Origin of the sequence: Methylocella silvestris (assembly GCF_002891535.1) — a bacterium.
GTDB lineage: Bacteria > Pseudomonadota > Alphaproteobacteria > Rhizobiales > Beijerinckiaceae > Methylocapsa > Methylocapsa silvestris_A.
The window spans coordinates 111,221-166,007 of the sequence record NZ_PDZR01000004.1; the positions used below are offsets into that span (position 1 = coordinate 111,221).

Genomic DNA, 54,787 nt, shown 5'->3' on the forward strand with positions numbered 1-54,787 from the left:
TCAAGGGGTTCGAGCGGCCGGGCGGCCACGAATATACGCGGACCAGCAATCCGACCCGCGACCTCCTCGCCGATACGCTGGCCAAGCTTGAAGGCGGGGCAGGCGCCGTCGTGCTGTCGAGCGGCATGGCGGCGATCAATCTGCTGTTCGCCCCGCTCGAGCGCGACGATCTCGTCATCGCCCCGCATGATTGCTATTCCGGCGTCCAGAGGCTTTTGTCCGCCCACGCCGCAAAGGGCCATTTCAGAGTTGAGTTCGTCGATCAGGGCGATGCGGCAGCCGTCGGCGCGGCCCTCGGCCACAATCCAAGACTGCTGATGCTCGAGACTCCGAGCAACCCGCTGATGCGCGTGGTCGACATCAGGGCTTTTTGCGAGGCCGCGAAAAAAGTCGGCGCGAAGATCGCCGTCGACAATACGTTTCTCTCGCCCGCTTTGCAGCGGCCGATCCCGCTCGGCGCGGATTTCGTCGTCCATTCCATGACGAAATTCCTGAACGGCCATTCCGACGTCGTCGGCGGCGCCGTGATCTCAGCCAGCGAAAGCGACGCCGAGGCGATGCGCGATTGGGCCAATATCACCGGCGTCACCGGATCGCCCTTCGATTCCTACCTGACGCTGCGTGGTTTGCGCACGCTGTTTCCGCGCCTCGAGCGCCAGCAGCGGACGGCGGAAGCGATTGCGCTGTTTTTGCAGCAGCATCCGGCGGTCGAGGCCGTGCATTATCCGGGGCTCGTTTCACATCCCTCCCATGCCATCGCCAAGGCGCAGCAGGCGGGTTTTGGCGCGATGCTGAGTTTTGAGGTGGCGGGCGGGATCGCGGCCGTCCGGCGCCTGGTGGAGGCAGTCGCCATTTTCACGCTGGCCGAGTCGCTCGGCGGCGTCGAAAGCCTGATCGCCCATCCAGCGACCATGACCCACGCCAGCATGACCCCCGAGGCGCGCGCGGCGGCGGGGATCAAAGATAGTCTGCTGCGGCTCTCGGTCGGCCTCGAACATGAGGGGGATCTTGTTTCCGATCTGGCGCAGGCGCTGAAGGCTGCGGCCAAAAACTGAGCGGCCGGCATGTCGAACTCCCGGGAGCGCAAATCAACCGGGCGGCTCATTCGAAGGGCCATTTGCGCCGAGCCGTCGCCTCGGCACGTTTTCTTCAAAACTGGAAGTAGAGAAAGCTCGTGCTCGCATCCAGCAACAGGAAGCAGCCGGCAAACAGCGCGATCATGATCGTCGCGGAGGCGAAGTTGGGCGCCCAGGCGAGCCTCTTCAGGAGCGTCCGCTCGCTGCCGCTCTCGCGCGGGGCCTCGCCCAGAATCTCTTGTGTGTTCGGAAGCCCCAACACGATCACGAAGCAAAGCACGAAAGCGGCGACCGCATGGATCGGATTCATCAAAAAGCCGGAGGTGCTCGGAACGAGCCCAACAGCCGGCCCCTCCGCCATGCTTACGCCGCCGTGAAGGTGAAGAAGCCCGCCCAGCACAGTCATAGCGTCGCCCACGCTCGAAGCGCGAAAGAAAACCTGACCAACGACCACGCCGACGCCGGTCAGGGCCATGGCGACGGGCCAAGGCATTAGCCGCTGCAGCTTCGGGCGGTCCGGCGTGAAGATACGCCAGGCGTGATTGAGCGTCAGATAAAAGCCGTGCAGAAGGCCGAAAACGATAAACTGGAGCCCGGCGCCGTGCCAGATGCCGGCAAGGAACATCGTCGCGAGCGTCGGAAAAGCAACGAGTTCGGCAAATCCCTCAAGCGTTCTCGTGGCGCGCTTGGAAATCTTCTTGCCGAGCGCCATCCGTCTGCGGTTGATGTAGAGGGAAATCGGGTTGTAGAGATAGGCGGTCAGGTAGCGCGTCAGGGTCATGTGCCAGCGCGACCAGAAGTCGATGATGTTGCGCGCCTTGTAGGGCGAGTTGAAGTTGACGGGAAATTTTATCGAAAACATACGCGCAAGCCCGAGCGCCATGTCGGAATAACCGGAAAAATCGAAGTAGAGCTGAAAAGCGTAGGCGAGCACGCCGATCAGGGTTGCGACGGGATCGAGCGCGGCCGGCTGAGCGTAGAGGGAATCCGAGAGCGGCCCCAGTCGATCAGCGAGAAGCACCTTCTTGCTGAGGCCAAGGATGAACCATGTCATGCCGAGCGCCATATCGTCGGCTTGCAACCCTTTGCGTTGGCGCGCGTCGAACTGCGGCATCATCTCGCTGTGATGAATGATTGGACCCGCGATCAAATGGGGAAAGAAGGTTACAAAGAGAACGTAGGAAATGATCCCCTGTTTGGCGGCGGCTCCCTGACTGAGATCAACAAGGTAGGCGATCTGTGTGAAGGTGAAGAAGGAAATGCCGAGCGGCAACGCCACGGCGACCCAATCCGGCGTCTGCAGGCCAATGCTCTGCAGGAAGCCGACGGTCGGGAAGAAATATTTGTACCAGACCAGCAAGAGGATATTCGCTGCGACGGCCGCGATGAGCCATGCGCTGGCGCGGCGTTCATCGCCGCTTGCGGCCGCGATCTTGCCGGCGAACAGGAAATTGACGAGAATCGACCCGACGAGGACAAAAAGATAACGCGCGTCCCAATAGCCGTAGAAAAATAGCGACGCGGCGGCGAGCCAGACGAATTCGACCCGCGATCCCATTTTGCTGGCGAGATGATATCCGAGCAGGACAACCGGCAGGAAGACGAAGATAAAGGCCGCCGAGGAGAATAGCATCAGAAGCGATCCGTCTACTGCGTGGCCGCGATCTTGAGCCGCGCAACGATCTGATCGCTGACCAGGTTGGAGAATTTGGCGACGCCGGACGGGCTCATATGCAAACGTCCGCTACCCGTGAAATCTTCCAGCTGATAGGCCTCGATGCGATTGTCGGTCGGCGCGGGATTAGCCTTCGCATAGAAATCAAACGTCGGCTCGCAGGCGGGAACTGGCGTCGTATCGACAAGAACCTGCGCGCCGTCGGCGCCAAAGCGCGACCTCAGAAATTGAATATAGTCGGGGTCCGAAGGACGTTCACGCCGCTCTGGGCTGCAAGCCTTGAGACGAGCCCCCGGCACAGGAAGATATCCGTCATGCTCGCTCCGGATTGCGAAGGTCGAGGCGGGGAGCGCAGGCCGCAAGAAGCCCTGAAGCGCAAGCCGCAGCGCGAGGGCGGAGAAATTGATTGCCTCAGCCGGGTGCTCAGCCAACAGCAAAGCCGTCGACAGGTCGCGCCGGTCGCGAATGCGAAACAGAATAGCCTCATAGCGGCCAACGGTTTCCCATTTGGCGAATGGCGCAAGATTTTCGGGAGCAAAATCGAACACCCATATTTTTGGCGCGCGATTATTCCTGAGATAGAGTTCAGGGATCAACAGACCGCTGACCATGGTCATGCCGGCGAATTCGGCGATGTTGCATGTGCTTAGGCCGGTGCGTTGCCGGATGATGGCGGGATCCAGTCCAACCATCGCTGAGCTATCGCCGTAGATGACGACGTCGCAATTGGCGTTCTTGAGCTTCGTCGCGTAGCCGACATTGGCGAGATAGGTGTTGCCGGAATGGCGAACCGCCCATGAAGTCGGAGCGATCAGGAAGCCAAGGAGGACCAGCAGGAAGGGAGCGGCTCCGAGCGCTGCGCAATAGGCCACAAGTCGGCTCTGCGACAACGCGGCGGCCGCCGGCGCTTCAGAAGAGTCAGCGTCCGAGCAAGCCGCGCGATTGTCTGCAGTTGCAGAATTGTCAGCGACGCTCATGATGGCTCCTTTTGATGTTCACCCGAGCTTGGCGGCGATGACGTCGACAAGATGTTCGACGTTGTGCAAAGATTCGATCTCGGCAGTCTTGAACTTGATCTTGAATTTCGCCTCTATCGCGACGATGAGGTTGATGTGCGCCAATGAATCCCACCCATCGACGTCGTCGGCGCTGGTTTCCGGCTTGAGGACGATGTTGTCGTCGTCAAACAGATCGCGGAAGATATCGTTAAGCTCGCTGTAGATCTGCGGTTTTTGCATTTGGCCCTTCTACTAGCCTGATTGGAGTCGGCTTCGATCGATAGGATGAGAGCTCGAGGATCCAGCGGTTTGCGGTAGATTCCTCCCCGGACGCATCGAGCGGCGCAAAGCCGAGCTTTTCGTAATGTTCGCGAACCATCCCGTTCTTCGCTGTTGGCCTGTATTCGCCGATCAGCCGGCGTGCGCCGCTCGCCTCGGCGCGCGCGGCGATCAGTTGCAGGGTCGCCTCCTCGACCTGCCGGCCGAGCACGCGGCAGCTCATCAGCCAGGTCTCGATGAAAAGATCCTGACCCTGCATCCGGCCGAGGATCAGCGCTATAATTCCATTGTCGCCATAGACGTCCTTCAACCGAAGCTGCAGACTTACGCACCGCGGGTCGTCGATCACCCGTTCGAGATCGCGTTCGACGTAGCGAATGGTTGTCAGGTTGAACTGATTGGTCTTGTTGGCGAGCTGGACTATGCGCGGCAAGCCGATGCGATCGAAGGGTTGAAAGATCAACTCCATTTTCAGGGCGGCCAGATAGCTCGCCACGTCAGTTACTGTTTCGCGCAGTTTCTCGCGTTGCGCGTTCCCCGCATATTGGGAGCCGCGCTCGCGGTCTTCGCCCGTAACCGCGACAGCCTCGAAATAGCCGCCCCTCGCAATCGTGCTGACATAATCGGCTGGATCTTCAGGGAGCTCCGGCACCGCGACCATCGGCAGTTCGCGGCGGATCAGCCCCCGCTCAGCGGGATTGTCGTCGGCGAAGACAAGCGCATCGAGGCCGATATTCAAGCTCGCTGCGATGGTTCTGATATTTTGGGCCTTATCCGACCAGTTGGCGACGAAACAGGCGATGTCCGTCTCCTTCAGAATCATCTCAGGATGCTTCTGGAAGGGAGCGCGCGCGTTGATCTCATCGTTCTTCGAGCAGACAGCGAGGATCACGCCTCGCCGCGACAAGGTTTGGGCGTAACGCTGAAAATCGAGAAACGCCTCGCCCGCGGCGCTGCCCTGCCCGAGCGCGATGCCCTCAAGGCCGCCGTCGCCGATGACGCCGCCCCAGAGCGTATTGTCGAGATCGAGAACGAGGCATTTCGCGGAGAGGCCGCGCAGCGCCGCAATGAGACGTCCCGCATATTCGCCATAGAGCGCGCTCGCCGCCGGACCGACTTCCTGCTTGGCGCGATTCCAGAGGCTCGCCTCGTGCCAGAAGTTGAGGCCGCCGTGCAGCCGCATGAAGGAATCGAGGGCGAGCAGATGAACGCCCGCAGCGTCGGCGGCAGGACGTAATTCGCTGTTGATGCGCTCGATCAGCGCATGCGGCGATTCCGGGAGGCGGTGTTCATTGCTGCCAAGCGTCGGCGGGATACAGGGCAACAAGGTTTGCTGGATGACAGCGCAATCGAACGTCGATTTCGCGAGCGACCAGCAATGCGCCATCTGCGCGATCGCGTCCCCGGCGCTGGTGTCGCCGGCGCCCACGACATGCCGCGCATCGAGAGCGAACAGAACAATTTGCGGCGCGAAGGCCCGAAGGCCCGATTCGGGATCCGACAGCTCCTGCCGGTAAAGCCCGTATGGGCCTTCATAGATATCAAGGATCAGTCCGCGGCGCAGCGCGCCGATGCGCAGGCCGGCGGCAAGTTGCGAAACGGTGGAGGAGCCAAGGAGCGCCAGCCGCAGCCGCGCCGGATCGCCTCCAGCTGCTTTCAGGCTGCGCTGCACGGCACGATCGAGTTTTACGGTTTGCAGGAAATCGATTCGACTATTGGCCAGCGCGACGAAAGCCGGCTTCGCGGAAGGCCACGGCAACGCTTGCGCTCGGGCGAGTTGATCGGCCCAATCGTTAAGGCCTGGCAGCCAATCCAGCTCAATATTCAAGAGTTCACCTCCTGATTAGGCAATTACATCGGCAAAGCTGAAGCTAGGCTGACCGCCTATTGCAACAAAGAAATATGGCGTGCACGTGAAGCGCGTCGTAAACGACTCAAGCATTGCGTCATGCCAAGCAAAGCAATCCGCATACCATGGGCATAACGATGAAGCGTCCTGGGCATTGCTTGATAAAGCGCAAGCAGGACGACCAACAGCTATTATCTATTTTGCAATCGCGTCGACTCTTCTTAAGGAACGCGCGTCGACGCAGGAAACTGCGCGAACTATCTCTCGTTTCTGCGAAGAAAATGAGGCGGCCGGCTCATCTCGGCACGCATGCGGCGCATAGCCGCATCTCGCTACCAATGCGGGAAGCGAGATGTCGCAATCCATCGCTACCTAAAGGTCAAGCCGAAGCGCGAGCAAATGGGCGCCCTGCCCTCGCGGGAGCCGCGCGTTTTAGCGCTCTACGCTTCGCCGGCGAGATCGAAGGCGCCGCGGTCGACGCCGCCGCCGACGAGGATCGCCCGTTTGCCGGAGTGGTTCGGCGCGCCGACGACGCCCTCCTGCTCCATCCGTTCGACCAGCGAAGCCGCCTTGTTGTAGCCGACCGACAGGCGGCGCTGGATGTAGCTCGTCGAGCATTTGCGATCGCGCAGGACGATCGCCACCGCGCGGTCGTAGAGATCGCCTGATTCTTCGGCGTCCATGCTGCCGGGCGAGGCGGCCTCGCCCTCATCGTCCGGGCCCTCGTCCTCGGAAGTGATGGATTCGAGATATTCCGGCTGGCCCTGGCTTTTGAGATGGGCGACCACCTTCTCGACCTCGCCGTCGGCGACAAAGGGGCCGTGCACGCGCGAGATGCGCCCGCCGCCGGCCATATAGAGCATGTCGCCCTGGCCAAGCAGCTGCTCGGCGCCCTGTTCGCCGAGGATGGTGCGGCTGTCGATCTTGGAGGTGACCTGAAACGAGATGCGGGTCGGGAAATTCGCCTTGATGGTGCCGGTGATGACGTCGACGGAGGGCCGCTGCGTCGCCATGATGAGATGGATGCCCGCGGCGCGGGCCATTTGCGCCAACCTCTGGATCGCGCCCTCGATATCCTTGCCGGCGACCATCATCAGATCGGCCATCTCGTCGACGATCACGACAATGAAGGGCAGCGGCGAGAGATCCATCGGCTCATGCTCGTAGATCGCCTCGCCGGTCTCGCGGTCGAAGCCGGTCTGCACGGTGCGCATCAAGGTCTCGCCCTTGGCCGCCGCCTCGATGACGCGGGCATTGAAGCCGTCGATGTTGCGCACGCCGAGTTTTGACATTTTCTTGTAGCGGTCCTCCATTTCGCGGACCGCCCATTTCAGCGCCACCACCGCCTTTTTCGGGTCGGTGACGACCGGCGTTAAAAGATGCGGGATGCCGTCATAGACGGAGAGTTCGAGCATTTTCGGATCGACCATGATGAGCCGGCATTCTTCCGGGCGAAGCCGGTAGAGCAGCGACAAAATCATGGTGTTGATCGCGACGGATTTGCCCGACCCCGTCGTGCCGGCGACGAGAAGATGCGGCATGCGGGCGAGGTCGACGATGATCGGCTCGCCGCCGATGTTTTTGCCAAGAGCGATGGCCAGACGATGTTTCGATTTCTCGAAATCGTCGGAGCCGAGCAATTCGCGCAAGAACACCGTTTCGCGCCGCTGGTTCGGCAATTCGATGCCGATCGCGTTGCGGCCCTGCACAACGGCGACGCGCGCCGAGATCGCCGACATCGAGCGGGCGATATCGTCCGCGAGCCCGATCACGCGGGAGGATTTGATGCCCGGCGCGGGCTCGAGCTCATAGAGCGTGACGACAGGTCCCGGCCGGACATTGATGATCTCGCCCTTGACGCCAAAATCATCGAGCACGCCCTCGAGCAGGCGCGCATTCTGCGACAGCGCCTCCTCGGATTGCGAGCTGACGAGGTGCTTCGCCTCGGCGAGCATATTCAGTGGCGGAAGCACATAATCCTGGCGGCCGAGGCGTTCGCGCAGCGACGGATGCGCCTCCTTCTGCGCGCGCTGTCCGGGCCGCACCGGCGCGGGCGGCGGGGCCACGATGCGACGCGGCTCGGCCTCGACCTCGGCAGCGGCCGGCTTTTGCGGCGACCGGTTTTTCTGGCGGGCGGCCGCCCGCGTCGCCGGCGGCGCATAGGCGGTGGCGTCAAATCCGGGCTCGGGAATGCTTTTTTCCAGCCAGTCGGCATCGGGAGCGGGTTCGAAGGGCTCGTTGTCGCCCGACGCAAATTCGAAACTGCCGAGCGGCGGATCGAAATCACGCGGGGAAAACTGCGGCGCGGTCTGCCAGGGCGCCGGGCGCGGCGCGGGCGTGCGGGCGGCCCGGCGCCGCGCAAGGTGACGCTGCGCGGCCGCCTTGAGGCTCAAAAAGGCATGAATGACGGCGCCGAGCGCAATGAGCGCAAAGCCCGGACCGCCGGCCTCGTCGTCAGCGCCCTCGCGGCGCCGACGCACGGGCGCTTCCTCCTCGTCCTCGTCGATCTCGTCGAACCGGTCGCGCAGTCCGACACTCGCCGAAAGCGCCAGGATGGATCCGCCGGCGAGCGCAACCCCGGCCAGAATGAGGCCCGGCGCAAATCCGGCCGTGAGTTTTTTCGGCAGGAGAAGGATCGCGTCCCCGATGACGCCGCCAAGGCCTGTCGGCAATGGCCAGCGCGCGGCGATCGGCAGAAGCGAGGCGAACCCCGCGGCCAACGCCGCCCCGGCGATCCATAAAACCACCCGCGCCGGAATCCGCTCCAGCCGACGCGCCGTCAAGAGACGCAACCCCCAAAAGCCCGGCGGAACCAGCAGGGCGATCACGCCAAGCCCGAGCATCTGCATCAACAGATCGGCGGTCACCGCGCCGGCCGGCCCGAGAAGATTGCGCACCGGTCCCGGCGTCGCGTGATTGAAGCTCGGATCCTCGACCGACCACGACAGCAGCGCGATGACGATGGCGATCGTCGCGGCGGTGATCGCCAATCCCGCGAACTCCGCGCCGCGCCGCGCCGCAAACGCGCGCAGAGCGTCGGGGATGATATCGAGCGCCGTCATGCTGGTTGTCGTTCGCATTCGATCCCCGTCGCCGAGCTGCCTGTTTCTGCTCGCCGCCGCGGCCTCGGCGCTAAGCGCCGCGCGTCCGCGATCGCGTCGAGCAAGGCGCAAATTAGCAAGGGCCGGTTAAAGGTGCTTTAACCTTAAGGGACCACCGGCGACGGCAAAGGCGACATCCAAGATTTTTCGCTCAGCCTTGACGCGGCGCAGCGTGTAGCCTATGTCCTGCGGCTTCATATGCCGCATGAGGGCGCATTTGCGATTCACGGGATCGCCAATGCGCTTCACGCTTTTTAACGCATCTGCTTGACGCAAAAGTCTGCTGCTTTTGCTGAAGATGCTCTGGTCGAGGATGCGCGCCGCCCTTTTGGCCGCGAGCCCGGCGCGTTTGAAATTGAAGAGGAAGTTGAGATGTCCCGCCGCTGCGATTTGACCGGCAAAGCCGTACAGACCGGCAATCTGGTCAGCCATTCGAACCACAAGACGCGGACGCGGTTTCTGCCCAACCTCTGCAATGTCACGCTGATTTCCGACGTGTTGCAGCGCAAGGTTCGGTTTCGCGTGGCTGTGGCCGCGCTGCGCTCGGTCGAGCATCGCGGCGGACTCGACGCCTTTCTCGCCAAGGCGGACGATGCGGAGCTGTCGCTCGGCGCCCGCGCGATCAAACGCGAGATTTTGAAGAAGCAGGCCGCCGCCTCCTGATTTTCGGCCGGAGCTTCCGCCGCGCCTTCCGTATCTGCAAAATTCGCGTCGCCCGGCTTATGGCCGGGCGTTTTGCGTTTGCGCGCCGAAACGCAACAGACCGGACCCGTTGCGGCGCAGCCAGGCTTCTGCAGCCGCCGCCTCCGGATAGATCCGCTCGACGACAGCCCAGAACGCGTCCGAATGATTCATATGGACGAGATGGGCGACCTCATGCGCGGCGAGGTAATCCAGCACAAAGGGCGGCGGCAGGATCAGCCGCCAGGAGAAATTGAGCGCCCCCGCGGACGAACAAGAGCCCCAGCGGCTGGTGGTGTCGCGCAGCGTTATCCTTCGAACCTTGACGTCAAGCCTGGCGGCATGCCGCACAACGCAAGCTTCGAGATCGCGCCGCGCCTCCTTGATCAGAAAATCCCGTACCCGGCGCGCCGCGAAAGCGCCCTCGCCGCCGACGAGCAGCAAGGGCTCCTCCCCCGCCTTGGCCGGCGCCGCCGCGGCGACCGCGCCCGCCCCGCGCGGCGGCGGCTGCAAGACGATCCGATGCCAAACGCCGCGCAGCGGAATGAGCGATCCGGGCTCGAAGGGGATCGCCTCGGGAAGTCGCCTCAACCTTGCGCCGACCCATGGCGCATGCCGCTCGGCGAAGGCGCGCGCATCCTTGAGGCTGGCGCGAGCGGGAACCGTCAGCACCACGTCGCGGGCGCCCGTGCGCACCCTTAAGGTGAAGCGCCGCGCCGCGCCGGAGCGGCGCAGAAAAATACGGTAAACCTCACCGTCGTGAGCGACGTCGAAAAAGGACCGCTCCCCGACGGGAGGCGCTTCCCTGAGAAGGAGCGAGCGCAGCGACATGGCCGCCAGTTTAGCGGGGCGCCCGCTGAGTCGCTATCGCCGATTGCGCACGCAAAGCGAGTTGGGATTCACAAGGACCGCGAATGCGCTCCACGCCTTGTTTCAACGAATTTCCCGGGCGCAAGAGGACGCGCTTACTGAAAACGCTCGCAGGCGAATCAGATCCCGACCAGCGACAGGTTGCGGGCCGATTTTCCGGAGCCGTGGAAGTCAAGAATGCGCGGCACGATCTGGTTGCGAAAACGCGATCCGTTGAAGACGCCGTAGTGTCCGACTTTTTCCTGCAGATAATCGGTCTTCATAGCGGCGGGCAGATTGAAACAGAGGTCATGCGCCGCCAGCGTCTGGCCCGCGCCTGAGATATCATCGTTCTCGCCTTCGACGGTCATCAGCGCAACGCGTCGGACCGCGGAGAAATCGACGATTCGGCCGCGATGCGCCATCTCACCCTTGGGCAGGGAATGCTTGACGAAAACGGTGTCGACCGTCTGAAGGTAGAATTCGGCGGTGAGGTCCATGACGGACAGGTATTCGTCGTAGAAATCGCGGTGCTTTTCGGCCGAATCGCCGTCGCCCTCGACGAGATGGCTGAACAGTTCGAGATGGGCGCTGACATGGCGATCGATATTCATGCCCATAAAGCCTGCGAGCTGCAGAAAGCCCGGATAGACCTCGCGCCCCGCGCCGCGATAGCCGAGCGGCACAGCGCTGATGCAATTTCGCTTGAACCAGGCGCTGCCGCGCTCTTGAGCCAGCAGATTGACTTTCGTCGGGCTGCGCCGCGTGTCGATCGGGCCGCCCATCAGGGTCATGGAAGCCGGAACATGCGGGCTGTCTTCGCCCTCCATCAGCGCGACGGCCGCAAACAGCGGCACCGCCGGCTGACAAACGCCGAGCGTATGCAGCGGAATCCCATCGTTTTCCTTGCTCAGCAAGGTGCAGATGGAGATGAGATAGTCGATATAATCGTCGAGATCGAACCGGCCAGCCGACAGCGGCAGCGCCTTGGCGTCGAGCCAATCGGTGATGTAGACGTCATAAAACGGCAGGAACGCCTCGACCGTGCCGCGCAGCAAAGTCGCGTGATGGCCGGACATCGGCGCAACGATCAAAAGCTTGGACTGCGGCGCTGTGAGGCGCTTTTCAAATTGGCGCTCGAAATGGAGCAACCGGCAAAAGGCGCTTTCCCAGACAACTTTCTCGACAATCGGGACGCGCTCGCCGTCGACAAGAGTGATGGCGAGGCCAAAGCCCGGCTTGCTGTAACGGCGGGTCATACGCTCGAAAAGCTCGACCGTCGCCACCATGTTCTTGCCAAGATGGGTATAGGAGAGAAGGTTCGCGGGGCTCTTCAGCCAGAGCTGGGCCATGTCGGACATCGCCCGGGCCGGGGCGAGGACGAAGTGAGAGATTTCATGCAGCTCGTAAGTGAATGGAGGCATCGTTGCACTCTTTTCGGCCCTGACGCAGGTAAAGCTGCTAACGCTTTCTTCTGGCGATCATGTTTTTCTATTGACGAAAATTGCGCCAACCTATGCAGTATATTTAATCATAATGGCGTCGAGTTAAATGCGTTGCATCTCTTTTCGCGGCTAAGTGACAGAAATCACACTTTTTCGTCCCGCAGGCGTTTTGCATCAAACTTAAGCTCGCGTCGGCAAGATAACCAAAAATCCGCACCCGCGTTCCGAGAAATGAATGGCTAGTACATGAGCACTAGAGGCAGGCGGCTCTCCGCGAATCGCAACAAGTCGGCAAGCGCCCAGGCCGAACAAGACCCATCCCAACCGGGCCGAGCGTTGTGATGACCACTCTGCTTAACATCGATTTTCGCCGGCGCACGCGCCGTCTGCACGTCGACACGCTCGTCCGACTCCGCTGGCTCGCGCTGTGCGGTCAGGCGGCGGCGGTTCTGTTTACGGAGTTTGTGCTCGAGTTTCCGCTGCCGCTGGTTCCCTGCTTGCTGATCATCGCCATCTCAGCCGTTCTGAACGTCGCGCTGCGGGTCCGCTACGGCCGCGTCGACCTCCTCAACGAAAAGCCGGCGGCGATGATTCTCGCCTATGACGTGCTGCAACTGACGGCCCTGCTCTATTTGACGGGAGGCATCGAGAACCCGTTCTCCATGCTCTTTCTTGCGCCGATCATGGTCTCGGCGGTGTCGCTGTCCGGCTGGACGACGTTTGTCCTGACCCTTCTGACCATCGGGGCGGCGAGCGTCCTGACCTTTCATCATTATCCTTTCCCCTGGGATCGGGGCGAGACCTTCACCATGCCTTTGATATTTGCGGCGGGCGTCTGGACCGCGCATGTCGTCAGCGCGATCTTTATCGCGATCTATGCCTCGCAGGTGGCGCTGGAATCGAGCAAGCTGGCGGACGCGCTTTCGGCGACGGAGCTGGTGCTTGCCAGAGAGCAGCATCTGACGCAGCTCGACGGCCTCGCCGCCGCCGCGGCGCATGAACTCGGCACCCCCCTCGCGACCATCACGCTTGTCGCCAGGGATCTCGAAAAACAGCTGCCTCAAGAGGGGCAGATCAGGGAAGACGTCGCCCTGCTGGCTCAGGAGGTCGCGCGTTGCCGCACGATTCTCGGCAAGCTCGCTTCGCTTGGCGATGACGACGGCAATGTGCTTGACGAGTTGCCGGTCACCTTGATGATTGAGGAGGTCGTCGCCCCGCATCGCGATTTTGGCGTGAAAATCGCTATTCGCCAGACCGGATCGGGACGCAAGCCAGTCATGCGGCGCAACCCCGCCATTCTTTATGGGCTTGGCAATCTCATCGAAAATGCGATCGATTTCGCCAACAATGAAGTGCGCATCGACGCGAGCTGGGATTTGAGCCGGGTGAAGCTCGTCATCGAAGACGATGGTCCAGGGTTCTCGCCGGAGGTTTTGAGCCGCGCGGGAGCGCCCTATGTCACGACCAAAACCGATCGCCGCCTGAAATCCGAAGACGGCTCGGGGCTCGGTCTTGGCCTGTTCATTGCAAAAACACTGTTGGAGCGCTCTGGCGCTACGGTGTTGACCGGCAATGTCCCCCCTCCTGCAACGGGTGCGCGGATCGTCGTCGAATGGAAACGCGCGGCCTTCGAGCGCGGCACGAAAATTCCGGCGCCGGCGCAAGCTGCGTCCTAGCGACTACGACCATAGCTTCGCTGAGAGCGTATCTCTTTGTTAGAAAGGATTTTTATCGCATAAGACTGCATCTTTCGCGAAAAATGCTCTAGAGATGGCTTGGGGGCGCCCTTCTCCCAGCCCGCATCCGGTAGAAATCACGCTTCAATGGGGCTAGTCTACCCAAGGATTCAGCGCCCGTCCTGAAAAGACGATGTCCTCGGATGGCGGGAGTCCCCTCCAGGGGTTGAGAAAAATCGAGATTATGATGACAGATGGACCTCCTGACGCGCTCCCAGGAGAAAGCTTGAGCAACGATCAAGCCGACCCGATGGCCGAGGGGCAGGACCGCTCCCTGTTGATCGTTGACGACGACAAGCCGTTTTTGTCGCGCCTAACGCGGACGATGGAAAGCCGCGGCTTCATCGTCAGATGCGCGGAATCGGTAGCCGAAGGCCTTGAGGCGATCGCGCAGAGCGCGCCCGCTTTCGCGGTGATCGACATGCGGCTCGGCGACGGCAACGGTCTCGACGTGATCGCCGAATTGAAAGCGAAGCGGCCCGACGCGCGCGGGGTGATCCTCACCGGCTACGGCAATATCGTCACCGCCGTCACGGCGGTGAAATTCGGCGCGTTCGATTATCTCGCCAAGCCGGCCGACGCCGATGAGATTTATCATGCGCTGATGGCAATCCAGCACGATAAGGCCGAACTGCCGGAAAATCCGATGTCGGCCGACCGGGTCCGCTGGGAGCATATTCAGCGCGTCTACGAACTCTGCGGCCGGAACGTCTCCGAAACCGCCCGCCGCCTGAACATGCATCGGCGGACCTTGCAGCGAATTCTTGCCAAACGCGCGCCGCGCTAGACCATCCAGGCGAGACTCGCCGCGGCCATTGCTTCGGAACTCAAAAACGGTGTAATGCCGCTTCCCCGGCGACGAGTCGCGGATCAAAACGCCCTCGCCGCTCATGCGGCCGCGCGGGGCCGGTAGCTCAATGGTTAGAGCCGGCCGCTCATAACGGTCTGGTTGCAGGTTCGAGTCCTGCCCGGCCCACCAGCATCCGCTGGAACTTTTTGACCTTCATTGCGGCCTGCCGCCGTGGCGCCTGGCCGCAGCGGCCCCCGCGAGCTATTCCCCCGGCGCTTTCGCCTCGATCGCCAGCGCATGCACGCCGGCGTCAAGCTCCTGCGCCAATGCGGCGTTGATGGCGCGGTGGCGGTCGATCCGACTCTTGCCGGCGAAGGACTTCGAGACCACCTTCACTTTGAAATGCGTTTCGCCGACTTGATCGGTACGGCCGGGACGGGTCGCCACATGCGCGTGGCTGGCGTGTTTTTGCGATTCGTCGATGACTTCAATCGTCTCGGGCGCAAAGGCGGCCTGCAATTTCGAACGGATCGCCGTCGCGATGGGCGCTTGCGCTCCGGTTGCGGTCGCCTCTATGTGATGGCTCATTCAATGCTCCTGCGCCGCGCTACCTGGCTCGGCCTTGTCAAGTGGGTCAGCAATCTTTTTACCTCGCTCCCGCGCTTGCGGCCACCCCAAAGACCTCCATAATGCCAAGGTCATGAATTTGAATTCTCGCATCTTCGATCGAATCCGGGTCAAACGTGAGCCGAAGGCGGCGGTTCAGCAGAACCAGCCGCGCTGCGACTATCCCGGCTGCTCCGAGCCGGGCGGCCATCGCGCGCCGATGGGTCGGCTGCGCGAAGGACAGTATTTTTCCTTTTGCCTCGATCATGTCCGGGAATACAATGCGACCTATAATTATTTCAACGGGATGAGCGCGGAAGACGTCGCCCTTTACCAGCGCGACGCATTGGTCGGCCATCGTCCGACCTGGTCGATGGGATCGATGCGCGGCGAAAAGGGATTTCGCGAGGACGGGGAGGCGGCGGGACCCGACGCGCTTGGCATGACCTCCCCCCGCAGCTACCGGCGCGCTGCGGCGGAACCTTCAAAGCCGCGTCTCGGTTTGGCCGCTGTGCGCGCGCTGGACACGCTGGGCCTTGACGCTACCGCTGACACGGCCGCCGTGAAGACCCGCTTCAAGGATCTGGTCAAGCGCTTGCATCCCGACGCCAACAGCGGCGACCGTTCGAACGAGGACAGGCTGCGCGAGATCATTCGCGCCTATAAATATCTCAAATCGGTGCGATGCGGCTAAGTCCGGCGGACTGATATCAAGCGGATCGGCGATGAAGGCCGCCCGCAGGGCCGCCCAGCGCCATCGCTACGGAGGGGGAATGCAAAGCGTAAGACTCGACGAGGGCGCCATTACGGGCCTTCCGGACATGAAGATCTCCGTGCGTCAGGTGTTCGGCATCGACACCGACATGGAGGCGCCCGCCTATTCGGCGAGCGATCCGCATGTGCCGGACCTTGATCCCGATTATCTGTTCGATCGCGACACGACGCTCGCCATTCTCGCCGGCTTCGCGCGCAATCGCCGCGTCATGGTCACCGGCTATCACGGCACGGGCAAATCGACCCATATCGAACAGGTCGCCGCGCGACTCAACTGGCCCTGCGTGCGCATCAATCTCGATAGCCATGTCTCGCGCGTCGATCTCGTCGGCAAGGACGCCATCGTTCTGAAGGACGGGCAGCAGATCACCGAATTTCGCGACGGGATTCTGCCTTGGGCGCTACAGAACAATATCGCGCTCTGCTTCGATGAATATGACGCCGGCCGCCCCGACGTCATGTTCGTGATCCAGCGGGTGCTCGAAGTGTCCGGTCGCCTGACGCTTCTTGACCAGAGCCGGGTGATCCGGCCGCACCCCGCTTTCCGCCTGTTCTCGACGACGAACACAATCGGGCTCGGCGACACCTCCGGCCTCTATCACGGCACGCAGCAGATCAATCAGGGCCAGATGGATCGCTGGTCGATCGTCGCGACGCTCAACTACCTGCCGCACGACAAGGAGGTCGAGATCGTTCTCGCCAAGGTGAAGCGGTTTCAGGCCACCAAGGAAACCCGCGACCAGATCAGCAAGATGGTGCGGGTCGCCGATCTGACGCGCAACGCCTTTATCGCCGGCGATCTCTCGACGGTGATGAGCCCGCGCACGGTCATCACCTGGGCCGAGAATGCGGAAATTTTCGGCGACATCGGCTTCGCGTTCCGGCTGACCTTCATCAATAAATGTGATGAACTCGAGCGCTCTTTGGTCGCCGAATTTTATCAGCGCTGCTTTGGCAAGGAGCTGCCCGAGAGCGCGATCAATGTGGTCATGACCTGAAAGCTGTCTGAGGGGCCGTCCCGTCCCATTTCGCCGCGCGCGCGGACCGGCGCGTCGGCGCCGGATGATCCGCTGGAGCCATATGTCCGCCTCGAACCAGAAGCCGCCCGCCAAGACCGAGGCGCCGCAGGAACCGTTCAAGCGGGCCGTCGCCGCCTGCATGCGCGCCATGGCGAAGACGCCAGATCTCGAGGTCGTCTTCGCTCCCGAACGCCCGAGCCTCATCAAGACGGGATCGTCCGCCAAGGCCCGCCTGCCCGAGCCGTCGCGCAAGATCGACGCGCGCGAGACGGCAATCTTGCGCGGACACGCCGATTCGCTCTCGCTCCGCCTTGCCTGCCACAATGCCGAGACGCACCGGCGGCTGTCGCCACAGGCAGCCAGCGCCAAAGCCGCCTTCGACGCCGTCGAGCAGGCGCGGGTCGAGGCGATCGGCTCGCGCCGAATGGAGGGCGTCGGGGACAATATCGACGCCATGCTCGACGACCGGTTCCAGCGCGCCCGCTATCCTGACATCGCGACGCGCGCCGACGCGCCGATCGAGGATGCGCTCGCCATGATCGTGCGCGAACGCCTGACCGGCAGAAAGCCGCCGAAGGGCGGGCAGCGTATTGTCGATCTGTGGCGGCCGTTCATCGAGGAAAAGGCTGGCGTCGACCTCGACCGACTGCCAACCACGATCGAGAACCAGCGCGCCTTCGGCCAGTCGGTGCACAAGCTCCTGACCTCGCTTGAAATGCTCGAGGAGGGCAGCCTCGACGATCATCCCGAAGATGATGAGAATTCGACCGACGATGTGGATGAGGGCGACGCAGAGGTTGAAGCCGCCGAAGGCGAAAAAGACGATTCGGGCGAGTCGCGCGATATTGAAAAGAGCGAGGACGCCGCCGACGCCACCGATGAGAACGAGGCGGACGCGGCTGACGCGCCGACCGGGGAATTCGAGGAAGAGGCCGATTTTTCCGATTCCGAGCAGGCGGCGGATCCGCGCCGGCCGCCGACGCCGGGGCGCGCCGAGCAGCGCGGCTCCGAGTACAAGGCCTTCACCAAGCGGTTCGACGAAATCGTTGCGGCCGAGGATCTCTGCGACCCCGAAGAGCTCGAGCGGCTGCGCGCCTATCTCGACAAGCAACTGCAAAACCTTTCCTCGGTCGTCTCGCGGCTCGCCAACCGGCTGCAGCGCCGGCTCATGGCGCAGCAGAACCGGTCCTGGGAGTTCGACCTCGAAGAAGGCATGCTCGATCCGGCGCGTCTCTCGCGCGTGATCATCGATCCGCAGCAGCCGCTGTCCTTCAAGCAAGAAAAGGACACCGATTTTCGCGACACCGTGGTCAGCCTGCTGATCGACAATTCCGGCTCGATGCGCGGGCGCCCGATCACGGTCGCCGCCACCTGCGCCGATATTCTGGCCCGCACGCTGGAGCGCTGCGGCGTCAAAGTGGAAATCCTGGGGTTCACGACCAGAGCGTGGAAGGGCGGCCAGTCGCGCGAAGCCTGGCTGCAGGCGAACAAGCCGGCCGGGCCCGGGCGGCTCAATGATCTGCGCCACATCATCTATAAATCAGCCGACGCGCCCTGGCGGCGCGCGCGAAAGCATCTCGGGCTCATGATGCGCGAGGGGCTGCTCAAAGAGAATATCGACGGCGAGGCGCTCGACTGGGCCTATCGCCGCCTGATGGCGCGGCCGGAGCAGCGCCGCATCCTGATGATGATCTCGGACGGCGCGCCAGTCGATGATTCGACGCTCTCGGTCAATCCCGGCAATTATCTCGAAAAGCATCTGCGCCATGTGATCGAAACGATCGAGACGCGCTCGCCGGTTGAGCTGATCGCGATCGGCATCGGCCATGACGTGACGCGCTACTACCGCCGCGCGGTGACGATCGTCGACGCGGAGGAGCTTGGCGGCGCAATGACGGAAAAGTTGGCCGAACTGTTCAGCGAGACCGGGACGCCAGAGCGCAGCGGCGGCCGCGGCGGCGCTTCGCCGCGAGCGGGCCAGCCGCTATTGCATTAGGGCGTTCGTTCCGGATTCAAGGGGGCGCCTCGAACGCCCCCTGAATGACTCTTCGAAACCCGAGCGGGCCGCCGTCAGGCGACAGTCGGCGCCGGATCGTTGGCTGCGACCTGACTCATGCGCTGGCGATAGAGGGCGGCAAAATCGATCGGATCGATATAGAGCGGCGGGAAGCCGCCGCCGCGCACGGCGTCGGCTATGATCTGCCGCGCGAAGGGAAACAGCAGCCGCGGGCATTCGATCATGATCACTGGATGGGCGTCCGACTGCGGAATGTTGATGAGGCGGAACAGGCCGGCGTAATCGAGCTCGAATTTGAACAGAGTGTCGGCGTCGGTTTTCGCCGAGCCTTCGAGCAGGATATTCACCTCGAAGTCGTTTTCGGCGACCTGCTTGGCGTTGACGTTGACCTGGATCTGGATGTTCGGCGGCTTCTCCTGAGGGCCGAGCGAGCGCGGCGCATTGGGATTCTCGAACGAGAAATCCTTGGTATATTGCACCATCGCATTGATCGCAGGGGCGGCGTCGACTTCAGCCCCGGTTCCGTTTCCATTAGCCATAATTTATGTTCTCCCGCGGCTGCGGGTAGCACGGAAGCAACGCCCGAACAAGCGTCCCGAGCGCCTCATCGCCACCGGTTGGAACGCGGGTTAGCGCCGCCCCTTCAAGAAAAATTGGAGAGGTTTGGCGGGCGATTATGAGCTAGAAGCTGGCGAGTCCTGCTTTTTCCGAGCCCGAATGCCCGCCATGTCCATTGATGCGCCGCGCCTGTTCCTGATCACGCCGCCGATCGTCGAAGCCGCCTCCTTCGCGCCGCAGCTTGCCGCAGCGCTGGGCGCCGCTGGCGTCGCCTGCGTGCTGCTGCGCACGCAAACGCGCGATCCGGGCGAGGCCAAGAAAATCATCAAGGCCCTCGCCCCGATCGCCCAGGAGCGCGACGTCGCGGTTCTCGTCGAGGGCGACCCGCAGCTCGCCGTCCGCGCCGGCGCTGACGGCTGCCATGTCGAGGCGGGCGCCGAGGCGCTGCAGAGCGCCCTTTCGACGCTAAAGCCCGACCGCATCGTCGGCGCCGGGGCGCTGCAAACCCGCGACGCGGCGATGACGGCCGGCGAAACCGGCGTCGACTATCTGATGTTCGGCGGTCCCGATCATCTTGAGGAGCACGACAGCGTGCTGGAGCGCGTCGCCTGGTGGGCGGAGATTTTCAACATTCCCTGCGTCGCCTATGCACAGGCGCTGAGCGAAGTCGCCGATTTCGCCGCCGCGGGGGCCGATTTCATCGCGCTGTCGGACGCTGTCTTTGCCGATCCGCGCGGCTCGGGCGCAGCGATGGCGGAGGTCGCGGCCACATTGGCGAGCCTCAGTGAAAAGGCGCATTGATTTGCGCGTGACCTTTTCCGCGATCGCCGCGGCTTCGCTTGCGGCGGCTTCGGTCACCGGCGGAGCGCTGGCGCAGCCAACTATTCCCGCGCCGCAGCCGCCCGAGGCCTTCGCTCCCGCAACAGCCGGCGATGCGCCCGATCTTGCCTTCGGCGCCTATCAGCGCGGCTATTACGGCACGGCGCTCGCCGAAGCCATGAAGCGCATCACGGCCAATCCGCAGGACGCCGCAGCGATGACGCTGCTCGGCGAGCTCTACGCGCAAGGTCTTGCGGTGCGCCGCGATCCGACCGAGGCCAACCGCTGGTACAAGCTGGCGAGCGAGCGCGGCGATCGTCAGGCCACATTCAAGCTCGGCCTCGCCAAGCTCACCGGCGACGGGACGCCGAAGGATCGCGAAGGCGCCGCGGCGCTTTTCAAAACGGCGGCGGCGGCGGGTCACCCCGGGGCGATGTATAATCTCGGCGTACTCGCCATCGACGGCAATGGCGTCGTGTCTGATTTTTCCGGCGCAGCCAAATATTTCGAGACCGCCGCCAATCTCGGCGACGGCGACGCCGCCTATGCGCTTGGGATTCTCTATCGCAACGGCTCCGGCGTCGAAAAGAGCGACGAACGCGCGGCCTATTGGATCGCCCGCGCCGCCGGCGCCGACAATGTTCCGGGCGAAGTCGAATATGGAATCATGCTGTTCAACGGCGTCGGCGTCGCCAAGGACGAGACGGCAGGGGCGAAGCAGTTTCTCAAAGCCGCCGCCCGCGACAATCCGGTGGCGCAGAACCGCATCGCCCGCATTCTCGCCGCGGGCCGGGGCCTGCCAAAGAATTCGGTCGAGGCGATGAAATGGCATCTTCTCGCGCGCTCGGCCGGGATCAAGGATCCCTGGCTCGACGGCGAACTTGCGAAACTGTCGCCAAAGGACAAAGAGGCTGTTCAGGCTGCCGTCCGGCAATATGTCGGGCGGTGAGGCACGTCACTGCCGACATTCAATGAAGATGCTCATGGCTCTGGCTTCATCGGCGAGGTCCGGCCCGGATAATTGCTGCGAGATTTGGGCCTCTGTGAATGCAACTCGATTGCTTTCGAGAAAATTCGCCAAGAGACGGCCTTTAATCGCAAAGTTCACGTTTTGTGGAACATCTCCGTTAGTTGCGATCATAACATTTAAAGCGTTGAGCTTCGCCGAGACAACACCAACGACATGCCCGCTTTGATCCAATAATGGACCGCCGGAATTGCCCGGTTGAACCGGGGTGGAAATTTGCAAATAGCGACTGTCATCTCCGATGCCTGCCAACGCCGTCACAGTCCCAACTGTGAAATTGCCCGAGCTCGCGAGCAAGGACGAAAGAGGAAATCCGAACGCCGCGACGTTTTCACCAAATCGAACGCCAGACCGGATTTCCGCCGTCCTCTCAGGTTTAAGTCCCGTCTTTAGTACCGCGAGGTCGTTTGCGATATCGCGTGAGACGACGCTGGCAGGGATGGGGACGCCATGATCTTCTAGAACGCGAATAGATTCGCATTCTTCAACGACATGCGCGTTCGTTACGACATAGCCTTCCGCATTCACAAAAAAGCCTGTCCCTGAACTTCTTGCCTTGCCCTTCGGGGGTGTCGAAGACGGCGGCTGGATCGATCGGGTAACTTCCTGATGGGCGGTGGTCGGAGGGTCGGGCTGATAGACGGTTGCCTCTTCAACGTGAGCATACTTTGAGTGAATCCAGCCGGACCGGCATGGTCCAGAATACGCCTGGCGCGTTTTCCAAGGTATATCAACGCCGCAGCTTCGATCCAGATTTCGTTTTTCGCTATATATCACCGCGAGCCAAGGCCCGTTGCTCGCGCAAACATAAACGTCGTCACCGTTATACAGTCGATCGATTTCTTTGAAGCGTGCACCCCCCGGCCCGCTTCGGACAGATAAGAAGCCGTCGCCCTGGGGATCCAGTCCGAAAATTTTCCCTTCGTAGCGGCACGCAAGAGGGGATTCATCCCCTCCAATCACAAAGGGGAGCGTGCTCCGCGTATCGGCGACGCAGGCAATTGAAGTGCTTGAGATTGCGATGCCGCAAACACAAGCCGTCCAAATGTTCGCCATGCCAGATTTCCGTCTAAACAGGTTATTTTTTAAGAATTTATTTCAATATCTCTGTAATCACGGCTCAATCTGGCCCTGGGAGCAAGAACGCTAAACCAACAAGCTTTGCAAGCCGCAGTTCTCAAGCGCCAGGCGAAAAGAGTCCGGGATCGGCGCCTCGACGCGCACGGGCTCTTTATTCTTATACAGCGGGACCTCGATTGTCCGCGCGTGCAGCTGCAGCGGTATCGCCCCGCCTTCGCCATAGATCGGATCGCCAAGGATCGGAAAACCCATCGCCGCGCAATGCACGCGAAGCTGATGCGTGCGCCCGGTCAGCGGCGTCAGGGCGAGCAGCGTATGGGCCGCGCCTTCGGCAAGGATGCGCCAGCGCGTTTGCGAGGGCTGGCCGGCAGGATCGACCTTCATCCACCAGCCGCGCGTCTCATCGCGGCGCCCGAGCGGAAGATCGATCAGCCCCTCCTCCGCCTCCGGGCGCTCGTTGACGATGGCGACATAGGTTTTGCCGATCTTGCCCTGTTTGAACAGGAGCCCGAGCTTTTCAAGCGCCTTGTGGTGACGGCCGAGCACAAGACAGCCGGAGGTGTCGCGATCGAGCCTGTGCGCGAGCGCCGGGCTGCGCGGCAGGCCGAACCGCAGCCAGTGGAAGCTCGCCTCGAGATTGGCCCCGCCCTTCGGCCCGCGATGCACGGCGATTCCCGCCGGCTTGTCGATCACCAGCATCAAAGCGTCGCGATAGAGCAGCCTTGCATTCAGCTCCGCTTCCGAGAGGGAAGGAGCCTCGTCAACACTCACCACCAGCCGCGCTTCTTGAACCAGAGAAAGGGAACGAGCGCGCTGATCAGGATCACCGCAAGGCCATAGGCATAGCCATAAGGCCAGTCGAGCTCCGGCATGTTTTTGAAATTCATGCCGTAGATGCCGGCGAAAAGCGTCGGCGGGATGCCGACGACGGAGACGATGGTCAGGATACGGAAGATGTTGTTCTGCTCGATATTGGTGAAGCCCAGCGTCGCGTCGAGCAGGAACTGGATCTTGTCGGTCTGGCGCGTCTCATATTCATTGAGCGAACTGATATCGCGGCCAAGGCTTTTGAGCTTGGCGCGCTGATCGGGGCCAAGATAATCCGCCGCCTCGCTGGTCACGAAGGGCAGCAAGCGCGACATGCCGAGGAGCACGTCGCTGATCTTTGAGGTCAGATCGCCGAAACGGCCGACCTGCGTCAGCTGGCGCCGCAAATCGCCGCTGGCCTGTTCCGGTCCGCGTTTTTCAATCGCGGCGCTCGTGCCAAAAACAGATTGCGAGAGCACGTCGAGTTCGGCGTTGATCTTTTCGAGTTCGTCGGCGGCGCGGTCGATGATCGCCTCGAGCAGCGTGATGAAGGCGCCAGACCCGTCGGCCGTCCGGCGATTTTCGACGATGTCGGCGTAATGAAGATCCTCGCAGGCCTTGATCTGCTTGTAGCGGATCGTCAGCATATAGTCCTTGCACAGGACGAAGCCGAGCGGCGAGGTCTGCGGCTGGCCGCTCGCCGCGCGCACGATCATCGGCATGCTCATGAAGAGATGATCCTTGTCGCGGTAGAGCCGGCTCGACGTTTCGATTTCGGACAGGCGTTCAAGGGTCGGTACGACGATGTTCAAGGTGCGCTGGAGATAGGCGACCTCCCTCGCGTCGGGGCGGAACGCATCGATCCAGTTGACCCCCTGAGGCAGGACGGAGGCGTCAAGATCCGTCTCGATCTTCCCTTTGGCGACAGTCGAATGAAAGATCAGCATGAAGCCCCGCCAAAATAATTCCCGCGCACGCGCCAGCCTTCCCGATTAGCCACACATTATTGCAATCGGGAGACAGGGCCGCCTGCCGGCGCGCGTCAAAACGGATGATATTGGAAGATCCAGGTTTCGCTCAGGATCTTCTCGCGCGACCGCAGGAAGAGGCGCATCTCGACCGGGTCGATCCCGGGCGAGGCGGTGAGATCGAACTGGGCGCGCCAATGGCCCGGCTGATCGTCCGGCACGGCTTCGCTGAAAACATATGAGAAGGTCCCGCGCGAGGCCCACAGCACCGGTTCGGGCTTTTCGCCGAACGGCAGGTTTTCGAGCGGGGGCCCGGCAAATTCCACCATGAATTTCCGCACGCCCTTCGGCCGCGGCTGGCCGGGCTGGCCGCCGTTGCCAAGACGGGTCGCGACGCATCGGGCAAGATCGGTCGGGAACGGCTCGTCCGCCTGCCAGTGGAGGCGATAGGCGAGCGAAACGTCCGATCCCGCCCTCGCCGGCGTCGCGGGCGTCCACATTGCGACGATATTGTCATGGATTTCGTCGTCGGTCGGAATTTCGACCAGTTCGACGCTCCCCTTCCCCCATTTTCCCGACGGCTCGACCCAAAGGCTGGGGCGACGCTCGTAATAGACGCCGTCCTGATAATGATCGAAATTGCGATCGCGCTGCAAAAGCCCGAAGCCGCGCGGATTTTCGTCGCCGAAAGCCGACGCCATGATGCGCGGCGGATTGTTGAGCGGACGCCAGATCCGCTCGCCCGTCCCCGACCAGATGGCGAGCCCGTCGGAATCATGAACCTCCGGACGCCAGTCGATTCCGGTCTCCTTCTTCGTCTCGGAGAACCAGTACATGGAGGTGACCGGCGCGAGGCCGAATCGCGTCACGTCGGCGCGCAGGAACAGCGTCTGGTCGATGTCCATGACGACGCCTTTTCCGCGTGTCATGACGAAACGGCAGGCGCCGACGATCGAGGGACCTTCAAGCAGGGCATAGATCGTCAGCGAGTCCCCCGTCGCCGACCCGTCGATATAAAATTTGGTGAAATCGGGAAATTCTTCCGGTTTGCCGGCGACGGCCACGTCGAGCGCGACCGCCCGGGCGGAGAGGCCATATTGGCGCAGCGCGCCGATCGAGCGGAAATAGGCGGCGCCCAGAAAGGCGACCCAATCATTCTTGCGCCAGTCGAGCGCGCCGTCGCGCGGCTCCTGAATGCGCAGGCCGGCAAAGCCCGCGCCCTGCGGCAGCTTTTTGGCGACGGAATCATCCGGCATCGTGAAATAGCTTTGATCGTAGATGATCTCGCGCGCGCTGGAGCCCTCGATGACATTCATCTCGACGGCCTTCTGGAAGAACATGCCGAGATGGAAAAAGCTGACGGGAAACCGCCCCGGACCGTTGGCGAACAGCGCGTGATCCATATCGAAGGCGATTTTGCCCCAGGCCTCGTAGTCGATCTTGCCGACGATCTCCGGCGCCGGATGCGGCGGACCGACATAGGGCTCGGCCGCCCGGCGCTTTGCGGCCGCCTTCAACCCGTCAAAGGAGAAAGGCCGCGCCGGCCCGAGCTTCAGCCCTTCCAAGGCCGCGGCCGCGCTGAATCCCGCCGCGCCAAAACCCATCGCAGCGGCAGCCTTCAGCACCGACCTCCGGTCAAAGCCAGTCATTCAAAAACCTTTGCTCAAATCCTTGTGAGGGGATTCGCACGGGCGGGCCGGGGGTCCAGCGGCTCAGCCGCGGATCGGCTCGTGCCTGATGGCGATGCGCATGAAAAAATAAAGGATGACGAAGCCGCAGAGGGTAAAGCCGATCTCGATCAGCCGGCTGATGGACGGATCGAGTTGCAACAAGCCGCCGATCGCCCATCCCGCCGCCCAGGAGGCGCCGACCATTTCCGTGCCGACGAGGATGGCGACCGCGACGATGGTCGAAAGGTGAAGCCAGTTGATCGGCTTCGGTGTCGCCAAATTCGCCGGGGAAGGCGAATTCTGAGCCGGAATCTGAGCCAAGTCCCGATATCTCCTGCATGCCGCGTCGTCGCCGCCTCACGCGCCATGACGCGCCAAGATAGGCAAATAGGCCCCGCGAGTATATCATAGAGGCGCGCGGAGCAAGGGCGCGGCCCGGCCTTGGCCCGCGGCAGGAAACAAGAAACAGAGAACCCACGGGGCAATGGGCAGACGCCATGAGAGAACAGGCCGTGGATTTGCGCCCGCCGTGGTTCAAAACCTACCCCTCCAGCGTTCCCGCCGAAATCGAGACGCCGCGCTACCGGCTGCTCGCTGAAGCGCCCGCCGATCTGGCGGCGCGGCGCGGCAGAGCGAGCGCCTTCACGACCGTCATGCCGAACGGCATGTCGGGACGCCTCTCCTTCAATGACGTCGACCGGCTGTCCGACGCTTTTGCCGCTTATCTGCGCGAAAACCTCAAACTTCCGTCAGGATCGAGAATCGCCGTCCAGACGCCGAACGGGCTGGCCTATCCGATCGTCGCATTCGGCATCTTCAAGGCGGGCTGCACGCTCATCAACGTCAATCCGCTCTATACCGCCACGGAAATGATGCATCTGTTCGCCGACGCGCAGCCGGACGTGATCGTCGCCATCGACATGTTCGCGGAAAAGCTGGCGGACTCGCTGGAGCAGTCGCCGATTCCCAATGTTATCCTGACCGGAGCGGCGAGCCTGTTTCCGGCCGCGCCCCGGCTCATCATCGGCGCCGTGCAAAAATATGTGCGGAAGGAGATTCCCGCGCCGCGCTTCCCGGCCTGCTCTTTCGAGCAGGCGCTCGCCATGGGCGCGCGTAAAATCGCCGAAGGCGCGGATGTGCGCGCCTATACGGCGGGCCTCGATCCCGATGCGATCGCCTGCCTGCAATATACCGGCGGAACCACCGGCGTGAGCAAAGCGGCGATGCTCAGCCATCGCAATCTCATCGTCAATGTCGCTCAGTTTCTGACCTTCGTCGGCGGCGCCATTCGCGAAGACGATCATGTGCTGACCGCGCTGCCGCTCTATCACTGCTTCGCCTTTACCGTAAATATGCTGGGCTTTTTCTTTCGCGGCGCCCACAATGTGCTGATCCCCAATCCGCGTCCGCTCGTTAATCTGCGGCCTGCCTTCGCCAAGGCGCCGATCTCCTTCATTACCGGCGTCAACACCCTGTTCAAGGGACTGCTGCATGAGCGCTGGTTCGTCGAGAAGCCGCCGCAGCATTTACGCCTCTCCGTCGCCGGCGGCATGGCGCTGCATGAGAGCGTCGCCAAGAGGTGGGAACAGGTGACGGAGACGCCGCTGATCGAGGGATATGGCCTCAGCGAAGCCTCGCCGGTCCTGACCTTTAATCCGACGCATCGGGTCAAATCCGGAACGATCGGCGTGCCGCTGCCCTGGACCGACATCAAATGCGTTGACGACAACGGCCGCGAAGTTGCGCCAGGAGAGCATGGCGAACTGATCGCGCGCGGTCCGCAAATCATGAGCGGCTATTGGCGCCAGGCCGAGGAAACGAAGATCGCCCTGCGCGACGGGTGGCTCTACACCGGCGACATCGCCACCATGGATGAGGACGGCTATTTCACTCTGGTCGATCGCCGCAAGGACATGATCCTTGTCAATGGCTTCAACGTCTATCCGAACGAGGTTGAAGCGACGCTGACCGAGCATCCGGGCGTGAAGGAATGCGCGGTGGTCGGTCACGCCGACGCCAGTTCCGGCGAGGCGGTCAAGGCCTTCATCGTCCGCGCCGACAAATCGCTCGACGCCGAGGAGGTGCGCGCTTTCTGCCGAACGCGGCTCGCCCCATACAAGATACCAAGGCACGTCGTCTTTCGCGACGAGCTACCAAAATCGAATGTCGGCAAGATCCTGCGCAAGGATTTGCGCGGCGACATGTCGCCCTGACGCTTCACCAGCGCAGAAGGCGAGCCCCGAGGACAGCGCCGAGGGCGGTCAAGAAGGCGATCGCGATCGGATACCAGACCGCCACGAACAGCGGCGAATCATCGGGACAATGCGACGCGTAGAGCGCCGCCCCGATCGCCCCGGCGAACAGGCCCGCGCCAGCGCCAGCGACGGCCGGACGCTCCGGCGCGCCGTTGCGCAACGCGACAAGGATGGCGATGAGCGGCGCGACGCCCAGGAGCGGGATGCTCTTCAGACAGAACATGGCGTTGTGCCCGATCATCGTCCTTTCCCAATCGGCCGGGCTGACGACGAATAATTCAACGATAACGCCAACCCCAAGCAGCGCCGGCGGCAGCGCCAGCAGAAGCACAGCGCCCCGCCACGACCCGCCCGGACGGAACAGGCGAAGGACGAAAAGGCCGGCGAGCGCGGCGAGCAGATAGCAAACCAGCAACTTCAGGGAAAAGCGCGGGTCGGCGAGCAGCGACATGAAATGCGGCCGCAGGCCCAAACGCGCCGAAAATAACGCAATCGCGATGGCAAGACCCGGAAGCAGAGCGAGGCACAACGCGCGGCCAGGAGCCAGGGGCATCTCCCTGTCCTCGGAAATCGCGTTGATGAGCTCGCTCGTCTTCATGATTCAACACTCCTGAATTTTGCCGCGAGGGCCGCAAGGCCCCGATGCAAAGCGACGCGAACGGCGCCATTGGTCATGGACAGGCGGCTCGCCGCCTCGTCGATCGAGACGCCCTCGACGGCGATGCAACTCACCACCTTGCGTTGACCGGGCGGCAGCCCCTCGAGGTGGCGCTTGACGTCGGATACGATCGAGTCCGACCCGGCTTCGGCGCTCGGCAAAGACTCGGCGAAATCGTCGATCGAGAGCTCTATTCGCCGCCCGCGCCGCCGCAGCGCATCGATCAACTTGTGACGGGCGATTGCGAAAAGCCACGGGCTGAGCGGCGCTTCTTCGTCCCAGGTCTGCCGCTTCAGATGCACCGCAAGTAGGGTCTCCTGCACAATATCCTCAGCGTCGGCCAGCGCGGCGCCCGCGCGCGCGACGCCTCTTCGCGCGAACGCGCGCAGCGCCGGCGTCAGCTCGAGCAGCAAATTCCGATAGGCCGCGGCGTCGCCCCCATTGGCCGACAGCATGAGCAGGCGCCATTGCTTTTCGCGGTCCTCGACGCGCACGCGCGCTCCAATCGCATGATGATCTTCGCCGCCGTCGCCGCTGGCGTTACACGACTGCGTCAAAGAAGGGTCAATAATTCGTCAACGCCAAAAAAACGACGTCCGTGTAACGCCCCGCGCCGTAGAGGCGAAGATGAAGTCGCAAGGCGAAGGTGCTTCGCCCAGGCAGTCCCTCTCGATAAAGGAAACGAACATGTCCGCCAACACCAGTTTGACCGCCGCCGCTCTCGCCGGCGCTTTTGCCGCCGCTCTATCCCTTATCGCATCGCAGGCCTCGGCCGGTCCCGCCGCGGAGCAGCCGGGAAAAGACAAATGCTACGGCGTCTCCCTGAAAGGCCACAATGATTGCGCGGCGGGCGCCGGAACCTCCTGCGCCGGCACCTCCAAGGTCGATTATGACGGCGGCGCCTGGAAATATGTCGCCAAGGGCGCCTGCGACACAATCAAGACGCCGCATGGGACGGGTTCGCTCATGCCAACGAAATCCTGAAAAAGCGGCTTGAACGGCGCGCGGAGGTTTTCGCGCGCCGCATCCTTTGGAGCGCGCCATGAATTATATTTCCGCCTCGCCTGCGCTTCTGCCGGCGCGCGCCGGCGTCGGCTTCAAGCCGGAGCATTTCGGCGCGATCGCAGCAGATCAGCAGCCGCTCGGCTTCTTCGAGGTTCATGCCGAAAATTACATGGGCGCGGGGGGCGTTCCCCATGCGCAGCTGCGGTTCCTGCGCGAGCGCTACGCGCTTTCGCTGCATGGGGTGGGTCTTTCGATCGGCTCGCCCGAGCCGCTCGACCGTGACCACCTTGCCCGCTTGAGGCGGCTTTGCGCCCTCTATCAGCCGGAAAGCTTTTCAGAGCATCTTGCCTGGTCATCGCATGGGGGCGTCTATTTTAACGATTTGCTGCCCCTGCCCTATACGGAAGAAACCCTCGCCGTCGTGGCCGCCCATGTCGACGAGACGCAGACCGCCCTCGGGCGGCGCATCCTCATCGAAAATCCGGCGACCTATGTCCGCTTTTCGCAAAGCGACATTCCGGAAACAGAATTTTTGACTGAGCTCACGCAGCGCACGGGGTGCGGCCTGCTGCTCGACCTCAACAATGTGTTTGTCAGCGCGCGCAATCACGGCGAGTCGGCGCTCGGCTATCTCGCCAGCTTTCCGCTGATCGCCGTCGGCGAGATTCATCTCGCCGGATTTTTCGACGCCAGCGAGGCGGGCGCGCCTTTGCTCATCGATTCGCATGGGGCGCAGGTGGCCGATGAAGTCATCTCCCTGTTCGAGTGGACAATCGAACAAGCCGGGCCTCTGCCGACGCTGATCGAATGGGACAATGACGTTCCGGACTGGCCCCTGCTGCTTGCCGAGGCGATGAAAGCGCAAGATCGGCTTCGTCATGCCGAACGCGGCTACGCGCGGCGCCTTGACCGGAGGGCGTTATGACGTCCGTCATGTCTGGCGTTGCGGGCGATTTCGCCGCCGCGCTGCGCGATCCCCTTGTCACGCCGCCCGCGATGCTTTCGGCTCATGCCGCGCCGGCGGCGTCAACACGCTTCTGCGTCTATCGCAACAATGTCGCGGTGAGTTTGATCGGCGCGCTTGAGGCGCGTTTCCCGGCGACGCGCCGTCTCGTCGGAGATGAATTTTTTCGCGCCATGGCGCGTCTTTATATCAAGGCGCAGCCGCCGCGTTCGCCGCTGATGATGCGCTATGGCGACGAATTGCCGGGCTTCATCGCGCGCTTCGAGCCCGCCGCCGAGATCGTCTATCTTGCCGATATCGCCCGCCTCGAGGCCGCGCGCACCCGCGCCTACCACGCCGCCGACGCCGAACCGCTGGAATTGTCATCCCTCGCGGCGCTTGATCCCGAGAATTTCGCGCGACTGCGCCTCGCGCCGCATCCTTCGCTGGAGATTGTCGAATCGGCGTTTCCGATCGTCACCATCTGGGCAAGCTGCACCGGCGAAGCGCCTCTGACGGCGGTCGAGGATTGGCGCTGTGAAACCGCTCTCGTTGCGCGGCCGCGGCTCGAAGTCGAGGTCCGCCGCGCCCCGCCTGGCGCAGCGGCGTTCCTCGAAGCTTTAGCGCGCGGCATGAGTTTCGGCGAGGCCGCCGACAGCGCCGCTGCTCGCGCGAAAGACTTCGACCTTGCTCTCATTATCGCCAGTCTGATCGGCGGCGGACTCCTCGTCCCCGCGGACGGCGTCAAACAGATGGAGACAATTCATGGATATCTCGCATAGAATCTCCGAGCCGGCCGCCGTACCTGTGCGCGCGATCCAGATCTTCATCGATCTTCTCAACCAAATTCCGCAATCCTTTCTTTCGCTCTGCGCGCGCGTGTTTCCCGCCGCCGTGTTCTGGATGTCCGGCGAGACCAAGGTCGATGGCTGGCGTCTCAGCGACAGCGCCGTCGATTTGTTTCGCGACGAATACCGGCTGCCCCTGATCGATCCGTCGATCGCGGCGCATCTTTCGGCCTTCGCGGAGCATTTCTTTCCATTCCTGCTCGTCATCGGCCTCGCCTCGCGCTTTTCCGCGCTCGCCTTGCTTGGGATGACGCTGGTCATTGAGATCTTCGTCTACCCCGACGCGTGGCCGACGCATGGCGTGTGGGCGACCTGTTTCCTTGTGGTCATCGCGCGCGGTCCAGGCATTTTTTCGCTGGATCATCTGATCGCCCGGCGCTACGGGGCCAAATAGAAAGATCAGCCCGCCGCCGTGAGTCGTAAAAGCACGGCGCCGCCGACCGCGCAGGCGAGAAGGGTTGGCGCCATGCCGATCTTGAACCGCAACATCGCGACCATCGCCGCCGCGGACAGAAGGGCGGCGCGCCAGTCGATCGAAGCGATCACCGGCAGATCGGGGCTGATTCCGTGAAAATCGAAGCGCCACGCCTCACGAAAGACGACGTGCAAGGCAAACCATAAGGCGAGATTCATGATGACGCCGACGACGGCCGCTGTAATGGCGGACAGCGCGGCGGAAATCCGCTTGTTGTCGCGCAGCGCTTCGACGTAGGGGCCGCCGAGAAAGATCCAAAGGAAGCATGGCGCGAAAGTCACCCAGCTGGTGAGCAACGCGCCAAGGGCGCCGGCGAGGAGAGGGGCGAGCGCGCCCGGTGCGCGGTAGGCGGCGAGGAAGCCGACGAATTGCAGCACCATCACCAGCGGTCCCGGCGTCGTCTCGGCGAGGCCGAGGCCGTCAACCATTTCGCCGGGCGCAAGCCAGCCGAAGCCGATCACCGCCGCCTGCGCGACATAGGCCAGAACCGCATAGGCGCCGCCGAAGGTGACGACCGCCATCGAGCTGAAAAAGGCGCCGATCTGCGTCCAAACGCTGGACCAGCCGGTGAGAATCCACAGCACGGCGACCGGACCAAGCCAGATCGGCAGCCAAATGGAAAGAACGCTTAAAGCTCGCCCGAGCGAGGGCTCCGTGTGAGCCATCTCGCCGCGTTCGAACATGCCGTCGACGACCCCCTTGCGTTCACGCGCCGCATCCGCCGAACCCTGTCCGCCGGTCATGAAGAGCGCGGGAGCGTAGCGCGCGCCGATCCAGCCAAGGGCGCCGGCGGCCAAAATGATGAGCGGGAATGGAATATGAAACACATAGAGGCCAAGAAAGGCGGCGGCGGCGATCACGACCATCGCCCGGTTCTTCAACGCGCGGCGGGCGATTCGCAGCATCGCCTCGACGACGATCGCAAGCACCGCCGCCTTCACGCCGAAGAAGAGCGCGTCGACCAAAGGCGCCTTGCGATAGAGCGCGTAGATCATGCTGAGGACGAGCATCACAACAGCGCCGGGCAGCACGAACAACACGCCAGCGACAAGACCGCCCGGTGTGCGGTGCATCAGCCAGCCGATGTAGACAGCAAGCTGCTGCGCCTCGGGACCCGGCAGCAACATGCAGTAGTTGAGAGCATGCAGAAAGCGCTGTTCGCCGATCCAGCGGCGCTCCTCGACAAGCTCCTTGTGCATCAGCGCGATCTGGCCGGCTGGGCCGCCGAAGCTGAGAAGGCCTATTTTGGCCCAGACCCTCGCAGCCTCCGCAAAAGTCGGAGGCGCGGGCGGAGCGATTGTTTCCCGTGGTCCGAACGTGATGGACATGCTCGCCTTCCTCACGCCGATTTCCGGCCGGGCGGCCAGTTATGCGTCTCGTCGGTCGCATCGCGCGACCAGCGATAGAAGGCGTCATAAAGAAGCAATCCCGCCTCGAGCTGCTCGAGATCGTCGCGGAACATGCGCGACAGTCCGAGCGAAGCGGCAAGAAAGCCCGGCGCTTCCGGCGCGAGATCGAGCCGGGCGGTATCGGCCGCCCGCACGATCGTCGCCAGCCGCGCGAGCGGCTCGGATTTCAGGCCGAATTCCTCGATCATCGTATTGAAAGCGCATCGTTCGCCGCGATGACTCCAAAACACATTGTCGACGTCGAAAGCCGCGCCGTTGAAGCGCTCGGCCACGGCGCTGACCTCGGAGGCTGCAACAAAGAGAAAGACGGCGCCCGGATCGACGAAGCGGCGAATGAGCCAAGGGCAGGCGATGCGGTCGACCTTCGGCCGCGCCCGCGTCACCCATAGGGTTCGACCGGCGGCGTCGGCCGGCGGCAGTTTGCCGGTTCTGACAAGGAGGCCGCCGCTCGCGCGCCAGGCGTTAACGCCGGCCTGACGCAGCCAGGCGGCCGCACCCTGACTTAGATCCGATCCTTGCTGACAGACTACAACGACGTCACGGCCGATCAGCTCTTTGGCGATGGCGTCGATCATCCGCGCGTCACGGCGGCGCGAAGCAGGCAGCAGGCGGGGGTCGGAGGCGAAATTCTCCTCCGTGCGGATGTCAACGATCGTCGGCGCGGTCGGCAAACCGACGAGCCGAGACAGCTGCGAGGGGGTAATTTCTGTATTCGAGGGCATCGGCGTCCAACCCTTTTAAGGGAGCATGGACGCGATCTTTGGGCTGACGCCTCACGGGGTAATCGCGATCAACCCCATGGCGGCAACTAATCACGGCCGCTCCTGTGACGTCAATGACTCTCGCGAAGCGCGGGCGCGCGGACAGCAGAATTTCCTGACGCCCCGGCCGTCAGCGGGGAACTTTTCATGCATGCCCGCATTGTAAAGCTAGCGCCATGTTGCAGTCTGGAGAACGCCATGAAAAAAGGTCTTTTCGCCGCCGCTTTTAGCGCCTTCGCCCTGGCAGCCGGCGCGGCCTCGGCCCAGATTGAATTTCCGCTTCTTATCGCCGAAGTCCAATATGCCCAGCCGATGCTTGGTGTCACGCCGCTCGAGACGGTTCAGGAAGGCCGCAGCGCTTTCGCGCCGGCGGCCGTCGGGACGCTGACGCCCTTCGACGACTTCGCGCCGATCGACTTCGAACTCGCTCCCGCGGAGTAAGCCAGCGCCACGGCTCAGGGCTCGAAATCGAGCCCGATGTCGAGGATCGGCGCGCTATGCGTCAGCCAGCCGAGCGAGATGACGTCGACCCCGGACGCCGCGACGGCAGGGGCCGACGCGGTGGTTATGCGTCCTGACGCTTCTGTGACGGCCCGCCCCGCGACGATCCTGACGGCCTCCGTCAGCATGTCGGGGGTCATATTGTCGAGCAGGACCACGTCGACGCCCTCCTCCATCGCCTCGATCAGCTGTTGCAGCGTATCGACCTCAAGCTCGATCTTGACGAGATGTCCGGCGGCCGCTTTCGCGCGCCGCAACGCCTCGGCGACGCCGCCGGCGATAGCGACGTGATTGTCCTTGATCAATAGCGCGTCGTCGAGGCCGAAGCGATGGTTCGCGCCGCCGCCGGCGCGCACGGCATATTTCTCGACCGCCCTCAGCCCGGGAGTCGTCTTCCGCGTGCAGACGATCCTGGCCTTGTATCCCTTGACCGCCGCGACCACAGAGGCCGTGGCGGTGGCGACGCCGCTGAGATGAGAGAGAAAATTCAGCGCCGTCCGCTCCGCGGCAAGGACGCCGCGCGCCGGCCCGGTGATGACCGCAATCCGGTCGCCCGCCGCGACGCTGGAGCCGTCCTGACGCTCAATGCGGACAAAGATGCGCGGATCGATCAGCTCAAAAGCCAGCCGCGCAAGGTCGAGGCCCGCCACGACTCCCTGCTGCCGGGCTGCGAGAACCGCGCGCATGTTAAGGCTCGCCGGAGCGATGGCGTTCGAGGTGACGTCGCCCGCCTGACCAAGATCTTCCAGCAGGGAGCCGCGAACGAGCGGTTCGATCAACAATCTTGGCAGCGGCGCTAGCATCGCGCAGGGCTCATCTCACACCATGTCTGGGACGAATTTCAATCGGCCATTTCGGGAAGGAATTCCTCGGCCGCCCGCACCGCTTCGTCAAGCCGCAGCGTAGATCGGCGCGGGGCCGCCGCAAGGCCGGGATAATCGATTCGCGCATGGGCGCCGCGGCTTTCCTGCCGCCGCAGCGCCGCAACGGCGATCATCAGGCCGACGCTCGCCGCATCGCTCGCCGCCGCATCGGTGCGCGACAAGGCCAGCAGCGCGCCTGCGGCGCGGCGCAGGCCATCGCGTTCGCGCAGCACGCCGACGGCGCGCGACATGATTTTACGCACCGGCGCGGGATTTTGGGGGACAATCTGCAGCAGATGCTGTGACAGCTTGCGCCGGCGCGTCGGGCTCGTCGCCGCGACGTTCTCGGCGACGAAACCGCCGCAGACAACCGCCTCGAGCAACGAATTGCTGGCGAGCCGGTTCGCTCCGTGAAGTCCGGTGCAGGCCGCTTCCCCGCAGGCCCAAAGTCCTTCGATGGAACTGCGGCCGGCAAGATCCACCTTGATCCCGCCCATATGGTAATGCGCCGCCGGGCGGATCGGAATTGGCTGCGTCGCGGGATCTATGCCCATGGCGTGGCAGAAGCCGGTGATCGCGGGGAATTTTTCCGCAAAACGGGAGCCGACGGCTTCCCTCGCGTCGAGGAAGACGCGATGACCTGCCGTCAGTTGCGCGAACACCGCCCGGGCGACGATATCCCGCGGCGCCAGTTCTTTGCCCGGCGTCTGCGCCATGAATCTGTGGCCGCGCTCATCAACGAGGACAGCGCCTTCGCCGCGCACGGTTTCGCTGATGAGCTTTAGCGGAAACTCATCGCTGTCGAGCGCGGTCGGATGAAATTGCACGAATTCGAGGTCGGCCATCTCCGCCCCGGCCCGCGCCGCGAGCACGAGTCCCGAGCCAAACGATCCGGCCGGATTGGTGCCATGTAGATAGAGCCCGCCGACGCCGCCCGTTGCAATCACGACGCTGTTGCAGGCGATCAGCAGCGGCTCGCCCTCGGCTTCTGCGACAATGCCCGCGACGGCGCCATCCTCGACAATGAGGCGATGCGCTTCGACGCCTTCGAGCAAGGTGATCGAAGGCGTGTTGCGCGCGCGGGCGACCATTGCCCGCATGATTTCGCGACCGCTCCCATCGCCGCCGGCGTGGACGATGCGCCGGCGCGAATGCGCCGCCTCGAGGCCGAGCATCAGGCGTCCTTCGGCGTCACGGTCGAAGGGCGCGCCGAGCTTTAGCAGATTTTCGATCGCCGCCGGCGCCGCGGCGAGAATGGCCTTCGCCGCCACGGCGTCGCAAAGGCCGTCGCCCGCCTTCAGCGTATCGGCAAGATGCAAGGCCAGATCGTCGTCAGGCCCGACGCTGGCGGCGACGCCGCCCTGCGCCAGCACGCTCGAGGCTTCCGTTCCAAGCTGCGCTTTGCTGAGGAGGATTACCGGGGCCGGCGCGAGCGCGAGCGCCGCCGAAAGGCCGGCGAGCCCGCCGCCTATGATGATGCAAGCGCCTGTCGCGTCCATCGTGATTGACCTGCCATGATCTGATTTTGAGAGACGAGCCGAAACCGCGCAGCGGGCTATTTGACCGCCAGCATGCGTTCGACCGCCAGCCGGGCCCGGTCGGCGACGCTCGGGTCGATCTCGACCGCGTGCTGCATCGTCTCCAGCGAGCGCCTGATGTTGCGCAGCGTGATCTTCTTCATATGCGGGCAGAGATTGCAGGGCCGCACGAAGTCGAGATCCGGGTGCAGCACGGCGATATTGTCGCTCATCGAGCATTCGGTGAGGAGCACCAGTTTGGCCGGACGCTCCCGCGAGACATAGGCCTGCATCGCCGCGGTCGAGCCGGAAAAATCAGCCTCCGCCACGACTTCGGGGGCGCATTCGGGATGGGCCAGCACGACGACGCCGGGGTAATCCTCGCGCAGATCGCGCACCTCCTGCGCGGTAAACAGCTCATGCACCTCGCAATGGCCGGACCAGGTGATGATCTTGACGTCCGTCTGCGCCGCGATGTTGCGAGCAAGAAATTCGTCCGGCAGCATGATGACGCGGTCGACGCCCAGCGATTCAACGACGGCCTTGGCGTTGCCGGAGGTGCAGCAGATATCGGATTCGGCCTTCACTGCGGCCGAGGTGTTGACATAAGTGACGACCGGGACGCCGGGATAGGCTGCGCGCAGGCGCCGGACATCTGTCGGCGTGATCGAGTCGGCGAGCGAGCAGCCAGCCCCCAAGTCAGGGATCAGCACAGTCTTGCTCGGATTGAGGAGTTTCGCCGTCTCGGCCATGAAATGCACGCCGGCGAGCACAATGACGTCGGCGTCGACGGTCATCGCTTCCCGCGCCAGGGCAAGGCTATCGCCGACGATATCCGATACGCAGTGAAAAATTTCCGGCGTCTGATAATTATGCGCCAACACGACGGCGTTGCGCGTGCGCTTCAGTGTCATGATAGCGTCGATCTCGGCGGCATAGACTGGCCACTCGATCGCCGGCACGGCGTGGCTGACCTTGGCATAAAGGTCGCGCGCAGAGGGCGCTTGGGGTTTGGGCGTAAAGGAGTGACCTTCGCCGCGAATCGTTGAACGCAATACTTCCGCCGGCGAAGCCATAGGCTTATACTCCCTGTGAGCATTATTGTATCATATGCTGGGGATGAGTATAAGATTTGTCAAGCCTTGGAGATCGGAAGCTTGGTGCCGACGATCGCCCGTTCGGTGAAGACGGCGCGCCGGAATCGAAACAATTTGGCCGGCCTTCCCCCTGTATCTTGAGCGGCTTGGCCGGTTTCCTCGACGAGCTCCTGCTGCTCGATGAGACGACGAAAATTCTGCTTATGCACCAGCCGGCCAGCCAGCGCCTCGACACAGCGCTGTAGCTGCAACAGCGTAAAAGTCTCGGGCATCAGCTCGAACACGACAGGATGATATTTGATTTTCGCTCGCAGCCGCGCGATGCCGGTGGCGAGAATGCGGCGATGATCGAGGATCATCGGGCGACCGCCTGTCGTCGCCGCCCGTCCCGGCAGGGCCGAGGCCGGTCCCGATTCAGCGATAAGGCCCGCCTCGAACAAAAGCTCATAGCGCTGCAATACGAGGTCTTCGTTCCAGGGCCGCCCGTCGAGCCCAAACGTGATCGAGGCGCGCTGCAGCCTGGTCTGGCGCTGCTCCAGCTCGCGCGCCGCCTCGATCCAGTCGCGCAGGCGCGGCTCAAGCTCTCGCGCAATCATCGCAGGCGTCCCGATGCGGTGATCCTCCCAGGGAAAATAGGCGTACCAGCTGCCCCAGCCCGCCTCGCTCTCGCCTGAGGCGCGCTGCTCGCGCGTCAGCCCGAGATAACTGATCGAGATCACCTGCTGCTCGACGCCGGCGCGGTCCCTGTCGGCGAAGGTGTAAAGCTGCTCCATATAACCGAGCGGCAGGCTGGTCTGCCTCTCGACCCAGGCGCGCAGCCCCGATTGCAGCGAGCGGTGGCCGACCTGGAACGGCCCGGAGGGCAGCGCGCCCTCGTCCTCGATAGTCAGCACGCGCGGGTCGCCGTTGGTCACGGCGACAGTCACGGCGATGAGATCGACGGCGATCGCCTGCCCCGCCGCGAACGAGGACGGCGCAACCTTCTTGATTCCATCCCTTTCAAGCGTCTGCATCCGTGTTCGCCCGCTCCAAGACGGAAGTCTTCCGTAGTCTAGTGATTGATCGTTTTTCCGCCAGTAAAGTCGGTAAGAGATTAACCGAAATCAAGCTCGACCGCGGCGACGACATGACGCGGCCAGCGCCATGGCGCGACGAACACCGCATCGCCGCGCAAGGTCATCGCCGCTGCCTGGGGATGCGCCGCCAGCCAGACCCTCGCCGCCCTGCAAATGCGCCTCCGTTTCTGCGACGTGATCGCCTGCAGCGCGCCATCCATGGTTGGGCGCGCCTTGACCTCGACGAAAGCGATCGTGTCGCCGCGCCGCGCGATGATGTCGATCTCGCCGCCATGAATGCGGTAGCCGCGCTCAAGGATCGCGTAACGCTTCAGGCGCAGAGCGAGGATCGCCGCCCGCTCGGCCATCCTGCCTTGCCACAGCGCGGCGCGCCGGTCGTCCGCATCACGCATGGCGTTAACGCGCGCGCCGGCCGGGCGAAGCCCGCGCCAAACGCATAGCTTTGGTCATGCTGTCGGGTCCGGGCATGGCGTCGCCAAAATCAATCTGTCTTTTCGCCCGTCTTGTTTCGCGATTCCGACGAGCCCGTCAATTCGATTGCCCTGGCATAGACCTTGCGGCGCGGCTGGCCGGTTGCCGCCGAGACGATCGCCGCGGCGTCCTTGACCGAAAGCGTCTGAAGCGCGTCCGTCAACCGCGCGTCGATTTCATCCTGATTGTCAGACACGGCGCGGGCGTCGGGCGGGCCAACAAGCAACACGATCTCGCCCTTCGGCGGTCCTTCTGACTGAAGCGCGGCGGCAAGCTCCGGCAGGGGAGCGCGGCGCACCGTCTCGTAATATTTGGTGAGTTCGCGAGCGAGCGCTGCGTCGCGCGGACCAAGCACTGCGGCAAGATCGGCCACTGTCTCGACGATCCGGCGCGGCGATTCGAAGAACACCAGGGTTCCTGGAATAGGCGCGAGTTCGGCGATGCGTTGGCGCCGCGCCGCTGATTTCGGCGGCAGGAAGCCTTCAAAGAAAAACCGGTCCGTCGGCAGGCCGGCCACCACAAGCGCGGCGAGCACGGCGGAGGCCCCGGGGACCGAGATGACCTCGATATTCTGCGCCAGCGCATCGGCGACCAGGCGATAGCCGGGGTCGGAGACGAGCGGCGTTCCGGCGTCGGAGACGAGGGCGAGCGCGCCGCCGCCGGCAAGCCGGGCAAGCAGATGCGGGCGCATGACCGCCGCATTGTGCTCATGATAGGCGACGAGGGGCGTCGCGATGCCGTAATGGGCGAGCAGCGTTTTCGTCACGCGCGTGTCTTCGGCGACGACGGCGTCGGCGGCGGCAAGCGTCGCCAGTGCACGGAAGGAGATGTCGCCGAGGTTGCCGATCGGCGTGGCGACGACATGCAGGCCCTTGCGGATCGGCTCAGCCTCCGCACGAAGTCCGAAGGCGGTGAATGCGCTGGAGGCCCCGCTATCCGGCTTTGCAGCCGCATCAGCGCGAAAATCAGCGCTTTTGCGTTCTCTGTCGCTGAGGCTCATGGCCCATCCTGCCGTAAAAAAAGCACTGTCGTTCTTTAAAACATTCTTTCGTTCTATTTATAGAACGTCGGCGCGCATTTGGCAAGAAAGCGCTTTGAGCCGGGTTGCCCGCGCGGCGATTTTATGACTGAAACGAGCGTCCGAATTTATGCTAACACAATTTTAGGCTTTCTTTCCGCCAGCGCATCCGCCGGCTGAAAAACGTGAGTGAAGCGACTGCAACTGATGATCAACCCCAGCCGTCAGACTCAGCCGGGCCGCGCGTCCAGGACCATTGCCGGAGACCGCGCATGAACGCCTGGCCGCGGCTATCCCAACGGCGCCTTCCCCTCGCACTTTTCGGCGCTGCCGCGCTTGCCTTTGGCCTTGCGGCCTGCGGCCCGTCGGGCGGCCCTGTCGTGCGCGCGCCTTCCGACACGATCGCCAGCCAGCCGGTCGCGCCGCCCAGCGCCCAGGGGGAGCGGATCGGCTCCGGCCCGGTCAAGGTCGCCTTGGTGCTGCCTCTGACTCAGACGTCGGGAAGCCCCAGCGTCGTCGGCGCGTCGCTGCGCAACGCGGCCGAACTCGCGCTGAACGAGGCCGGCGGCAATGATCTGACCCTGATCGTGAAGGACGACCGCTCGACGCAGGATGGGGCGCGGATCGCCGCGCAGGAGGCGGTGGCCGAAGGCGCGGATCTCATCGTCGGGCCGCTGTTCGCGCCGGACGTGCGGGAAGTCGGGCGGGTCGCGCGCGGCGCCGGAAAATCGGTGATCGCCTTTTCGACCGACTCATCAACCGGCGGCAGCGGCGTCTATCTGTTGTCGTTCCTGGTTGATTCCTACGTCAATCGCATTGTCGATTATGCCGCTTCACGCGGCAAGAAATCTATGGCGGCGCTCATCCCGCAGAATGATTACGGCCGCGTGGCTGAAGCCGCGTTTCAACAAGCGGCGGCGCGCAACGGCGTTCGCGTGATGACGATCGAACATTTTCAGGCGCAAACGCTTGCCGCCTCGATCCAAAAAATCGCTGCGCTCGGGGATCAGATCGACGCGCTGTTCATCCCCGAGCAGGCCGACGCCATGCCGGCGGTGTCTCAGGCGCTGACGGCGGCGGGATTGAACTCCAAGCAAGTCCAGATCCTCGGCACCGGCCTTTGGAACGATGCGCGTGTATTGAAGCTGCCGGCGCTGCAGGGGGCCTGGTTTTCCGCTCCGGAAAACGGCGGCTATAACGCCTTTTCGACCCGCTATGCGGCAAAATATGGCTCTGATCCGGCGCGCATCGCCACCCTTGGATATGACGCTGTTTCACTCGCGGCGGCGCTCGCCCATACGCAAGGTTCGCAGCGCTATTCGGAAAGCGTCCTCACCAACCGGTCCGGCTTCAACGGAGCCGACGGCGTTTTTCGCTTCCTGCCCGACGGCTCCAACGAGCGCGGCCTTGCGGTGTTGCAAATCGACAATGGGGCGACGACGCCGATCAGTCCGGCCCCGCATTCCTTCGCGGGAGCCAGTTGAGCGTACGCCTCACTGAACGACAAACATCATCAAGCCGGACAGCGCCACCAGCGCCAGCCCGCCGAGCAACAGATAGCGGACCGGCGCCTCGGGAAGCAGGTGACGCTGATCCGCCCTGTGGTTGACAACAGGAGAGGCGGGATTTTTGAAGGGGTGTTGATCCATCGCCGCCGCCTTTCCGCTATGTCTGCCGACCAAGGCGCCGCTCGCCCCTAAGCGGTCGCCGGTTAAGCCGCTGCTTTATTGACGCTCTGCACCGCAAGCTTTGACAGAGCGGCGTCAGTTTTCTTTTCTTCGTCCAGGGTCTGGCGCAACAGCCCAGCCGCCTCCTGCATGCCAAGTTGCTCGGCCCAGGCGATCAAGGCGCCATAACGGGCGATCTCGTAATGCTCGACCGTCTGCGCCGCGGCGAGAACGCTGGCGTCACGAACTTCCTTGTCGTCGATATCTTCCAAAGCTTCCTTGCCCTCGGCAAGAATTCCGTCCATCGCCTCACAGCGGATGCCGCGCGCCGCAACGCCGCAGCTTTCAAAGATCGTCTCCAACCTCTCGATTTGCTGCTCCGTCTCGCCGCGGTGCTTCTCAAAAGCCTGCTTGAGCTCCGGCGAGTCTACGCCTTTTGCCATTTTAGGCAGCGATTTGTAGATCTGTCGCTCGGCGTAATAGATATCCTTGAGCGTGTGGAGAAAAAGGTCATTCATCGATTTAATGGGCATGGTCGCTTCTCACATCTGTTTCGGGTTGAAACTGGCAAGGAAAAGCGCGAAGCGGCATAAGGTTCATTTTGCAATTGGGGTTTTCGCCGGCGTTCAACCACCGGACCCGAGACAGGAACCGCCGAGGCAGGCGCACGTTAGCGGTGCTCTCTCTTTGTCGCTGCACAATAAGGACATCGTCTTGCCTCTTGAAAGCGCGCTCACATTGCAACAAGCGCCAAAGCCTCCCGGTCCCGAACCGCAGCCGGATGTTACGCCCGGAAATTTTCCCCCGCCTCCAGGCCCAGATATTCCGGCTCCAGATCCCGCTCCGCTCCCGGTCGACAACCCCGGCGACCTGCCCCTCCCGCCGATCACCGATCCGCCGCCGGGCGATCCCGCGGACCCGACCAACATGCCGCTTCGCAGCGCTTGACCGTCTGGCCGGCGCGAGGAACCATTCAATAAGACGTCGAGTTCATTTTGGATTGGGAAGAGCGCTGGGAGTTCCGCGTGTGTCGCTGAAGGCAATTCTTCATATCCATCCCGGTCTTGACGCTGGACGGCGCTATTCCGTCCTGGGCCTGCAGCCGGGCCATGCTGTCGCCGGCGTTGTCGCGGTGGAGCTCGTCAGCGTGATCTTGACGCGCGGGGGCTTCTAAACGCGCGGCGCGGGATTGATATCGATCAATTCCCCGGCCAATAATCCAGCAATATTTGGGGCGACTGCTTGGCGCTCAGGAAACAGCACGGAGATAACATGACCGACACGAAATCGCTCGAGGACGCTTCAAAGGACTTTGCCGCTGACCTCACCGCCTTGCGCGACGATCTTTCCAAGCTCACGGCGTCGGTAGCGAAGCTCGTCAAGGCCGAGGCTTCGGCGACGACAGATAGCGTTTATGGGGCCATGGACGCCGCCCGGCAGAAGTTGAGCGGTCACGCCTCGGATGCGAAAGAGAAACTCTCTGGCGCGAGTTCCGAGCTCGAAGCTTCGATCGAACGCAACCCCTTGATGGCGGTGCTGATCGCGCTCGGCGCCGGGCTCGTCATTGGTCTCATAAGCGGCGGCCGCAAGTGAATAGCTTCATCAAGCGGCTGGCGCATGACGCGACGGCTCCGCTGGAAGACATGCTCGGCCGGCTCGTCAAGACATTCGCTCTCATCATCATGGCGGTCGGCTGCGTGATCGCAGCCTCCGCCTTTTTGACAGTGGACTTGTTCCTCTACATCGAGAACATTTCAAGTCCGATTGTAGCCGCCGGCAGCATAGCCGGCGTCTATGTTGTTTTCGCCCTGTTGTTTTTCTCGCTCGCGCTGCGGCGTCCGGCGCCTTTGCAGCAATCAGTACCCCCTGCACAGGGGATTGCAGCGCTCATGGAGCCGGACCCGACGACCCTGCTCCATTCACAATCCGCGGCGGCGCCTCCCACCGCGGCGCAATTTTCCGCAAACCTCGACGCGATCGCAACGCCGGTCCTCGACGCGCTCCGCGAAGCGGGTATGCAAAAGGAGGCGAAAGCGGTCGCAGCTGGCGCCGAGGTCGCCAAGCAACTCGGCCCCTATTCGCTAGTGGTGATGGCTGTGGGGGCTGGCGTGTTTCTCGGCCGCACCTTGGGGGCGAAACGCAAGCTTCTCTGATCCGCCAGACACAATGCGACCAAAAAACCGATGCTCCCGCATCGGCTTTTTGGCGTTGCCGTTATCAACCCGCTCAGACCAGCGCGCCCTTCGAGGCCTGTTCTTCCTTGCGATGCGATCTGCGATCGAAGAACAGCGCCTGGCTGATTACCGCCTTCAGACTGTCGACGCCAAAAGGCTTGGTGATCAGGAAGGCGGGCTCCGGCGGCGCGCCTGTCAGAAACCGCTCCGGATAGGCCGTGATGAAGATCACGGGTACGGAGAACGACCCGAGAATTTCATTGACCGCCTCGAGGCCGGAGCTGCCGTCGGCGAGCTGTATATCGGCCAGAATTAACCCGGGCCGCTCCTTGTTGACGGCCTCAACCGCTTCCCTATGCGTGCGCGCGACCGCGATCACACGATGGCCCTGCTCCTCCACCAGCGTCTGAAGATCCAGTGCGATAAAGGGCTCGTCCTCGATGATGACGACGTCCGTCCGAATCTGGTTTGCGATTTCCTTGCCGGCGGCATCGATCAGGCTAGCGGCCTCCTCGATCGGGCAGTCGAGCGTCGCAGCGACTTCTTCGGTCGTGAATCCCTCAAGCGAACTTAGCAGAAAGGCGATGCGCGGCCGCAGCGTGATCGCCTCGAGATTGCGATGCGCACCGATCTCGTCGCCGGTAAATCCCACCTCATCGACGTGATCATTGACCGACACCGAACTCCAGACCTTGAGAAAAAGCCGGTAGAGGACCGTGCGCACATCGGGTTCATCTTCAAATTCGCTCGGGTCCGCGACAATCGCCTCAAGCGTTGCAAGAACGTAAGCATCTCCGCCCGCCTGCGATCCCGTCAGGGCGCGGGAGAACCTGCGCAGATAGGGAATATGCGAGGAGATTGCCTGAGATATTGACATTTAAAAACGCCCCTGTGGACAATTTACTCCGCTTCGCGCGGCCCGTTGGAAAATGCAAGGCCTTGCGAAATGGTTCCCGAAACGGGGAACTTTGTGCGGCGCAAGACGTTTTGCGCCGAGACTTGGCAAGTTACCGCCTTTTGCGGCCGCGCGCCAAGTTTTTCAGAATATCGGCCGAATAGCTGTCAGGAATCAATGCATCGTATTTAAAAGCCGGGGCAATAAAATGGCGGCGTTGCGAACCAGGGCGACCGCTTAGACCAGCAGCAAGGGTGATCGAGTGACGAAAATGACGAAGGCTGGCGTAGGCGCGCTGAATGGCGGGGACGCGGCGGAGGAGGATATCAAGCCGGAGGCAGGGCCCGTCAGCTATGGTGTTTGCGCCCCCGGACGCGTCGTCCCGGTCAAAACACGGACGCCTGCAAAAATGGCCGACGAGATCGGCGTCAGTCTTCGCAGTGTTTATAACGACGTTCTCTCCCAGCCGGTCCCGGACCGATTTTTTGACCTGTTGCGCCAGCTCGAAAGCGCCGGCGGCGCGCAGTTTAAGAAGGGCGCGCCGTGACAGTTGATCAAAAGGATCTTCTGGAGCAGGAAGACGATCTGACCGAGACGCCGACGACCAGCGCTGTTAGCGCCCAGATGACGTCGGACATGCTTGCCGTGATCCCCAATTTGCGCGCTTTTGCAGTCTCTCTGTGCGGCAACCTCGACCGCGCCGACGATCTCGTCCAGGAAACGCTGGTCAAGGCCTGGAGCAAGCTCAATTCTTTCGTCGAGGGCACAAATCTCAGGGCGTGGTTGTTCACCATTTTGCGCAACATCTATTATTCGGAATATCGCAAGCGGCGCCGCGAAGTGGCCGATTCCGATGGCTCCATTGCCGGCAAGCTGGCGACGGCTCCCGCGCAAAACAGCCATATGGACATGCTCGATTTTCGCGAAGCCCTACAGCATTTGCCAACAGATCAGCGCGAGGCTTTGATCCTCATTGGCGGCTCGGGCCTCTCATATGAGGAGGCGGCCGGCGTTTGCGGCTGCGCTGTAGGCACCATGAAAAGCCGCGTCAACCGCGCGCGCAGTCGTCTTGCCGAGTTGCTTTCCATCAGTTCGAGCAGCGAATTCGGCGACGATGGCGACTGGCAGGCGATCGACCCCCATCTTGCAGGCCAGCGCCACTCGCGCGGCGGCGGCGAGTGACGCGCTGAGGCCTTCGGCGTGAGGCAAACGCGGTCTGAAAAGCAGCAGCGATGACCGATCTCAAGACGCGGATCGAAAGCGACAGCTTTGGGCCGATCGAGGTTCCGGCCGAGCGCTATTGGGGCGCGCAAACCGAGCGCTCCCGCAAGCTGTTCGCCATCGGCGACGACATCATGCCGATTGCGATCATTCATGCGCTGGCGCTGGTCAAGCGCGCCGCCGCCGAGGTCAATCGCGCGTTGGGACTGCTTGACCCAAAAATCAGCGAGGCGATCGTCGCGGCGGCCGGCGAGGTCGAAAGCGGCGCGCTCGACGCCGAATTTCCCCTGTCCGTCTGGCAGACGGGATCGGGCACGCAAACCAACATGAACGTCAATGAGGTGATCGCGAACCGCGCCAATGAGATGCTCGGCGGCGCACGCGGGTCGAAAGACCCCGTACATCCCAACGATCACGTCAATCTCGGCCAATCCTCGAATGATTGTTTTCCGACGGCGATGCACATCGCAGCCGTCCTGCAGATCGAGCGCAGCCTCGCGCCGTCTATGCAAAGGCTAGAGCGCGCTCTCGGCGAAAAGGCTGACGCTTTCGCGGCGATCGTGAAAACCGGGCGCACCCATCTTCAGGATGCGACGCCGATCACGCTTGGCCAGGAGTTCTCGGCTTACGCGGCGCAGGTCCGATATGGGACCGAGCGGCTCGCCGCCGTGCTGCCGGGGCTCTACCGGCTGGCGCAGGGCGGCACCGCCGTCGGCACCGGCCTCAACGCGGCGGAGGGTTTCGCCGAGACGATCGCGGCAAGGATCGCGCATCATACGGTGCTGCCCTTTGTCACGGCTCCCAATAAATTCGAGGCGCTCGCGAGCCATGACGCGCTCGTCTTCGCCCATGGCGCGTTGAGTTCGATCGCCGCCGGCCTCTACAAGATCGCGAGCGATATTCGCCTCGCCGGCAGCGGTCCGCGATCGGGCCTCGGCGAACTAAGATTGCCCGAGAACGAGCCCGGCTCGTCGATCATGCCGGGCAAGGTCAACCCGACTCAGGTCGAGGCGCTGACCATGGTCTGCGCCCGCGTGTTCGGCAATGAGACGACGATCGCCTTCGCCGGCTCGCAGGGTCACTTCGAGCTGAATGTTTATAAGCCGGTGATCGCCAGCGCCTGCCTTGAAAGCATCCGCCTGCTCGGCGATGCCTGCGACAGTTTCCGCGCCCATTGCGTCGAAGGACTGAAGCCGAATGAAGAGCGCATCGCGGCGCTGATGCAGCAATCCTTGATGCTCGTCACCGCCCTCGCGCCGAAGATCGGCTATGACGCCGCCTCCCGCATCGCAAAATCGGCGCACGCCAAAGGGTCGACGCTCCGGGACGAGGCGCTGGCTTCGGGCCTCGTCGACGCCGAAGCCTACGACGCCCTCGTTCGCCCCGAACTCATGCTTGGGCCGCGCGTGCGAGATTGAGCGCGGGCGCTTGAGGGCTGGCTGCGGCGTCAGTTCGGCAGCCAGCCGAGCAGCACCGCGACGAGGAGAAACACGCCCATCAATCCGCGATAGACGACGAACGGCCACGCCGAAAACCGCTCCAGAATGCGAAGCAGGCCCCAGATCGCGGCGAAGGCCGAAATGGAGGCGATCACCAGACCGAAGAGCAGGATGGACCAGCCGTGGCTGTCGAGCCCGACCTTGTGCAGCACCCAGAATTCATGCAGGCCCGCCGCTGCGATCGCGGGCAGGCCCAAGAGGAACGAAAACCTAGCTGCCTCTTCGCGCCTGAAATCCCGGAACAGGCCCGCAGTCAGCGTCGATCCGGACCGTGACACGCCGGGAATGAGCGCGCCGACCTGCGCGACGCCAACGATCATGGCGTCTTTCAAAGTGGCGTTCTCCATTGTCCGCTTCGGCCGCGAATAGAGCTCGGCAAGACCCATCAGCAGCGACATCACGATGCAGGACATGCCGATCACCGTCAGCGTCCGCAGGGGCGACCCGCAGGCGTTGAGAATGGGCGCGAGCAGCACGCCGGCGATAATGATCGGGATCGTCGCCAGCACGATCCAGACGGCGAAGCGGAAGTTCCAGTCCTGAAAATCGCGGCGAAGCGCCGCCTCGATCGAACCAAAGACGAGGCCGCGCACATCGCTCCAGAAATAAGTGATCACCGCCGCCAGCGCGGCCATCTGCATGGCTGCGGAAAAAGCCGACCCGGGATCCTGCCAGCCCAAAAAAGCGGGCACGATCCGCATATGGGCCGTTGAGGAGATCGGCAGAAGTTCGGTAATGCCTTGAACGACGCCAAGCACGGCGACCTTGGCGTAGCCAAGCGCAACGAAGCCGGTATCGAGCCCTTCAGTACAGGCTGACGCCATCAGTAATGTCCCCGAGGGTTTGCATGTCGCGGCGCGGAATGCGCCCCTTTCCTTGTTCCAGTTTCTGCACGCAAGATCAACGCCGCGCCCCGTCCTGGTCGCAAACGCCCTCTGCCGGTTCTTCCTTGTTTCAGGATGCGATTTCGTTCAAGAAAGATCGCGTCCGCGCCGAAGACGCGCGGCCCGCGCTCTGCGCCCGGATCGCGGTTTCGCCAGGCTATTGGCCGAGGTTGCGGCAGATGGGCGCGCCTGACCGCCTTGAAATGGAACGCGCATGCGTCGGGCGTCGAGGCTGACCGGCTGCAAGCTGAGCTGCTGCCGGATTTCGGCGTCGGCCCTGCGCCGCTTCGCTGTCGTCGCGGCGCTGACCTTGGCCCTGCCCGCGCAAGGCGGCGTGCGGCTGCTCGCGCCGGGCGACGAGATGGCGCCGATCACGAGCTTCCGCGACGCCCGTCCGGACGCTCCGGCCGCCGCGAAAGCGCCCAAACTCGGAACTGTCCGCGTCGCCGTCGAAGGGGGAGACGCACGGCTTGTTGCGGGTCTTGCCCCTTACGCCGCGCCGTTCGAGGTGGTGGCCTCGTCGGCAGGTCCTGACCTAATCTTCGACCCCGGCGCGCATCAGGCGCGATCGAAAGGCGAGGTCGTCGCTTACGACATCGATGAAAACGACCTACCGGCGGTAATCGACCGCACGGCGTTGGCCGAGAGTCTCGCCAAGCTCATGGCGACGCGGCCGCAGCCGATCCGCCTCTCCGGCGCGACCACGGTCCGGCGCAAGGGCGACAAGGTCGAGGTTCAGCTTGAGGACATGCGCGGCCGTTCTCTCGTCCTCTTCGCTGTAAACGGGAACGGCGCCGTGCAGGCGCTCTACCCGATCGCCGCCGACCCGCGTGTGATCAACGACGCCGCTTTCGCCTGGACGTTCCAAATCCGCGAGCCGTTCGGAACCGACCTCATCGTCGCCGTCTCCGCCACGCAACCGCTAACGGAGTTTGAGCGCGGCCTGAAGGAGCTGAGCCATAATCGCGCCGCGGGGCAGATCCTGCAGCTGATTTCGCTCGCCGCCCCCGCCGACGCCCGCATCGGCGTCGTCGCTCTTTCAAGCGCGCCGTAAAGACCTCAGGGCGTCGAAACGGCGCCCGGCTTCTTTTCCTTGTCCGCAGTCGCCCGCGCGCGCAGCAGCGCCGCATTGAGTTCTCCGCCCGCAATGAAGATCGACGAGATCATATAGAGGAAAACGAGGGCGATCATGACCGAGGCGAGTCCGGCGTAGGTCGTGACATAGTTGCGGGCGAATTCGGCGAGATAGGAGCCGAAAATCGCGCCACCGGCAACCCAGAGCGCGAAGGTGAAGACAATGCCCGGCAGGATCTGCCGCAGCGTGCGCCTACCCGCCGGCAGAAATTTATGCACGATAACGAGGGCCAGCAGCAGGACCAGCGTCGCGATGCCGAAGCGGCTGAAGGTGACCAGCCTGTCGAGCGGCTCAAGATGCGGCGCAAAGCGCAGCGCGATGGTCCAGATCAGCGGCGCGAAGACAACCGACAAGGTGAGCGTCAGCAGAGCGACCGCGCCGATCAGCACATAGCCGATCGATTCGAGGCGCAGCACATACCAGGGCCGGTTTTCAGCGACGCCGTAAGCCCGGTTGAGGGCGATCCGCAGCGCCTCGACGCCGCTCGAGGAGAAATAGATCGAGAGCACGCCGCCGAGGGTCACAAGGCCGCCGCGTGTCTGGGTCAGCACGTTGTGCACTTCGCTCGCAAGCGGCTTCGCCACCTGTTCAGGCCAGGTCTGAAACAGGATCTGCACGGCTTCCTGGGAAAGGTCGGCGGAGCCGAGAAATCCAGCGAGCGCGGTCACGAAAATCAGAAATGGAAACATCGAGGTCAGAATAGACAGCGCGATATGGCTGGAGATCGCCCAACCGTCGTCCAGCAGGAATTTATTGGCCGCGTCGTAGAACAGGTGGAAGATGAAGCGCATTGCGCAAGGGTCTTTCTTTAGTGTTTCTCTGTCGGCGGTCCCGCCTGCCGAGCGCCGGTCGAAACGTCTTTGCCTCTGGCACTAACCGTCGCCCTTGCGTTGCGCCGGGCTGATGTTCTATGTTCGTTCACGCTTGGCCGCTCCGCATCCGTATCGTGGCCGGAATCGAATCAAGATCCTTCATGGACCGCCTTGTCGAATGGCTCAATGGCGCGCCTGTTACAGCTTCGCAGCTCATGCTCGCCGGGGTCGGCGCGGCGCTTGTGTTGATCCTTGTTTTCGCAATCAGCCTGGCGCAGTCGGCGCGCCGCAACAGCCTCGCGGCCTCGGCCGCCGCCGAGCGCCAATATGAGATGGAGCAGGCCCTTAGCGCGATTGCCCGGCAGAACGCCGAATTGTCCGGCCGCATGCGCGCCGTCGCCGATTCGTTCGGATCGCGCCAGAGCGACCTCGCGCGCTTCGTCGCGGCGAGGCTCGACGCCGTTGGCGAGCGGGTCGGCGCGGGCGTCGAGGCCTCCGGCCGCAGCGCCGGCGAGCAGCTCGCAAAGCTCAACGAGCGGCTGGCCGTGATCGACGCCGCGCAGACGCGCCTGACGGGATTGTCGCAGGAAATGGTCGGTCTCAAGGACATACTCGCAAACAAGCAGGCGCGCGGCGCTTTCGGACAAGGCCGCATGGAGGCGATCATCAGCGACGCCCTGCCCTCCTCCGCCTATGCCTTTCAGCACACGCTCTCGAACAGGATGCGCCCCGACTGCGTCATTCGCATGCCCGGCGATCCGCGGTTGATGGTGATCGACGCCAAATTTCCGCTCGAAGCTTTCACGGCGCATAAGGACGCCAAGAGTTTCGAGGCGAAAAAACAGGCCGCGGCGCGGGCGCGCGGAGACCTTGGCAAACATATCCGCGACATCTCCGAGCGTTACTTTCTGCCCGAGGAGACGCAGGATATCGCGTTGATGTTCGTTCCCTCGGAATCCTTGTACGCCGACATCAACGAGTATTTTGACGATATCGTTCAAAAAGCCCATCGCAGCCGGATCATCATTGTTTCCCCCTCGCTTTTGATGATGGCGATGCAGCTGACGCAGGCTCTGGTGCGCGACGCGCGGGTGCGCGAACAGACCCATGTCATCCAGGCCGAGGTGCGGCGCCTGGTCGACGATGTTGCGCGTCTTCGCGCGCGCGCCGTCAAACTCGACGCCCATTTCCAGAATGCGCAGCAGGACGTCGGACAGCTGATCGCGTCGGCGGACAGGATCGCGCGGACTGGCGAGCGCATCGACGAAATGGATTTCGCAGACGCGGCCGCCGGCGATAAACTCAAAGCGGCCGAATAGGACGCTATTTCATCTTGGGCTGCCAGAATCCGATCGTCGCGCCGGTCGGATCGGAGATGATCGACAACACGCCAAAATCACCGACCTCGGTCACCTCGTGACACACCTTGGCGCCGAGCGATTTTGCCTTCTCGGTCATGGCGACGACATCATCGACGAGCACGTAAGGCATCCATGCTGAGGGCATGCCAGGGATTGGCGCCTGAAACATGCCGCCTCCCGTGCCTTCGCCCACATTGATCATGGTGTAAGTCATCTCCGGCGACATTTGCTGGTCGGTCAGCTCCCAGGCGAACAAATCCTTGTAAAAGGACTTCGCCTTGCCGATGTCGGTCGTCGTCAGTTCCACATGCACGAAAGGATTGCCCATGTTTCCTCCCCGATTCGCCGTTTTTGATGGCCGAGGCCTGTGATCGGCCCCGTTTCAAATCTCGTAACGCGCCGTCCGACGGAATGTTCGGGCGTTGTCGCTTCAGGCGCATCGTCGCACGCCGCGGTGCGCCTCCCTCGTCGATAGCACACGGTCTGTTACAGGACGACAACGCCGGGATCGGCGCGCATCGACTATAAACGCAAACCGGCCCGCAGGAGTTTATGGATGACTTTGCGAAAGTCAGGCGATTCTCAAGGCATCGCTCTGTATTATGCGATTCTCGTCGCCGCCACCTTCCTGATGGCCTCAAGCTTCATTGCCGGCAAGATTCTGCTGGCGTATGACGTCCCCGCTTTTCTGCTGGTCGGCTGGCGCTTCGTCCTCGCCGCATTGGCGGCGGCGCTGGTTCTCTATCTCACGACGGATGATTTTCGCGCCGCGCTGGCGCCGCGCCGACTGGATGTTTCCGACTGGCTCACCGTCGCCGCCATCGGCGTGCTGCAGACGGCGATGGCGATGGGCCTTCTGTTCTGGGCGATGGAGTCGATCGCGCCTCCGACCGCCGCGATCCTTCTCTTCACCAATCCCTTATGGGTCGCACTCATTGGCCATGCCGCGCTCGGGGAACGCCTGTCAGGCCTGCGCCTGACCGGCCTTGCACTTGGCGTCTGCGGCGTCGCGCTCGCGCTTGGCGGCGGCTTCAGCCTGCGCGAGGGCGCGATCGGCGGCGAATTGCTGGGGCTCGGCGCGGCTTTATCCTGGACCGCCTCGACGCTCCTCAACAAGAGAGCGCGCCTGCCGATCGAAACCTGGGCCTTGACGTTCTGGCAGATGCTGATTGGCGCGCTGGCCTTGCTGATCGTGGCTTTCGCGCGCGGCGAAACCTGGCCGGCGCATCTGCCGCTGTCCGCCTGGGGTTGGTTCCTTTGGCTCGCGATCCCTGGATCGACGGCCTCGTTCGGCCTGTGGTTTCTGGCCTTGACCAAGGGCGGGGCGACGCGCTCCAGCGGCTATCTTTTTCTCGCGCCTTTGTTCACGGTAATTCTTTCGGCCGCTTTGCTCGGCTCGACCTTGTCGGCGGCTCAAGGAGCGGGCGGCGTTCTGATCGGCTGCGCCCTCTGGATGATCAACCAAAGCCCACCGAAGGCTGGGGCGGCCGCGAAGCTGGAATCCTAAAAATCCGTCCGCGCGCGGAGCGCCGCCGCCAGCGTGCCTTCGTCGAGATAGTCGAGTTCGCCGCCGACCGGAACGCCATGCGCGAGCCGCGTCGTCCGGACGCCAAGATGAGAGATGAGGTCCGTTACATAATGCGCCGTCGTCTGCCCGTCGACGGTGGCGTTGACCGCCAGAATCACTTCCGAAATACCGCCGGCGGCGACGCGCTCGATCAGGCTTGAAATGTTGAGATCCTTCGGGCCGACGCCGTCGAGCGGCGACAGGACGCCGCCGAGCACATGATAACGCGCCTTGACGGCGCCGGAGCGCTCCAGCGCCCAGAGATCGCCCACGGTCTCGACGACGATCAGCGTCGAGGGATCGCGGCGCTCGTCGCGGCAGATCGTGCAGGGATCGCAGCTATCGACATTGCCGCAGATCGAACAGGATACGATTGTGTCTCTTGCGACGCGCATCGCCTCCGCGAGCGGGCCGAACAATTCCTCACGCTTGCGGATGAGATGCAGCGCCGCGCGCCGCGCCGAACGCGGACCAAGACCCGGCAGCCGCGCCAGCAGCTGGATGAGACGTTCGATCTCGGGACCGCAAACGCGATCGCCCATCAAGTTTCCGCCATTAGATCAAGGATGATTTTGGACCTGATCCAAAATCATGAAACGTCACTGATTCTGAATATTTGAAGCATGATGTCGATCCGAAAAGCCGACGACTTTTCGGTATCACACTCTAGAATGGCAGCTTCATGCCCGGCGGCAGCGCGAGGCCCGCCGTCACGCCCTGCATCTTCTCCTCCATCAGACGCTCGGCCTTTTTGCGCGCGTCCTCGTGGGCAGTGATGATGAGGTCTTCAAGAATCTGCTTTTCGTCCGCCTTCATCAGCTGATCGTCGATGGCGAGATTGCGCAGCTGCC

At 63.0% G+C, this 54,787-nt stretch carries 57 protein-coding genes and 1 tRNA gene (2 of these 58 cut by a window edge); 26 read left to right on the top strand and 32 right to left on the bottom strand.

Annotated features, from left to right (window positions below; all coding sequences use genetic code 11):
- Positions 1–1,055, top strand: partial view of a cystathionine gamma-synthase gene (gene metB / locus CR492_RS06155; RefSeq protein ID WP_102842858.1) — the 3' portion only. 109 nt of this gene lie to the left of the window's left edge; only the last 1,055 of its 1,164 coding nucleotides appear in the window; the start codon falls outside the window, past its left edge; it ends in the stop codon at positions 1,053–1,055.
- Positions 1,056–1,149: 94 nt separating this feature from the next.
- On the opposite strand, the gene CR492_RS06160 is transcribed toward metB, so the two are convergent.
- From CR492_RS06160 to CR492_RS06180, 5 genes are all read right to left on the bottom strand, one after another.
- Complete coding sequence (locus CR492_RS06160) at positions 1,150–2,709, bottom strand: MBOAT family O-acyltransferase (protein WP_102842859.1); 1,560 nt, start codon at positions 2,707–2,709, stop codon at positions 1,150–1,152.
- Positions 2,710–2,723: 14 nt separating this feature from the next.
- Positions 2,724–3,728, bottom strand: coding sequence for a hypothetical protein (locus CR492_RS06165; protein WP_102842860.1), 1,005 nt, complete (start codon positions 3,726–3,728; stop codon positions 2,724–2,726).
- An 18-nt stretch (positions 3,729–3,746) separates the two neighbouring features.
- Positions 3,747–3,989 (bottom strand): acyl carrier protein, encoded by a 243-nt coding sequence (locus CR492_RS06170; protein ID WP_102842861.1) that lies wholly within the window; start codon positions 3,987–3,989, stop codon positions 3,747–3,749.
- Positions 3,958–5,856 carry an HAD-IIIC family phosphatase gene (locus CR492_RS06175; protein WP_210200239.1) on the bottom strand — a complete coding sequence of 633 codons (1,899 nt, stop codon included), beginning with the start codon at positions 5,854–5,856 and terminating at the stop codon, positions 3,958–3,960. Before CR492_RS06175 ends, CR492_RS06170 begins: the two co-directional genes overlap by 32 nt.
- A 461-nt stretch (positions 5,857–6,317) precedes the next feature.
- On the bottom strand, positions 6,318–8,957 hold the full coding sequence (locus CR492_RS06180; protein WP_102842862.1) for a DNA translocase FtsK: 2,640 nt from the start codon (positions 8,955–8,957) through the stop codon (positions 6,318–6,320).
- 393 nt (positions 8,958–9,350) lie between these two features.
- On the opposite strand from CR492_RS06180, the gene rpmB reads away from it, so the two are divergent.
- The gene (gene rpmB, locus CR492_RS06185) at positions 9,351–9,641 is read left to right on the top strand and encodes a 50S ribosomal protein L28 (protein ID WP_012589374.1); all 291 of its coding nucleotides are present in this window, start codon (positions 9,351–9,353) and stop codon (positions 9,639–9,641) included.
- A 57-nt stretch (positions 9,642–9,698) separates the two neighbouring features.
- On the opposite strand, the gene CR492_RS06190 is transcribed toward rpmB, so the two are convergent.
- A complete protein-coding gene (locus tag CR492_RS06190) occupies positions 9,699–10,490 on the bottom strand; it encodes a M48 family metallopeptidase (protein WP_102842863.1) in 792 nt (263 codons plus the stop codon).
- Positions 10,491–10,648: 158 nt separating this feature from the next.
- Positions 10,649–11,932, bottom strand: a complete 1,284-nt coding sequence (locus CR492_RS06195; RefSeq protein WP_102842864.1) for a polyhydroxyalkanoate depolymerase — start codon at positions 11,930–11,932, stop codon at positions 10,649–10,651.
- 362 nt (positions 11,933–12,294) lie between these two features.
- Between CR492_RS06195 and CR492_RS06200 the strand changes: the two genes are divergently transcribed.
- The 3 genes from CR492_RS06200 (at position 12,295) to CR492_RS06210 (ending at position 14,668) form a co-directional block, all read left to right on the top strand.
- Entirely contained in the window at positions 12,295–13,629 is a 1,335-nt protein-coding gene (locus CR492_RS06200) for an ActS/PrrB/RegB family redox-sensitive histidine kinase (RefSeq protein WP_102842865.1), read from the top strand.
- A 310-nt stretch (positions 13,630–13,939) separates the two neighbouring features.
- Positions 13,940–14,476 carry an ActR/PrrA/RegA family redox response regulator transcription factor gene (locus CR492_RS06205; protein WP_180982454.1) on the top strand — a complete coding sequence of 179 codons (537 nt, stop codon included), beginning with the start codon at positions 13,940–13,942 and terminating at the stop codon, positions 14,474–14,476.
- Positions 14,477–14,592: 116 nt separating this feature from the next.
- Positions 14,593–14,668: transfer RNA gene (locus CR492_RS06210), tRNA-Ile, on the top strand.
- A gap of 72 nt (positions 14,669–14,740) precedes the next feature.
- On the opposite strand, the gene CR492_RS06215 is transcribed toward CR492_RS06210, so the two are convergent.
- Complete coding sequence (locus CR492_RS06215; protein WP_102842866.1) at positions 14,741–15,067, bottom strand: BolA family protein; 327 nt, start codon at positions 15,065–15,067, stop codon at positions 14,741–14,743.
- Between the two features lie 112 nt (positions 15,068–15,179).
- On the opposite strand from CR492_RS06215, the gene CR492_RS06220 reads away from it, so the two are divergent.
- From CR492_RS06220 to cobT, 3 genes are all read left to right on the top strand, one after another.
- Complete coding sequence (locus CR492_RS06220; protein WP_102842867.1) at positions 15,180–15,779, top strand: J domain-containing protein; 600 nt, start codon at positions 15,180–15,182, stop codon at positions 15,777–15,779.
- A gap of 79 nt (positions 15,780–15,858) precedes the next feature.
- Positions 15,859–16,857 (top strand): cobaltochelatase subunit CobS, encoded by a 999-nt coding sequence (gene cobS / locus CR492_RS06225; RefSeq protein ID WP_102842868.1) that lies wholly within the window; start codon positions 15,859–15,861, stop codon positions 16,855–16,857.
- An 82-nt stretch (positions 16,858–16,939) separates the two neighbouring features.
- Entirely contained in the window at positions 16,940–18,874 is a 1,935-nt protein-coding gene (cobT, locus tag CR492_RS06230; RefSeq protein WP_102842932.1) for a cobaltochelatase subunit CobT, read from the top strand.
- A gap of 74 nt (positions 18,875–18,948) precedes the next feature.
- Here the strand turns inward: cobT and secB are convergent, their stop codons facing one another.
- Positions 18,949–19,434: a protein-export chaperone SecB gene (secB, locus tag CR492_RS06235; RefSeq protein WP_102842869.1), complete on the bottom strand. Its 486-nt coding sequence runs from the start codon at positions 19,432–19,434 to the stop codon at positions 18,949–18,951.
- A 187-nt stretch (positions 19,435–19,621) separates the two neighbouring features.
- Here secB and CR492_RS06240 point away from each other — a divergent pair, with 187 nt between their 5' ends.
- Together CR492_RS06240 and CR492_RS06245 are read left to right on the top strand one after the other, a co-directional pair.
- Positions 19,622–20,254: a thiamine phosphate synthase gene (locus CR492_RS06240; protein WP_102842933.1), complete on the top strand. Its 633-nt coding sequence runs from the start codon at positions 19,622–19,624 to the stop codon at positions 20,252–20,254.
- Complete coding sequence (locus CR492_RS06245; protein ID WP_245411986.1) at positions 20,238–21,221, top strand: tetratricopeptide repeat protein; 984 nt, start codon at positions 20,238–20,240, stop codon at positions 21,219–21,221. The genes CR492_RS06240 and CR492_RS06245 overlap by 17 nt, the downstream gene beginning before the upstream one ends.
- 6 nt (positions 21,222–21,227) lie before the next feature.
- Here CR492_RS06245 and CR492_RS06250 read toward each other — a convergent pair whose 3' ends face one another.
- The 5 genes from CR492_RS06250 to CR492_RS06270 all read right to left on the bottom strand — a co-directional run bounded on the left by CR492_RS06250 (position 21,228) and on the right by CR492_RS06270 (position 26,103).
- Complete coding sequence (locus CR492_RS06250; RefSeq protein ID WP_102842870.1) at positions 21,228–22,355, bottom strand: S1C family serine protease; 1,128 nt, start codon at positions 22,353–22,355, stop codon at positions 21,228–21,230.
- 90 nt (positions 22,356–22,445) lie between these two features.
- Positions 22,446–23,078, bottom strand: a complete 633-nt coding sequence (locus tag CR492_RS06255) for an RluA family pseudouridine synthase (protein ID WP_245411992.1) — start codon at positions 23,076–23,078, stop codon at positions 22,446–22,448.
- A gap of 68 nt (positions 23,079–23,146) precedes the next feature.
- Positions 23,147–24,133, bottom strand: coding sequence for a magnesium transporter CorA family protein (locus CR492_RS06260; protein ID WP_102842871.1), 987 nt, complete (start codon positions 24,131–24,133; stop codon positions 23,147–23,149).
- A 95-nt stretch (positions 24,134–24,228) separates the two neighbouring features.
- On the bottom strand, positions 24,229–25,803 hold the full coding sequence (locus tag CR492_RS06265) for a glucan biosynthesis protein (RefSeq protein ID WP_102842872.1): 1,575 nt from the start codon (positions 25,801–25,803) through the stop codon (positions 24,229–24,231).
- Between the two features lie 63 nt (positions 25,804–25,866).
- Positions 25,867–26,103: a hypothetical protein gene (locus tag CR492_RS06270; protein ID WP_102842936.1), complete on the bottom strand. Its 237-nt coding sequence runs from the start codon at positions 26,101–26,103 to the stop codon at positions 25,867–25,869.
- 218 nt (positions 26,104–26,321) lie between these two features.
- On the opposite strand from CR492_RS06270, the gene CR492_RS06275 reads away from it, so the two are divergent.
- Positions 26,322–28,037 carry an AMP-binding protein gene (locus tag CR492_RS06275; RefSeq protein WP_102842873.1) on the top strand — a complete coding sequence of 572 codons (1,716 nt, stop codon included), beginning with the start codon at positions 26,322–26,324 and terminating at the stop codon, positions 28,035–28,037.
- A gap of 4 nt (positions 28,038–28,041) precedes the next feature.
- Here the strand turns inward: CR492_RS06275 and CR492_RS06280 are convergent, their stop codons facing one another.
- Positions 28,042–28,677: an NrsF family protein gene (locus CR492_RS06280; protein WP_102842874.1), complete on the bottom strand. Its 636-nt coding sequence runs from the start codon at positions 28,675–28,677 to the stop codon at positions 28,042–28,044.
- Complete coding sequence (locus CR492_RS06285; protein ID WP_102842937.1) at positions 28,674–29,231, bottom strand: sigma-70 family RNA polymerase sigma factor; 558 nt, start codon at positions 29,229–29,231, stop codon at positions 28,674–28,676. Before CR492_RS06285 ends, CR492_RS06280 begins: the two co-directional genes overlap by 4 nt.
- 193 nt (positions 29,232–29,424) lie before the next feature.
- Between CR492_RS06285 and CR492_RS06290 the strand changes: the two genes are divergently transcribed.
- The 4 genes from CR492_RS06290 to CR492_RS06305 are packed head-to-tail and all read left to right on the top strand — an operon-like array spanning position 29,425 to position 31,927.
- Complete coding sequence (locus CR492_RS06290; protein WP_102842938.1) at positions 29,425–29,721, top strand: BufA1 family periplasmic bufferin-type metallophore; 297 nt, start codon at positions 29,425–29,427, stop codon at positions 29,719–29,721.
- 58 nt (positions 29,722–29,779) lie between these two features.
- Entirely contained in the window at positions 29,780–30,667 is an 888-nt protein-coding gene (bufB, locus tag CR492_RS06295; RefSeq protein ID WP_102842939.1) for an MNIO family bufferin maturase, read from the top strand.
- Positions 30,664–31,467 (top strand): HvfC/BufC N-terminal domain-containing protein, encoded by an 804-nt coding sequence (locus CR492_RS06300; RefSeq protein ID WP_102842875.1) that lies wholly within the window; start codon positions 30,664–30,666, stop codon positions 31,465–31,467. Before bufB ends, CR492_RS06300 begins: the two co-directional genes overlap by 4 nt.
- On the top strand, positions 31,451–31,927 hold the full coding sequence (locus CR492_RS06305) for a DoxX family protein (protein WP_102842876.1): 477 nt from the start codon (positions 31,451–31,453) through the stop codon (positions 31,925–31,927). Before CR492_RS06300 ends, CR492_RS06305 begins: the two co-directional genes overlap by 17 nt.
- A gap of 5 nt (positions 31,928–31,932) precedes the next feature.
- Here CR492_RS06305 and chrA read toward each other — a convergent pair whose 3' ends face one another.
- Both chrA and CR492_RS06315 read right to left on the bottom strand, forming a co-directional pair.
- A complete protein-coding gene (gene chrA, locus CR492_RS06310) occupies positions 31,933–33,336 on the bottom strand; it encodes a chromate efflux transporter (RefSeq protein WP_102842877.1) in 1,404 nt (467 codons plus the stop codon).
- 11 nt (positions 33,337–33,347) lie between these two features.
- On the bottom strand, positions 33,348–34,139 hold the full coding sequence (locus CR492_RS06315; protein WP_102842878.1) for a chromate resistance protein ChrB domain-containing protein: 792 nt from the start codon (positions 34,137–34,139) through the stop codon (positions 33,348–33,350).
- A 237-nt stretch (positions 34,140–34,376) separates the two neighbouring features.
- Between CR492_RS06315 and CR492_RS06320 the strand changes: the two genes are divergently transcribed.
- A complete protein-coding gene (locus tag CR492_RS06320) occupies positions 34,377–34,619 on the top strand; it encodes a hypothetical protein (protein ID WP_102842879.1) in 243 nt (80 codons plus the stop codon).
- Positions 34,620–34,633: 14 nt separating this feature from the next.
- Here the strand turns inward: CR492_RS06320 and nadC are convergent, their stop codons facing one another.
- The 6 genes from nadC to rsmI all read right to left on the bottom strand — a co-directional run bounded on the left by nadC (position 34,634) and on the right by rsmI (position 40,703).
- Positions 34,634–35,482 (bottom strand): carboxylating nicotinate-nucleotide diphosphorylase, encoded by an 849-nt coding sequence (gene nadC, locus CR492_RS06325; RefSeq protein ID WP_102842880.1) that lies wholly within the window; start codon positions 35,480–35,482, stop codon positions 34,634–34,636.
- Positions 35,483–35,520: 38 nt separating this feature from the next.
- Complete coding sequence (locus tag CR492_RS06330; RefSeq protein ID WP_102842881.1) at positions 35,521–37,041, bottom strand: L-aspartate oxidase; 1,521 nt, start codon at positions 37,039–37,041, stop codon at positions 35,521–35,523.
- Between the two features lie 56 nt (positions 37,042–37,097).
- On the bottom strand, positions 37,098–38,135 hold the full coding sequence (nadA, locus tag CR492_RS06335) for a quinolinate synthase NadA (protein ID WP_245411987.1): 1,038 nt from the start codon (positions 38,133–38,135) through the stop codon (positions 37,098–37,100).
- Positions 38,136–38,194: 59 nt separating this feature from the next.
- Positions 38,195–39,169 carry an NUDIX hydrolase gene (locus tag CR492_RS06340; RefSeq protein ID WP_180982450.1) on the bottom strand — a complete coding sequence of 325 codons (975 nt, stop codon included), beginning with the start codon at positions 39,167–39,169 and terminating at the stop codon, positions 38,195–38,197.
- Between the two features lie 80 nt (positions 39,170–39,249).
- The gene (locus CR492_RS06345) at positions 39,250–39,624 is read right to left on the bottom strand and encodes a YraN family protein (protein WP_102842882.1); all 375 of its coding nucleotides are present in this window, start codon (positions 39,622–39,624) and stop codon (positions 39,250–39,252) included.
- Between the two features lie 89 nt (positions 39,625–39,713).
- Complete coding sequence (gene rsmI, locus CR492_RS06350) at positions 39,714–40,703, bottom strand: 16S rRNA (cytidine(1402)-2'-O)-methyltransferase (RefSeq protein WP_102842883.1); 990 nt, start codon at positions 40,701–40,703, stop codon at positions 39,714–39,716.
- Positions 40,704–40,993: 290 nt separating this feature from the next.
- Between rsmI and CR492_RS06355 the strand changes: the two genes are divergently transcribed.
- On the top strand, positions 40,994–42,205 hold the full coding sequence (locus tag CR492_RS06355) for a penicillin-binding protein activator (protein ID WP_102842884.1): 1,212 nt from the start codon (positions 40,994–40,996) through the stop codon (positions 42,203–42,205).
- A 9-nt stretch (positions 42,206–42,214) separates the two neighbouring features.
- Here the strand turns inward: CR492_RS06355 and CR492_RS20715 are convergent, their stop codons facing one another.
- Together CR492_RS20715 and CR492_RS06365 are read right to left on the bottom strand one after the other, a co-directional pair.
- Positions 42,215–42,370 (bottom strand): hypothetical protein, encoded by a 156-nt coding sequence (locus CR492_RS20715; protein WP_180982451.1) that lies wholly within the window; start codon positions 42,368–42,370, stop codon positions 42,215–42,217.
- 62 nt (positions 42,371–42,432) lie between these two features.
- Complete coding sequence (locus tag CR492_RS06365; protein ID WP_102842886.1) at positions 42,433–42,921, bottom strand: ferritin-like domain-containing protein; 489 nt, start codon at positions 42,919–42,921, stop codon at positions 42,433–42,435.
- Between the two features lie 494 nt (positions 42,922–43,415).
- On the opposite strand from CR492_RS06365, the gene CR492_RS20720 reads away from it, so the two are divergent.
- The 3 genes from CR492_RS20720 to CR492_RS06380 all read left to right on the top strand — a co-directional run bounded on the left by CR492_RS20720 (position 43,416) and on the right by CR492_RS06380 (position 44,541).
- A complete protein-coding gene (locus tag CR492_RS20720) occupies positions 43,416–43,562 on the top strand; it encodes a hypothetical protein (protein ID WP_180982452.1) in 147 nt (48 codons plus the stop codon).
- A gap of 98 nt (positions 43,563–43,660) precedes the next feature.
- The gene (locus CR492_RS06375) at positions 43,661–43,981 is read left to right on the top strand and encodes a DUF883 family protein (RefSeq protein WP_102842888.1); all 321 of its coding nucleotides are present in this window, start codon (positions 43,661–43,663) and stop codon (positions 43,979–43,981) included.
- Positions 43,978–44,541 carry a hypothetical protein gene (locus tag CR492_RS06380; protein WP_102842889.1) on the top strand — a complete coding sequence of 188 codons (564 nt, stop codon included), beginning with the start codon at positions 43,978–43,980 and terminating at the stop codon, positions 44,539–44,541. The genes CR492_RS06375 and CR492_RS06380 overlap by 4 nt, the downstream gene beginning before the upstream one ends.
- A 73-nt stretch (positions 44,542–44,614) precedes the next feature.
- On the opposite strand, the gene CR492_RS06385 is transcribed toward CR492_RS06380, so the two are convergent.
- Positions 44,615–45,439: a response regulator gene (locus tag CR492_RS06385; RefSeq protein WP_102842890.1), complete on the bottom strand. Its 825-nt coding sequence runs from the start codon at positions 45,437–45,439 to the stop codon at positions 44,615–44,617.
- Between the two features lie 427 nt (positions 45,440–45,866).
- Between CR492_RS06385 and CR492_RS21095 the strand changes: the two genes are divergently transcribed.
- From CR492_RS21095 to fumC, 3 genes are all read left to right on the top strand, one after another.
- A complete protein-coding gene (locus CR492_RS21095; protein ID WP_245411988.1) occupies positions 45,867–46,004 on the top strand; it encodes a NepR family anti-sigma factor in 138 nt (45 codons plus the stop codon).
- Positions 46,005–46,081: 77 nt separating this feature from the next.
- Positions 46,082–46,639 (top strand): sigma-70 family RNA polymerase sigma factor, encoded by a 558-nt coding sequence (locus CR492_RS06395; protein ID WP_102842942.1) that lies wholly within the window; start codon positions 46,082–46,084, stop codon positions 46,637–46,639.
- 50 nt (positions 46,640–46,689) lie between these two features.
- Entirely contained in the window at positions 46,690–48,096 is a 1,407-nt protein-coding gene (gene fumC, locus CR492_RS06400) for a class II fumarate hydratase (protein WP_102842892.1), read from the top strand.
- A 29-nt stretch (positions 48,097–48,125) separates the two neighbouring features.
- Here fumC and CR492_RS06405 read toward each other — a convergent pair whose 3' ends face one another.
- Positions 48,126–49,001 (bottom strand): undecaprenyl-diphosphate phosphatase, encoded by an 876-nt coding sequence (locus CR492_RS06405; RefSeq protein ID WP_102842893.1) that lies wholly within the window; start codon positions 48,999–49,001, stop codon positions 48,126–48,128.
- A 274-nt stretch (positions 49,002–49,275) separates the two neighbouring features.
- Between CR492_RS06405 and CR492_RS06410 the strand changes: the two genes are divergently transcribed.
- Positions 49,276–50,115 carry a hypothetical protein gene (locus tag CR492_RS06410; RefSeq protein WP_102842894.1) on the top strand — a complete coding sequence of 280 codons (840 nt, stop codon included), beginning with the start codon at positions 49,276–49,278 and terminating at the stop codon, positions 50,113–50,115.
- A 5-nt stretch (positions 50,116–50,120) separates the two neighbouring features.
- Here the strand turns inward: CR492_RS06410 and CR492_RS06415 are convergent, their stop codons facing one another.
- Positions 50,121–50,987 (bottom strand): YihY/virulence factor BrkB family protein, encoded by an 867-nt coding sequence (locus CR492_RS06415; protein WP_102842895.1) that lies wholly within the window; start codon positions 50,985–50,987, stop codon positions 50,121–50,123.
- A 182-nt stretch (positions 50,988–51,169) separates the two neighbouring features.
- Between CR492_RS06415 and CR492_RS06420 the strand changes: the two genes are divergently transcribed.
- Positions 51,170–52,327 (top strand): DNA recombination protein RmuC, encoded by a 1,158-nt coding sequence (locus CR492_RS06420; RefSeq protein WP_102842943.1) that lies wholly within the window; start codon positions 51,170–51,172, stop codon positions 52,325–52,327.
- 4 nt (positions 52,328–52,331) lie between these two features.
- Here the strand turns inward: CR492_RS06420 and CR492_RS06425 are convergent, their stop codons facing one another.
- On the bottom strand, positions 52,332–52,697 hold the full coding sequence (locus tag CR492_RS06425) for a VOC family protein (protein WP_102842896.1): 366 nt from the start codon (positions 52,695–52,697) through the stop codon (positions 52,332–52,334).
- Positions 52,698–52,925: 228 nt separating this feature from the next.
- On the opposite strand from CR492_RS06425, the gene CR492_RS06430 reads away from it, so the two are divergent.
- Positions 52,926–53,876, top strand: a complete 951-nt coding sequence (locus tag CR492_RS06430; RefSeq protein WP_102842897.1) for a DMT family transporter — start codon at positions 52,926–52,928, stop codon at positions 53,874–53,876.
- Here CR492_RS06430 and recR read toward each other — a convergent pair.
- Together recR and CR492_RS06440 are read right to left on the bottom strand one after the other, a co-directional pair.
- Complete coding sequence (gene recR, locus CR492_RS06435) at positions 53,873–54,478, bottom strand: recombination mediator RecR (protein WP_102842898.1); 606 nt, start codon at positions 54,476–54,478, stop codon at positions 53,873–53,875. The genes CR492_RS06430 and recR overlap by 4 nt on opposite strands.
- A 124-nt stretch (positions 54,479–54,602) precedes the next feature.
- A protein-coding gene (locus CR492_RS06440) for a YbaB/EbfC family nucleoid-associated protein (protein WP_102842899.1) crosses the window boundary here: on the bottom strand, positions 54,603–54,787 show its 3' portion. 139 nt of this gene lie beyond the right edge of the window; only the last 185 of its 324 coding nucleotides appear in the window; the start codon falls outside the window, past its right edge — the gene reads right to left on this strand; its stop codon occupies positions 54,603–54,605.

Bases quoted from the DNA above. Each gene is read 5' to 3' on its own strand.
- CR492_RS06160 (WP_102842859.1), bottom strand. From the start codon at position 2,709: ATGCTATTCTCCTCGGCGGCCTTTATCTTCGTCTTCCTGCCGGTTGTC.
- CR492_RS06165 (WP_102842860.1), bottom strand. From the start codon at position 3,728: ATGAGCGTCGCTGACAATTCTGCAACTGCAGACAATCGCGCGGCTTGC.
- CR492_RS06170 (WP_102842861.1), bottom strand. From the start codon at position 3,989: ATGCAAAAACCGCAGATCTACAGCGAGCTTAACGATATCTTCCGCGAT.
- CR492_RS06180 (WP_102842862.1), bottom strand. From the start codon at position 8,957: ATGCGAACGACAACCAGCATGACGGCGCTCGATATCATCCCCGACGCT.
- rpmB (WP_012589374.1), top strand. From the start codon at position 9,351: ATGTCCCGCCGCTGCGATTTGACCGGCAAAGCCGTACAGACCGGCAAT.
- CR492_RS06190 (WP_102842863.1), bottom strand. From the start codon at position 10,490: ATGTCGCTGCGCTCGCTCCTTCTCAGGGAAGCGCCTCCCGTCGGGGAG.
- CR492_RS06195 (WP_102842864.1), bottom strand. From the start codon at position 11,932: ATGCCTCCATTCACTTACGAGCTGCATGAAATCTCTCACTTCGTCCTC.
- CR492_RS06200 (WP_102842865.1), top strand. From the start codon at position 12,295: ATGACCACTCTGCTTAACATCGATTTTCGCCGGCGCACGCGCCGTCTG.
- CR492_RS06205 (WP_180982454.1), top strand. From the start codon at position 13,940: ATGGCCGAGGGGCAGGACCGCTCCCTGTTGATCGTTGACGACGACAAG.
- CR492_RS06215 (WP_102842866.1), bottom strand. From the start codon at position 15,067: ATGAGCCATCACATAGAGGCGACCGCAACCGGAGCGCAAGCGCCCATC.
- CR492_RS06220 (WP_102842867.1), top strand. From the start codon at position 15,180: ATGAATTTGAATTCTCGCATCTTCGATCGAATCCGGGTCAAACGTGAG.
- cobS (WP_102842868.1), top strand. From the start codon at position 15,859: ATGCAAAGCGTAAGACTCGACGAGGGCGCCATTACGGGCCTTCCGGAC.
- cobT (WP_102842932.1), top strand. From the start codon at position 16,940: ATGTCCGCCTCGAACCAGAAGCCGCCCGCCAAGACCGAGGCGCCGCAG.
- secB (WP_102842869.1), bottom strand. From the start codon at position 19,434: ATGGCTAATGGAAACGGAACCGGGGCTGAAGTCGACGCCGCCCCTGCG.
- CR492_RS06240 (WP_102842933.1), top strand. From the start codon at position 19,622: ATGTCCATTGATGCGCCGCGCCTGTTCCTGATCACGCCGCCGATCGTC.
- CR492_RS06250 (WP_102842870.1), bottom strand. From the start codon at position 22,355: ATGGCGAACATTTGGACGGCTTGTGTTTGCGGCATCGCAATCTCAAGC.
- CR492_RS06255 (WP_245411992.1), bottom strand. From the start codon at position 23,078: ATGCTGGTGATCGACAAGCCGGCGGGAATCGCCGTGCATCGCGGGCCG.
- CR492_RS06260 (WP_102842871.1), bottom strand. From the start codon at position 24,133: ATGCTGATCTTTCATTCGACTGTCGCCAAAGGGAAGATCGAGACGGAT.
- CR492_RS06265 (WP_102842872.1), bottom strand. From the start codon at position 25,803: ATGACTGGCTTTGACCGGAGGTCGGTGCTGAAGGCTGCCGCTGCGATG.
- CR492_RS06275 (WP_102842873.1), top strand. From the start codon at position 26,322: ATGAGAGAACAGGCCGTGGATTTGCGCCCGCCGTGGTTCAAAACCTAC.
- CR492_RS06280 (WP_102842874.1), bottom strand. From the start codon at position 28,677: ATGAAGACGAGCGAGCTCATCAACGCGATTTCCGAGGACAGGGAGATG.
- CR492_RS06290 (WP_102842938.1), top strand. From the start codon at position 29,425: ATGTCCGCCAACACCAGTTTGACCGCCGCCGCTCTCGCCGGCGCTTTT.
- bufB (WP_102842939.1), top strand. From the start codon at position 29,780: ATGAATTATATTTCCGCCTCGCCTGCGCTTCTGCCGGCGCGCGCCGGC.
- CR492_RS06300 (WP_102842875.1), top strand. From the start codon at position 30,664: ATGACGTCCGTCATGTCTGGCGTTGCGGGCGATTTCGCCGCCGCGCTG.
- CR492_RS06305 (WP_102842876.1), top strand. From the start codon at position 31,451: ATGGATATCTCGCATAGAATCTCCGAGCCGGCCGCCGTACCTGTGCGC.
- chrA (WP_102842877.1), bottom strand. From the start codon at position 33,336: ATGTCCATCACGTTCGGACCACGGGAAACAATCGCTCCGCCCGCGCCT.
- CR492_RS06315 (WP_102842878.1), bottom strand. From the start codon at position 34,139: ATGCCCTCGAATACAGAAATTACCCCCTCGCAGCTGTCTCGGCTCGTC.
- CR492_RS06320 (WP_102842879.1), top strand. From the start codon at position 34,377: ATGAAAAAAGGTCTTTTCGCCGCCGCTTTTAGCGCCTTCGCCCTGGCA.
- nadC (WP_102842880.1), bottom strand. From the start codon at position 35,482: ATGCTAGCGCCGCTGCCAAGATTGTTGATCGAACCGCTCGTTCGCGGC.
- CR492_RS06330 (WP_102842881.1), bottom strand. From the start codon at position 37,041: ATGGACGCGACAGGCGCTTGCATCATCATAGGCGGCGGGCTCGCCGGC.
- nadA (WP_245411987.1), bottom strand. From the start codon at position 38,135: ATGGCTTCGCCGGCGGAAGTATTGCGTTCAACGATTCGCGGCGAAGGT.
- CR492_RS06340 (WP_180982450.1), bottom strand. From the start codon at position 39,169: ATGCAGACGCTTGAAAGGGATGGAATCAAGAAGGTTGCGCCGTCCTCG.
- CR492_RS06345 (WP_102842882.1), bottom strand. From the start codon at position 39,624: ATGCGTGATGCGGACGACCGGCGCGCCGCGCTGTGGCAAGGCAGGATG.
- rsmI (WP_102842883.1), bottom strand. From the start codon at position 40,703: ATGAGCCTCAGCGACAGAGAACGCAAAAGCGCTGATTTTCGCGCTGAT.
- CR492_RS06355 (WP_102842884.1), top strand. From the start codon at position 40,994: ATGAACGCCTGGCCGCGGCTATCCCAACGGCGCCTTCCCCTCGCACTT.
- CR492_RS20715 (WP_180982451.1), bottom strand. From the start codon at position 42,370: ATGGATCAACACCCCTTCAAAAATCCCGCCTCTCCTGTTGTCAACCAC.
- CR492_RS06365 (WP_102842886.1), bottom strand. From the start codon at position 42,921: ATGCCCATTAAATCGATGAATGACCTTTTTCTCCACACGCTCAAGGAT.
- CR492_RS06375 (WP_102842888.1), top strand. From the start codon at position 43,661: ATGACCGACACGAAATCGCTCGAGGACGCTTCAAAGGACTTTGCCGCT.
- CR492_RS06385 (WP_102842890.1), bottom strand. From the start codon at position 45,439: ATGTCAATATCTCAGGCAATCTCCTCGCATATTCCCTATCTGCGCAGG.
- CR492_RS21095 (WP_245411988.1), top strand. From the start codon at position 45,867: ATGGCCGACGAGATCGGCGTCAGTCTTCGCAGTGTTTATAACGACGTT.
- CR492_RS06395 (WP_102842942.1), top strand. From the start codon at position 46,082: ATGACGTCGGACATGCTTGCCGTGATCCCCAATTTGCGCGCTTTTGCA.
- fumC (WP_102842892.1), top strand. From the start codon at position 46,690: ATGACCGATCTCAAGACGCGGATCGAAAGCGACAGCTTTGGGCCGATC.
- CR492_RS06405 (WP_102842893.1), bottom strand. From the start codon at position 49,001: ATGGCGTCAGCCTGTACTGAAGGGCTCGATACCGGCTTCGTTGCGCTT.
- CR492_RS06410 (WP_102842894.1), top strand. From the start codon at position 49,276: ATGCGTCGGGCGTCGAGGCTGACCGGCTGCAAGCTGAGCTGCTGCCGG.
- CR492_RS06415 (WP_102842895.1), bottom strand. From the start codon at position 50,987: ATGCGCTTCATCTTCCACCTGTTCTACGACGCGGCCAATAAATTCCTG.
- CR492_RS06420 (WP_102842943.1), top strand. From the start codon at position 51,170: ATGGACCGCCTTGTCGAATGGCTCAATGGCGCGCCTGTTACAGCTTCG.
- CR492_RS06425 (WP_102842896.1), bottom strand. From the start codon at position 52,697: ATGGGCAATCCTTTCGTGCATGTGGAACTGACGACGACCGACATCGGC.
- CR492_RS06430 (WP_102842897.1), top strand. From the start codon at position 52,926: ATGACTTTGCGAAAGTCAGGCGATTCTCAAGGCATCGCTCTGTATTAT.
- recR (WP_102842898.1), bottom strand. From the start codon at position 54,478: ATGGGCGATCGCGTTTGCGGTCCCGAGATCGAACGTCTCATCCAGCTG.